A 57671-nucleotide genomic window follows, 5' to 3' on the forward strand; every position below is an offset into this window, starting at 1 on the left:
CGACGTTACGACCCTTCGGGCCGAGGGTTACCTTCACTGCATCAGCAAGAACGTCGACGCCCTTGAGCATCTTTTCGCGTGCTGTGCGGCCGAATATGATTTGTTTGGCAGGCATTGACAAACTCCCGGGCTCCTCGCCCTGTGGACGTTATGAAAAAGAAAAAGATTCGGCCGAAGCTGAGGCCATCACTCACATGACGTCGCCTTCCTTCATGATCAACAGGTCCTCGCCGTTGAACTTGATCTCGGTCCCGGACTACTTGCCAAGCAAGATACGGTCGCCGACTTTCACGTCAGGCGGGTTGAGGTTGCCACCTTCGTGGCGGGTACCAGAGCCAACGGCAACAATTTCGCCTTCAGCTGGCTTTTCCTTGGCGGTATCTGGAATGACAATCCCGTCCTTGGTTTTTTCTTCGGCCTCGATACGACGCACGACAACCCGGTCGTGCAACGGCCGGAAAACAGTAGTTAACATGTTTGGGATCCTTCGACGGAAGAGAACCCAATGGCCGCTCCCCATAGCATACGTTAGCAGGCTAATTATAAGAGTGCTAGAGAATTCGTAAGGGACGGCCGGCCAAAGGAGTTAAGCGCCCGGTACGGCTAAACCGGATGGATTTCCCGACACTAAAAACGCGAGGAGGGAGGCCGCCCGCTTTCAATGAACACTCGCTTGCAAAAGCGGAAGCGACGACAGCGATAGCAGAACGATCGACGCGGTCGAGTGGCCAACGGACGATCGATTGCGAACAGCGGTGAGTTGACCGCCGGGTGGGCAAAGGCCGGGACGGCAGGCAGACCGCAGCCGTTGGCACAGCGCCATCGAGAAGGCCAAGCAAAAGATCGAGCGCACGGGCGGACTCCCGTCTTTCATGCTGACGAGTTATTGGCCAGTCCCCCTGGTGGCAGCATCGTTCAGCAGAGTGGTTAATGCCGTGACGAGCTGCGCATGGACAAAAGGCTTCTGAAGCAGAACGCTATTCGGAACACCTTGAGCTGCCCACTCCTTGGCGCTGTCCCCGGTGATATAGATCACTGGCATCATCGGCTGCAATTCCCGAGCCCGGCGAGCCAAATCCCAGCCGTTTGTTTGTCCTGGCATCCTCACGTCGGTTATTAGGGCGCAAAAGCGGGCAGAGTCCTCTTCCAAAGCACGGATAGCCTCGTCCGCGCTCGATACTGAGAAGTGCTCGAAGCCTGCTTCCGTCACGACATCTTCGAGAGTTACTTGAATAAGGGTTTCATCTTCTGCAAGGAGAACAAGCAGCTTGCTCCCGTCTGTGCTGATGATGTTCTGAGAAGTCTCGGCGGAATCATCGACCATGAGAACGTCCTGCATTGGCAGGCGGGAGCTCTTGGCCCTCAGCCGCCAGCGCCTACGAATTCGTTTGCTGACGATGACAAATACATAGACCTTTGATGTGATAAGTCCATCCCCAATCGCACCGAGCCTTTGGATATTGGCCATGACATAGGCAGTGTCCCTGCCCACGCATTCTTCAGGCATCTGTTTTTTGGCATGCGCGGGTTAACGGAGGCGATGCTCACGTAGAAGGGGGCCGATGGTTCTCGTCCCGTCGAGATCGAGAAGCGCCACAAGGTGACGATTGAGCCACCTCGATCCGATCGTTCTATAGTCGCGCGACTAAAGCTGGGTCGAGCGTTTTGACTTCTACGACCACGTCCATCGACAGGAATGCGTCTGTAGCGCCGGTGAAACTACCTGAAACCGGCGCTGCATGCGCGATGTCGCGCGTCACAGCGACAGGAATCAGGTTGGCACCACCTATACTACGGTTCGTCGGATCAAATGTAATCCAGCCAGCGCCGGGAACGAAGACCTCTGCCCAGGCGTGCGTCGATCCGTGGTTCGTCGACCCAATGAGTGAACTGTCCGGATTGAACAGATAGCCCGAGACGATCCGGGCGCCAAAGCCGAGGCTGCGCACTGCCTCCACGAACAATACGGCAAAGTCTCTGCAAGAACCCCAACCCCGATCGACCGTCGTCAACGGCGCCTGCGTGCCTTCCTCTTCCCGGCTCTGGTAAGAGATAGATGAGGTAATACCAAGGCTGATATCCTTGAGAAGGGACAGCGTATCGGTCGGCGTGCCAGCGACGAAACCGCGAGCCCATGTCGCAAGCCGGCAGTCGCTATCTTCGTACTGCTGAACCGTAAGCGCACCGAGATCAGTCCAATCACTGTCGGTGTACAGAAAAGGATAGTTGATTGCCGACACCGCAATGTCGAAGACGGGCCATTCAGCCGCGGTCAAATCCACGGCCGCCATGCTGTCCACTACCAAACTCGCGCTTGGTGTCTGGAATGTCGCTGAGGCGATCGCATTGCCGAATACGTCATTAGACCAGCTCAGCTCAGCCTCGGGGAAAATGGAAATCTCATGGCTCAGCAGCCTGAGCTCGCGTCCTTCACGTAGCCTGAGCATAAGGCGGTGCGGCGACAGCGACACCTTCTCTCGAAAAATGTAAGTTGTACGATGATGAATGTTGAGCACCGGCATAGCAACAGACCCTAAAAGCTGATGGCGACGCCGTTGCCCTGAGACAGGGCAAAGGCATAGCTGCGACGGCGATCCCGATTCTCTGAGCGTCGCAGATCAAAGGCTATGCCGGCGTTCCAGAGCTGTCGCCGATCAGGCGAGCCGGCGTGAAAGTGGGTAGCCTGGCGCGTCATAGAGCGCGCGAATCTGGTTCTGATCAAAACGTGCCTCGTCAATCTCCAACATAGAGCCACGTTGCTGACTGTTTGGCATGTCCTCTACGGCGAAACGGAGGGCTTCGGCAGCTGTCTCGAACCGCCGATAGCGAGGGCCGCTTATTCCAGCTTTCGACTTGCCGGCGTAAAGTCCAGCTCCGCCCGTATAATCGAACTGGGTCACATTTGCACCCTCGCGGTTGCGAGAGAATGACGGAGGCGACGGGTGGCATCTCGGAAGGCTCGTTCGCTGTCGCGCAGTTCGCGCTTCCGCAGTTGCATCCGTTTTCGAAGGTTCAAGAGCTTTTCGGCACTGGAACCGGCTTCGGCGCCAAGTATGCGAAATAGCGACCCTGGCGATTTTGGGGTGGCATAGTTTGTCATTTTGTCCTCGAGTGAGCGCGTTATCGCGCCCTTTGCGATTGTATTGGCGTGACAACGACGAGCTATTTCTTACTGGCACTCGCCGTATGGCCGCGTGTGAGCTTGACCTCCGAGCCAGAGGGCGCGGGTGTCACTGTCGCGGTCTTGACTTCCTCCGGTTTACGGATTTCGCGGTTGCTACGCTTGGCCGTCGGCCATGGGCCTGTCCTTGGGCGCCGGATAAATGTCGCCGCTGTTTAAGCTGGAGCGATTTGGGTCGGCGTTTGTCTCGAAGGAAATATGCTAAACGGGGAGGAGCGTCTTACCTTGTACTATCGCCCGCATGCGGGTTTTTCCGTCGATGCCGAAATTTGGAAAGGCACTCAGCGCCGCCACGGGCAGGATTCGCTGAGCGGCTCGGGTGACCACGGTCTCGAGAAGCGCGCGAAGGGTCGCTTGTTCCTGATATCCGAATGGACTGGAACGAGCCAGATTTTGTGAAACGTAGGCGGAATACTCGTTGGAAGACATCGCGTCCTCCTCTCGTTCGGGTAAGGCCGTCGGAGAGACAGCGATGCCTATTGATGCGGCTATTATGTCTGCCACATGCCTGCCTCGCCGTTTGGGCAGGCTACTGTCATTCCTGCCTGCCACGCAGCTTAAGCCACGGAGCGGTCGAAACTGGACTCATCCTTGCGGACGCTCCGGAGATTAAAATTGCCAATCTCTGTGGCGGAAAAACAAAAGGACGGATAGGAACCCGACCTCTCACAGCCATTCAGCTTTGCTGCCAATACATCCGTGGTCAGCGGTGCGAATGACGTTACTATGCCGCCTGAAGGTTGTCGGCAGAGCTCTTGCCGGACTTGCGGTCCTCGACGATGTCGTAAGCGATCTTCTGACCGTCCGAGAGCGAACGCATACCGGAGCGCTCGACGGCAGACACGTGCACGAAGATATCCGTGCTGCCATTGTCAGGCTGAATGAAGCCGAAGCCTTTGGTGGAGTTAAACCACTTTACAGTACCAGTGTTCATAACGATTTCCTTTCAAAGCAATCGTTGTGATTCCCGCGATGCCTTGCGGGATAAGATCGATTATTGGAGAGGAAATCCGACGGGAGCATAGAGCTCTGGAACGACGTCACAAGCATTGGTCGATTAACAATATATAAGCTCAATTTTTGGTTTTGCAATACCTATCTCGTTTTTGTTCCAAGCTCCTGCTGTCTTGGTCGTGTCGAACCTGTGTCGCGCAACCAGTCTCTCGTGCGGTCGAAAAATTCCGGGCTCCAGCTGCGGCTGGATCTTCCAAAGGAGCTTTCGCTGTTAATAGCGAGGGTACACCGTGCGCCATGCCCTTGATGAGATTGATCTCGATACCGGGCTTGTCGCTCTCATTGAGCCAGATCTTACGACTATCGCTATTGATGGTTCGATCGCATCCTGTACGTCGGAGACGTGCTGCACGCCGGCCCATTGAAGGGCAATCTGCTCGGCGTTGACTGGCTATACCGGCTGGTCGTGTGCTCCGTGCCAGATGGAGATGCTAGGGTGGCCCTTAAGGACGCTGCGGTCACGAGGGCGATTGTATCTGGGACGCTCGCAGCGTTCTGCCTCGCATCCGCTCGAAAGCCCGCTCTACCCCTGAGGCGGTTCCATAAGGAAGCCCGCCAATGATCGCGCCGGCGACCCAGTCCCATAATGAAGATCTTGTCACGATCCAACCGTGCGACTCGACGACGTGGTCTATCATCTCGCGGACTGACAGAACTTCACTGGCATCGCGGATGATCGCTTGGTTCAAGCCAGTTGAAACACAGGTTGGCGTTGTTCGCCCGCCGCGGTTCCGGAAAAGGAAGGCGCGCGGCCGTGCAGGACGACGAACGGCGTTTTGGGAGCGAGGATGGTCGCGACTTCGCAAACCGTAGTTCGAACCGAAGTTTCTTCGCTTAATCAACAGGCGCGCATCTATGTGCTGTGGCTCATCCTTCTCCTTTGCCCGTCATGGGCACGTGTTCGCATTTGGTACGAATGCTGCGCCGCACAATTTCCGTCGCAAAAATCTTCTGATCTATGCTGGGCTGTGTCGATGAGTTGCCCGAGTGACCGGCGCGATAGCAGCCGCTTCACGAAACGAGACCAAGCGCCGGCTTCCTTCGTCCCACAGGACCAGCTTCACGCATTGCAGACTCTGCCACAGCGTGATCCTGCCGATTTCGCCGAGTTCCGGGTGATTTTGTAGGACCTCGGGGAGGCGATAGTAGGGGACTTTGCTTGAGAGGTGGTGCACGTGGTGAATGCCGATGTTGCCGGTCAACCAGCGCAGAGGACGCGGCAGGTCATAGTGCGAAGCACCGTGCAGGGCGGCCTTTGGAAACTGCCATTCCGGCTCCTTAGACCAGTGCGTTTTCTCGAATTGATGCTGCACGTAGAATAGCCACACGCCAATCGAACCCGCGAGAAGGACAATCGGTAGGTGGACGACTAGAAAGGAGACGGGGCCGATCGCCCAGGTCAGGAGCGCGGCGATCACCATCACCGCAGCGTTGGTAGCCATCGTCGATATCCAGGGAAGCACGCCATCGCGCATCATCCCCATCGGTAGGCGTTGCTGGAAGAGGAAAAGCCAGGCCGGGCCGATGCCAAACATCACTATTGGATGCCGATAAAGGCGATATCCAATCCGTCCCCAGCGCGACCGACCATAATATTCCGTCACGGTAAGAGTGGTAATATCTCCGACACCGCGCTCATCGAGATTGCCGGCCGACGCGTGATGTGTGGCATGCGCCCTGCGCCAATAGTCATAGGGGGTCAGCGTGAGGACGCCGAGAACGCGTCCTGTCCAGTCATCGAAGCGCCTGCGTGCAAAGAAAGAGCCGTGGCCGCAATCATGCTGGATCATGAACAGCCGCAGCAGGAATCCGGCCGCCGGGACGATCAGGATCAGGCCCCACCAGAAGCCGTAATGAACCGCCAAGCAGGTCAGCGTCCAGAAAGCGGCAAAAGGGATTGCTGTGACGGCCAACTCGAACACGCTGCGGCCCGCATGCGGCGTGCGATATTTAGCGAGGATTTTAAGCCAGGCCTTTTCGTCCGAGCCTTGGTCCGTGGATGACTTTGTTTCCACCATCATCTTTCCGCGCCGGCTTTCTGCAGGGCTGCCGTGCGATAAAAGTGTTCAGCGTGCTGATAGAGGTTTTCCGCCTCGACCCGGTCACCGGCTTGGGCGGCTTCTCGCGCTGAAACCATATATTGTTCATGCCGTCTCATTAGGTTCTGCGAGCTCGATATCACTGTCGTATTCGCGGCCGCCCGAGCACGGCTGCTGGCAGACGGAGTAGAATTTCGGTGTGGTGATTTCAAAAGAACAATTCAAGCCGTCATGAGGCTTGCTCCATAAAGGTCGTGATTTCGGGATTAATTGCCAGCGATTAACATTGGCAAACTCGCCAATGGTATCGCCCTTTGGAGCGGCATCGCGGTTCGGCTGCCGTGTACCGCGGCATTGCGGCCGTTTGATGTTGCCTGGCCTCCCGTGTCGGCTCCAAACGATGCTAACCCCATGCAGAGAGTCAGCCGGTCAACGTGTCCAGCAGATCGGCAATCTTGATAGTCGGGAAGTTCGAGAACGTGTCGCAGATGGCGTATGGACGTACCACCCAGGATCCGAAGCATCGCGAGATTGCTCAAGGGGCAATGGGACGGCGCCAGCGTCTTTTCAAATTCCTTCCTCGATACAGGCCACGCCTCGGTGCGCCGTTCGAGCTAAGGAGCAAGGTCATTGTCGTATGATAAGCCTCCCATGTCACGTCAACGGGCTCCTCATCAATCTCAAGCTCGAACACGCCTGGTGGATGAGGTTGCGCCATCCCCGGAAGCTGCAACGGTCGAACGATAGTGATGCTTTTCAATGTTGTATTCATGATGGCACCGTTCCTGTCTTGAGAATGCTGGAATCCCTGTGGCGGGCCAGCCCTCTATCTGCCGGCATTTCGGAGGAGGTCTATTTCCCTGGCGATGGGCCCCAGGAGCTTCCGCAATCGGTTCTCCTCCACCTGACTGAGGCGAAACCTTTTCGCGAATTCGCTCACAGGTATAGTTTTCGCTGCTCCTGGTTGGAGCGCTGGAACTGATTTGGTCGGATGATGCACGGTCGTATCCTTTCAGGATCACGGTATGCTCAACGAAAATGCGTGAGATCTAGCGTGATGGCGCTGGATCGAGTTTTTGAATAAGCAGAGATCGCAGCTTTCAGAATTCTTGGTCGTAACGCGTCGAAGGACGCCAGGTAGTCTGCCTCGCTGGTATTTCGATGAGACTTCTCGCAGGCCAAGACTTCGGTCGCCAGATAGAATTTGACCTCGAACATCCCGTCGTATCCGGTAAAACGGACACAGCGATTTCTATCGTCAAAACTACGAGCTTCGTTCGGGAACGAGATGCCCATTAGCGCCCTCCCTCATTTTGCCACCGATCAACAGCGCTGCACTTGGGTTGGGAATCAAGGCTTGCTCGCGTCGATGACTGTTGCCGCTTGGCGAGAGAACTCAGGAGAGCCGATTTGGTCGTTACACCGCTGCGGAACTCGGATAGGAGCGAGGTGTCACGTTTCATGTTGGAACTCGCCTCCGACTCGGATCCCCGGAGGCCGGCGGACCTTGAGACTTCCCTGACCAACTTGAAGCCGGCGGGTTCGACATGCGGTGCTGCTGGATTGGAAGACATTCCATCGTCCTTTGGTTGGGGCAAGGTTTTTGCACCCTTGATGACAGCGCCCTGAAGACGAGCCGTCACTGCCATCTTAAGTCGTGCTGAAATACTGAATTACAAGGGGAGGCCGGGTACGCAGGTTTGGAGCCGCAACCAGTGGTCGTTGAAAACAACTCTCGAAACCAAAAAAGGGGAGAGAGATTATGTTGCTCACGACGATTTCGAACGCAGGCTCGCCGGCGCAGCCGCCGAAGAAAATATCGAGCTGCGGTTGGGGCGCAGGCCCGCCTGATAAGAGAGCTGAACGAGGCGCCTTCCAACGATCGGATCGTGGGCGTCTCGCTACACGTATCGGGGAGTGAAAGCCTAATGAGTTGCTTGTGACACAGACATAAAAACAGCCCTGTCAGGAGCCTTGTGTTTTGGGTTGGATGCTTTCGCCGGATGGTTATACCATCCTGCCAATGCGCCATATCGCTACTGCGCAAGCTGCGTCCATCGTCATCACTGCACAAGCAGGCCAGAATTCTGCGCTTCCGTCAATGTGTATTAATTAGCCTAGCCAACTACTGGGTCGACTTTATCCCGTTTGGGGGTAATTTTTCGCGCATTGTCACCAACCGAATTAATAGGCGGTGACGACTGAGGGTTACTACGTGCTCCCGCCTATCGTGTGTGGAGGACGAGTTCTTGCCCCTTCCGTCTGATTTCGCTCACGACCTCCTTCGACGCGTACTTTTCCGTTGGGCCACCCGCTTCACTTTGAATGAGCGGATGCAACTCTACCTCGTAGAAAAGACTATTGATGAAATGCTTGAGGACCTTCCCGAACTGACCGACGACCATCAAATTGATGCAGATTTGCTCGCAAAGAAGCGGGGTGTAGCACTTCGGGAGTTTCGCTTCATGATCAACTACCAGAAGAAGTCCATCATCAGCGCGGATCCGACAGCTTGAGCGAAGATCAATGAAGAGTGGATGACGCGCCCGGCGGACCGGACGCGAAGACAGACGGCACGTTCGCTGCTTCGAGAATAATGGACGCCGAGACGAGTGTTTCGTCATCGGCACCAACGTCGAGGATCGCGGCGTCCACGCCTTCCTCCATCAATGCATCCAGAATGTCTGCTGGTGATCGAAGCGGCCCGATAAGAGTTGCCCCCGCGTTCACCAGCCGATCACGGCATGCCGCGGTCAGCATAACTCGCTGCTCCACAATCAGGAGCTGAATTGCCGTAACACAAGAATTTCCCTTGCTCTCGATGGCGCAGTCCCTACGCCCGCAACGGTGAAGGTCTCACCTTCACCTCCGGACCGCTGTCAGCGTCTGCGTCGAGCGGACAAGAACGAGATCATATCGTTAGCTGCGACCCGAACCACAATGCCGGTTTGCGGTTCCGAAATCCCGAGCCATTCTTAGGGATTGAGCCTCTCAAGGGAACAATCCACACAGGATGATGTTTGAGGTCTCATAGCGAGTGCAGGACATTAAACATGCAGCGATACTTCTTCCATCTGCGGGAAGATGATGTTCTCTCGGTTGATCTGATTGGCACGATGCTCACCGATGACCAGTGAATAGCCCCGAGATTTGTAGACGCCTTCTTTCCTAATTTTGAGGCAAGAAGAGCATCATGGGCAAATCGAATTTCAGCGAAGAGTTTAAGCGTGACGCGGTGCGGCAGATCACGGAGCGGGGCTATCCGGTGGCTGAGGTGTCGCAGCGTCTCGGCGTCAGCCAGCATTCGCTGTATGAATGGAAGAAGAAGTTTGCTGGGTCGGACTCCAAGGGCAACGACGAGGCCGAGGAGATCAGGCGGCTGAAGAAGGAACTGGCTCGCGTCACTGAGGAACGCGATATCCTAAAAAAAGCGGCCGCGTATTTCGCCAGGGATGCAAAGTGAAGTACGCGTTCATTGCTTTGCATCGCTTGCAGTTTTCGGTGCGGACGATGTGCCGTCTTCTGCGGGTTCACCCGAGTGGATTTTACACCTGGCTGAAGAACCCGCTGAGCAGGCGAGCCAATGAGGACAAGCGACAGACCGATCTGCTCCTGAAGGCATGGGAAGAGAGCGGAAAGGTCTACGGTTATCGCAAGCTGCACGACGACCTTCTCGATCAGGGAGAGATGTGCTGCCCGAACCGGGTCGCGCGCCTGGCGCGTCTCGCCGGAATAAAGGCGCAGATCGGCTACAAACGCCGTCCCGGCATCTATGGCGGCAGACCGTCTGTCGTCGATAATAAGCTCGACCGGCAATTCGACGTAGCAGCTCCGGACAAGGCCTGGGTCACGGACATCACTTACATTCGAACCTGCGAAGGTTTCGCTTACCTTGCGGTTGTCATCGACCTCTATTCTCGCCGGGTCATCGGCTGGGCAGTGCAGAGCCGACAGACCACGGACGTCGTATTGCAGGCGCTGCTCATGGCGGTGTGGCGACGCAAACCGAAAGACAAGGTGCTGATCCACTCGGATCAGGGCTCGCAGTTTACCAGCATGGACTGAGCCTCGTTCCTCAGGCAGCACAATCTGGTTCACTCGATGAGCCGACGCGGCAACTGCCATGACAATGCGGTGGCCGAGAGCTTCTTCAATCTTCTGAAACGAGAGAGGATACGTCGCAGGGTTTACCGTTCACGCGATGAAGCACGCCAGGACATGTTCGACTACATCGAAATGTTCTACAACCCGAAACGCAAACACGTCAGGAACGGGATGCTGTCGCCCGTCGAGTTCGAGAAGCAGCAGAAAATCTAACCCGAGGGTGTCTACGAAACTCGGGGCTATTCACAGTCTACAACCAGGATCAATGCAGGTCGGATCTTCACATCGGTACGCCGAAGGTGACGAGCTAGAGTTTTCAATGATCTGCGTTTGGATACCGTCCGCCAACGGTTCGATTTAATTTGAGAGCTTAATTGGACACATTCATTGCGGCTCGCAAGGTATCGTTGATGCGCTCTTGCCAGCCTGGACCGTCTGCCTGAAAATGCGCGAGGACATCGCTGTCGATCTTCAATGATACAAGGTCCCTGGTGTTAGGGATTGCAGGCCGTTCAATGGCCGTCGCTGTGTCCTTCTTTGCCGGTTTGAAAAGCGCCTCGGCTGCGTCTTTCGGATTGGACGGTCGTCGGGGTGTTGCCATGGTCATATCCTCTTGTGTCGTGCGCCTGAATAGCGCAGCCGGTCAGTTTGTTCCAAGCTGTATGTCCAGCACAGCGGTGGTCGTAGCAAACGTGTAGCGGGCAGCCGAAAGAGCGTAATTGCTGGTGATAAACTGGTCAGCCGCTCCGCAATCCAGAAGAGATCGCATATCGCGATGTTAAACACGGGTTTCCTGCAACTGCCGAACCGGTTGCGGGAAGCCTCACCGGAATCGCCTTCGATCTTCGCTAGGAGTTTAGTGTTCTAAAAGCCTGCCATACCTGTCCAGAAACCATCGGTGACTGGTTCCCATAATTGGCTACTGTGGCGGGCAGCAGCATGTAATCAGAGACTTGGCCAATCAAGTTAAGCCCGGCGGTTCGATTCCGTTCAACTGCATCGGCAGAGTCAAAGCACTTCTCGGGTGGAAGCTCGTTCAACGATTTCCGTTTTCAGAACTACTTTTCGCGCCACCTGACCTTCACCATTTAACCGTTCCACCAACATTTGAGCCGCCGTCGCGCCGAGATCGTAGACAGGTTGGCGCACGACTGTAACGGGGGGCGTCGTTACCGATGTCCAGTCTGCGTCGTGAAATGACACAAGGGACACATCGTCGGGAATGTTGAACCCAAGTTGGGCGTGAACCTTGAACACTTCAAGGGCGATTGTACTGTCCGATGCGATGATTGCCGTCGGCCACCGTGACGATTGGAGCATTTCGGTAACGATGCGACGCGTTTTTTCGGGGGTCGCGGCGCCAACCTTTACCCAATCTCCCATTGCGGTCAGGCCGGCTTCGCGGCAGGCTTCAAGATATCCTTCGATACGCCGACGCACGGAACCGGTGGCAATATCTTTTGTCGTACGGAAGCGATGGTCCGGCGTATCGCAGGCGGTAAGATAAGCGATGCGGCGGTGGCCGAGCGCAATCAGCCGGCGCGTGATGTTTTCGGCGGCATGCCGGTCGTCAGCAATAACTGTGTCGACGTCGAGCGTGTCGCTTCCGCGGTCGAGCAACGCAAGCGGCAACCCCGAGCGGACAACTTCATGCAGGTGCCCGACATCAGTTTCCTTGGCCGGTGAAACGATGAGGCCGTCTACACGCCTGGCAAGCAAGGTGCGGATGGCCGCTTTTTCAATCAGAACATCCTCGCCCGAATTTATGAGGATGACGGTGAATCCTGCCCGTCGGGCGACATCGGTTATGCCGCGCATGGCGAGACTAAAGAACGGGTTCTCGATATCACCCACCACCACACCGATCGCACCGGAGCGACCCGTTGTCATGCTGCGGGCAAGCTCATTGGGGCGATAGTCGAGGTAATCAGCGGCGGCGGTGACGGCCTCGCGGACCCGGTCGCTAACAGTTCCGTAGCCGCCCAACACGCGCGCAGCCGTTGCCTTCGAGACGCCGGCCCTGCGCGCGACGTCAGCCACGGTGACAGAAGTACTTCTGGGTAGGCTCTTGTCCATAAATGGTAGCCTTACAAGAGAACTTGACGACTGGCAAACGCGAAGATAACAATTGCGAATAATCAAAGAGACCGGTCTCTTTTTTAAATGAGACCGGTCTCAATAATCTAAAAGACTTCCGACATGCGAACTGCATGGGCCGGGCGGGTGAGGTCATGCCGCCGTCCGGATGGGACCCATGCGCCTTGAATACATCGCAGGCAACGACACCAGAGGAGACGAGACCAATGCGATTTACCGAAGCCTTCAATTTCCCCTTTGCCAAAATCTGTGCCACCGCGATCGCGGTCACGCTCAGTGTCGTTGCAGGCGCGGCGACACCGGCGCTTGCCGACAATCCCCTTGGCCTCATCGATCCCGCCACCATCAGTGTCGGCACGATGGGCGATGCCAAGCCCTATGCCTTCACCACCGCCGACGGTAACTTTACCGGCTTCGACATCGAGCTTTTCCTCAATGTCGCCGAACGTCTTGGCTTCAAGAAAGAGCAGGTGGTCTTCACCGGCCAGGAATTCTCGGCCCTGATGCCCTCGGTCGCCAACGGCCGCTTCGATGTGGCCGCGGCTGCAATCGGTACAACGGCCAAGCGTAAGGAGACCGTTGATTTCTCCGATGGTTATCTCGCAGGTTTCCTGAGCGTCCTTACTCCGGAGGCCGGCATCACCGATGCAGCAGGCCTCAAGGGCAAGCGTCTCGGCGTCGTGCAGGGCACGCTGCAGGAAATCTATGCCGAAAAGAACTTTGCCGGCACCGATCTCGTGAAGTTCCCGGACAACAACTCTGCCGTTTCCGCTCTCAACAACAGCACGGTCGATGCCCATTTCCTCGATTTCGAGGCGGCGAAGGACTATTCCACCCGTTACCCGGCGCTGAAGATTGCAGTCAATATTCCGAGCTTCGATGCACCGGCCGGTTTCGTCATCCGCAAGGGCAACGATGCTTTGCGCGAGGCACTCAACAAGGGCCTGAAAGAGGCCATGCAGTACGGCACCTGGAAAAAGCTGCACGAAAAATGGTTCCCCGGCACGCCGATGCCGCAGGCGTATCTTCCCAAGCAGTGATGCCGCCTTCCGGTCCGGCCTTCACTGGTCGGACCGACCTTTCTTTTAAGGGATATCCTGATGAACTGGCTTGAAAACCTGCGCCGCAGCTTCCTCGACTGGAACGCCATGGCCGAAGTGCTGCCGACCATGATCACAGTCGGTCTGAAGAACACGCTGATCCTGGCTGCGACTTCGACGGTGCTTGGCGTCGTCATCGGCATGATACTCGCCATCATGGGCATTTCCCGCTCGCCATGGCTGCGGATACCCGCACGTCTTTATACCGATATTTTCCGCGGCCTGCCAGCCATCGTCACAATCCTCCTTATCGGTCAGGGTTTTGCCCGCATCGGTCGCGAGCTCTTCGGACCGTCACCTTATCCACTCGGTATTCTGGCGCTCAGCCTGATTGCCGGCGCCTATATCGGCGAAATTTTCCGATCCGGTATCCAGAGCGTCGACCGCGGACAGATGGAGGCCTGCCGGGCATTGTCCATGAGCTACGGTCAAGGGATGCGCCTTATCGTCGTGCCGCAGGGCGTGCGCCGTGTGCTGCCGGCCCTCGTCAACCAGTTCATCGGCAACGTCAAGGATTCAAGCCTTGTCTATTTCCTTGGGCTTCTGGCCTCTGAGCGCGAGATTTTCCGCGTAGGGCAGGACCAGGCGGTGGTGACGGGCAATCTTTCACCGCTGCTGCTGGCAGGCGTGTTTTATCTCATCGTCACCGTACCGCTCACCCATGTCGTCAATGCAATCGACAATCGCCTGCGGATTGGCAAGCAGCGCCCCTCGACCATCACCAGTGGGCTGGAAGAAGTTAGTGAACTCGACAGTGCAGCCCGCGCAACCGGTGTCTCCTTCAAGGGCGGTCGCCTCGACGTGCGCGGTCTCGGCATGGCCTATGGCGATCTCGACGTGCTGAAAGGTGTCGACCTCACCGTAAAGCCGGGCAGCGTCACCTGCATCATCGGCCCGTCCGGTTCCGGCAAATCAACCCTGCTGCGTGGGCTAAACCGTCTGGTCGAGCCGAAAAGTGGCGATATTCTCATCGATGGTGAAAGCATCCTCGCCATGAAGCCGGAAAAGCTGCGCCGCCGGGTCGGCATGGTTTTCCAGCATTTCAATCTTTTTCCGGATCACACGGCACTGGAAAACGTCATGCTGTCGCTGACGAAGATCAAAGGCCTGCCGGCAGCCGAGGCCGAGCGTATCGCCAAGGTAAGGCTTGCGGATGTCGGTCTTGCGAGCCGCCAGCATCACCGTCCGGGCGGTCTTTCCGGCGGGCAGCAGCAGCGCGTCGCCATTGCCCGTGCGCTTGCCATGGAACCGGAAGTCATCCTCTTCGATGAGGTGACGAGCGCTCTCGATCCTGAGTTGGTCAAGGGTGTGCTCAACCTCATGGCCGAACTCGGCACACGCGGCATGACTATGGTCGTCGTGACGCACGAAATGGGATTTGCCCGTCGGGTCGCCGATCAGGTCGTCTTCATGGACGAAGGGCGCGTGGTGGAAGCCGGCACGCCCGAAGCAATATTCGACAACCCGCAGAGCCCGCGTCTTCAGCGCTTCCTTGCGGAAGTGCTCTAACCGTCGGGAGGAGAAAAACATGCCACGAACGATACGATGGGGCGTGCTCGGTTGCGCGGCCATCGCCGCCAAGGCGGTCATTCCTGCCATCCAGTCCAGCCGCCTGGGGCGCGTTGCAGCAATCGCCTCGCGCGATGCTGGCAAGGCGAGGGAGATGGCCGTGCGCTTCGGTATCGCCAGGTCCTATGGCAGCTATGATGATCTGCTGGCTGATCCGGAAATCGATGCAATCTATAACCCTTTACCCAATCATCTGCATGTTCCCCTGACGATCAAGGCGCTGGCGCACGGTAAACCCGTGCTCTGCGAGAAGCCGATCGCGCTTGATGCCGCGCAGGCGGCGGAACTGGCGACCGCACAGAAGGTGGCGGACCTGCCCGTCGCCGAAGCCTTCATGGTTCGCCACCATCCGCAATGGAAGAAAGCACGTGCGATGATCGCCGCAGGGCGCCTTGGCGAGGCCAGGGTCATCCAGACGATCTTTTCCTATTATCTCGACGATCCCGCAAATGTGCGCAATCAGGCCGACATCGGCGGCGGCGGTCTTTTCGATGTCGGTTGTTATGCCATCAACACCGCGCGCTTTCTGTTCGACGCGGAACCGGTGCAGGCGATTGCGCTCATGGAGCGCGATCCCGTCTTTGGCACGGACCGGCTGACGAGCGGGTTGCTGGCATTTCCGGAGGGAAGGCAGCTTGCCTTTACCTGTTCCACACAGCTTTCCCTCACGCAAAAGGTTACGGTGCTTGGAACGCGCGGGCGTCTGGAAATTCCCATTCCTTTCAATGCACCGGCCGATGAACCGAATGTCCTTATCTTCGATGACGGCCGTGATCTTGCTGGCGGTGGGCGCGAGGAGATCATGATCGGGCAGGTCGACCAGTATCGCGAACAGGCCGATGCATTCGCCGAGGCCATTCTCTCCGGAGAGCCACTCGACACGGGGCTTGGCGACGCGATTGCGAACATGAAGGCAATCGACGCCCTCTTCCGCTCCGCCGCCAGTGGTCGCTGGGAAAAGCCCTGACCGCTTCACACCATCCGTATGACAATTGAATGAAAGCCAACCCCATGACCGACAACACTATCTCTTCGGCCGTCATCATCGGTGCCGGTATCTTCGGAGTTTCCACCGGCTTGCAGCTTGCGCGACGCGGCGTCCAGGTTACGATCCTTAATGACGGCCCGCCCGCCAATGGCGCCTCAGGTCGCTCGCTCTCCTGGCTCAACTCGGCGCGTATGCGCTCGGAACCATATCATAGACTGCGTATGGCCGGCATCGACCGATATCGGACGCTGGCGTCGCGGAATCCCGACGCAGACTGGCTTCGGTTCGATGGTGGCCTGACCTGGGATGCGGATGACGAGCGCAACGAGATCGACGCGGCCTATCGCCACGAGGTTTCGCTTGCCTACGACGCACTGCGGCTTTCCGCAGCCGAAGTCGCCCGTGTCGCGCCCGGTGTCGATGCGGGCGCGATCACCCGGCAGGGTGCAATTTTCAATGCCGGGGAGGGCTGGGTTGATCTGCCGATATTGATCGGTGTGCTTCTCAAAGAGTTTTCCGGGCTCGGGGGCGTTCTGGTGACGGACCAGGGCGCCGCGCGGGTCGTGCTCGAGGGTGGTCGTGCCGTCGGTGCGGAAACCGCAGACGGTCATCTCCATCGAGCCGATGCTGTTGTGCTCGCGACAGGTCCGGCCGTGCCGAAGATGGCTGCGGAAAGCGGGCAGACGATCGGCGACGGGACACCCGTCGCGCTTCTCGTGCAGACCAAACCGCTCGCCCATCCCCTGCGGGCTGTCCTCAACACACCGCGAGTCGCTGTTCGCCCAGCGCCGGGAAGTACCTTTTCGCTTGATGCCGACTGGGCGGCCGACGAGGGTGTGAGGGTGCGCGCAGACGGCAGCTATGACATCGACGATGGCGCCGTTGGAGAGCTTCTGGCGGAAGCTTCGAAGGTAATGGAAGGCAATCCGCAGATCGAGGTCGCTTCGATCGGCGTTGGTGGCAAGCCTATCCCCGGCGACGGGGAGCCAGTGATTGGGGCTTTCAAAGCTATCCCGGGCTATTACGTGGCCTTCAGCCATAGCGGTGCAACACTGGGTCTCATCGTTGGCGAATTACTCGCGTTCGAGGTTGTGACGGGGACCGAACATCCCATGCTCGCGACGTTTCGACCTGAGCGTTTCTCCATAAGCTGAAATCAGGGCGCACAAAAAGAGATGAGCCTGCCGCTACCGCGGCGGGTTTCTTTTCGAGAATGAAGAAAGCCCGCCTACCCGAACCGGTTCCGGCGGCAAAGTGATAAATGAGATCACCAAGGTTCTGAACAGACCGTCAAGGCGCTATCGGCTTTTAACCAGCGCACAACTCCGGGTCAGACGCAAACGACCTGGTTGAGTCTCAAGTATTCCAAACCAGACCAAAATGGTGAGCGAAAGGTTTCCCTCACAAGAACTCGACTTCTATGGTCACCAAAGAGCGTACTCTTTCATATCGAAAGGCGGCTGGGAGAGGGCCGCTCTTGAGCCGGGCGTAACAGTGGAAATTAAACGCGGAGTTCTGCACTACTCACAAATGAAGGGGCCATTGGGAACATCAGGAAACACCAAATCCCTAGATTGCGCTCACGAGCTTTCGATGCAGCCTGGTGTGATCCGTTCCGCGGTAGCAATGAACTCATCCACTTGGTCCATAACGACGGACGGGAGCCAATTGGAGCCTGTGTATAACGTAAATGGACATCCTAGCGTCGCATTTCTTCCAGAAAATCAAACTTTATCTGGAGATTCTTCTCGGCTGATCGTCCCTCCTGTCCGGTTTGATGTGTCGTCAAAACTGGGAAGCCTGAACAATCCCGCGTCTTTGCTGGAGTGCGTCGAGTTCCAGAAAGAAAGCCCTGACACGGAACCGCGCGAAATAGCCGGGGTGGAAACAGACGACGCTGCCGCACCAATCCCATGCCCCGCGGTGGAATGCCGTGATAGTTTGGATTGCTTTGCGGGGCTCGGCTCGTATTGCACGTGCGCTTACGTCATTAGCGGCGGCGGAGTGTGCCTGATCTAATTCAATGAGGACAGAGGAAATGGCTGGGTGCGCGGATTTTAGTGATTTGCTTTTTTTGCCGGGCGACCGCGCACCGACGCTTGATCTTGAAATTCCGATAGGCGAGCAACACGTGCTCCCTGCCTCCGTTGACAAGGTGAGTGTAATCGTCCTTTGGAACTCTGGGTGTACTGGCTGTGTTGAAGTACTCGAGAATCTTTCCGCCCTTGACACTGAGTTCAAAACATCCAGCTATGGTGTCGCTATCATGGTGCGCGATGTTGAAGCAACCTTGGATTTTGGCCGTTCGCTTTCGGTAAAATCTCGCCTTTTCATTGAAGCGACGAGTGATCGCACGCGGCTTTCTCGCGGCGAGGTTACGAGAGCATGGTTCGAGGCAAGTGGTCACGTTGCGGTGCCCGCCGCCTTCGTGGTTGATGCTAGCGGGGTACTCCTCTGGACTGGATATCCGGATGCATTGGTGCAAATTCTCAGCCGGGTACGAGATGGCAACTGGGATATCGTGGCGGCTCGAGAGCAGAGATTGCGGGAGATCAATGAAGCGGGTGCTGGCTATCGGTCCGTCGTTAACGACATGAACGAAGCCGTCATGGCCAATGAGGTTACAACAGCCTTGCAGATCATCAACGTTGCGGAACAGCGCTTTCCGTCAATCCTGCAAAACGGCGACTACTGCCTCGCCAAACTCCAGGCGCTTCTGTGTGCAGATCGTGCCAAGGTTGATATTCAGATGCATTACGAAGACGCGATCGTGAAATTCGCTGACAACTTCGCGTTACGCATTCGCCTTGCGTCGGAAATCCTGCGCAATCCCGCCGTCGCACAAGAGATGTTGCCACTTGTTCTGAGAGATATGAAGGAGATCGATCAGCACGACGCCGTCGGACTCAAGCTCGGAGATCGCATGCGTTTGGAACTGGCACTAACACGCGCATCGGCGGCGCTAGGAAAACGCTTGGAGGCTGAGGAATACGCATCAAGGCTGAGGGTGCTTATCAAGCAAGGTGTCTTACCTCCGCGTCTCTCTCAAGAGATAGAGGAGATGACTTTGGCGGCCTTGGGGTGACTCACTGGATCAGAATGTTGCGCAGGTGGAAGAGGTAGAGGACGCAGGCATCGTAGACCGCGACGGGCGGATTAGAGGCCATAGGTCTCGATCAAGTCCTCCATGTCCTCGGCAAGTGCTTCCATTGCCGTCTGTCGTTTGTCGAGCTTCGACTTCAACGCTTTCGGGGACGCTATATCGCGAACTCGTTGCAAGCCACTCTTGCGTTGGGATCTCAGTCCTCTGTCCCGCTCTTTTCTTTGAAGAGAACGATTTTGTTGGCACGCGCGAACGCGCGCAACTCACCATAGCGGCCATCATTCAGTTTTAATGGACGTAGGTGCTCTCTTAACCATTGGTTAGAGGAGATACCTTCGAGTTCGGCTTTAAGCCAGCCGGACACAAATTCGCGAGCCTTATCACCAACCATTTTTTGGCTGTAAATATGCGCGGCGAATTCGAGCGTATCGAGGAAATGGGTAGCAAAAAAATTGCATTCTTCATCCTTGACATCTGGTTTTCTTAGAACGGTCACAAGCTCGATAGACGTCTGCTGAACGGATGAGCGAATCGACTCCAGTGTTTGCAGATCGCGCGCCTTATTGCTTTCGGCAATGGTACGGCGGGTCGTGTAGAGTGATACAAACAGCCCGATAACTGCAACGAATGTCGCAACCCATTCCATACTGCGCTAATCGTCTTTTTTCGGCTGGGGCGGTTGAGGTGTTGTCGTTCCGTTCGTGGGCTTGGCCGGCGTTTTGTCCATGAAGGAGGATTTGGGAGCAAACGACTTTTGCTCAGTACCGGTATCTTTCTTGTCCATGAAGGAAGATTTGGGCTGCCACCATTCTGTGACTATTTTTCTTGGGTCTTTCATGACGTCACCTCGCCGTTCATTTCATCTATGTCGATGCAGTCTATGCACAAAAGATAGTTTGATCGATTATCGAACGAGTGTATGGCTTCAATTTTGTCCCCTAGACTGATTTCCTACGAACGTATTTTAGAAGCGCGTCGATTGCATCTAAAAAGTGTATATTGCGAAAAAATCATTAAGCTAGAAAAGGTATGGGAGCTGAAATCCTTGTCGGGCCAAGACAGAGGCAACTGGCGCAGGAGAAGTTGCCATGCCCAGCCCATTCCGAAGCCGGAACAGGTTTCTGCGGAACGTTGTTGGAGCGGCGGAGGACCCGCTGTTCTCCGTTGGATATTGCGTTCTCACCGAATGGCTTGATCGGTTTGAGTGTGTCGACGGCGTTGAAACAGGCGGGAGATGATCATGGGAATTCTTAAGCTGGAAGGCGACAAGATTTTTGAATGGCTGGATTATTTCGCCGTCACTGCCGTCCAGACATTGCCAATCCCTAAGGCACTGAATAAGTATCTTGGTACGAACACTTTGAAAAGCTGTTGCTATACTGTGCCTCTTCTCATCCATCCTTATTGCCCTCGACCTCACTGATAACGGTTTCTCGATCCGGACTGGTGGGGTGCCGAAAGCTTCTTCTATCTCCTGAAGCAGGGAGGATACATCGCAAGGCCTGCCCTTGACGCGATGAAGCTCTTTACGATGTATTCGACTATATCGAGATGTTCTACAACCCGAAACGCAAGCACGTGAGAAACGGAACACTGTCGCACATCGAGTTCGAGAAGCAGCAGAAAATCCAACTCGAGGGTGTCTACGAAACTCGGGGCTATTCAAAGGGACTTGGCGTGAAGGGGGGCATCGTCGCGAACACCATGCAGGTGGTTCGAGGCTGACTGGCCATGGTTGATCTTCCATGCCTCGGGGTCGTCGTTTGCCAGATCGATCATTGATTTTGCGGGCTCGGCGATCAGCGCGACGTTCGGGCTGATCGCGCGCGGAACGAAGGAGAATGGCAGGCTGTCTATTTCGCGCAAGGGCGCGTTGACGCGTATGAGCTGCGCCAGACACCGCCAGTCGAAGCCCTGATGTGACATACGGTGCGCGGGCACCCGGTCCATTTTGTATAGCCCTGCCCAAAACGTTTCTTTCAGGTTCCCGGATTGCCGATTGTAGCCCATCAGGGCGGAGCCCCAGTTCTTGATCCATACGGCTGGCCCGACTTCAACCGGCACCGTGACAAGGAAAATCCGGGGACGAACGATCATGCAGACATGCTCTATGACCCGGACCGCCCGGTTGAGGTGGATATGCTCAAGCGTTTCCAAAGCGATGACGATGTCGGCCTCAATCGTTTCGTAAAGGCTCTTGTCGGTGGCGTCGCCTACGATGAAACGACAGTTTCCGTATTTGCTGTAACGATCGCGCGCGGCCTCGATAAAAATTGGATCGTAATCGATACCGACATACTCGACGTCGAATTTTTTCAGAATATGTCCGACCGCAGTTCCAGGACCGCAGCCGATATCCAGTATTCTGACCTTCCGATTGCCGACGTCCTTCTGCACTGATTGCAGAACCTCAAGCAGCTTTCGATAGCGGCCCGCATGCAGAAAGCGCGTCACCCAGTTAAAGTTCTGCACTTTTTCGTAAGTCGTCGCGAACGTACCCATCCAAATCCGTCTCCATCAACCGTAGATGATGTCGTCTCGTGATCGCTGCAATTGTAGCGATCGTGCGCGACCCGGCGTCGTATTTCCGAAGTCTGACACGGCCTGCGCGACCTGCAACTCGGCCAAAAGGCTTAAGTCGGAAGGGAGGATACCCACCCCGCCTCCCCTTAAAGGCAGATATCGGCGTGGTGGACGGTGAATCGGCCAGTTCTGAGCCGCCGTCCTCTCCCTTTTGGTATGCTGCCGTGGCGCAGGGCCTCGTTATACCTTTTTTAAGGGGGCGCCATGCGGGGCCGGAACCGCTGGGAGATGTCGTGGATGGTAGACAAGAGAGCCTTGATTATCGGCGTAACCGGGCAGGACGGCGCCTATCTCAGCGAGTTGCTTCTTGCCAAGGGATATATCGTGCACGGCCTGAAAAGGCGGTCCTCCTCATTTAATACCGGCCGGATCGATCACCTTTATCAAGATCCCTTTGAGGAAAACCTTCGCTTTCGTCTGCACTTCGGTGACCTGACGGATGCCACAAACCTGTGCCGTGTCATTCAGGAGGTTCAGCCCGACGAGATCTACAATCTTGGCGCCCAGAGTCACGTCCAGGTCAGCTTCGAGACGCCGGAATACACGGCAAACGCGGACGCCCTTGGCACGCTTAGGCTGCTGGAAGCCATGCGCATCTTGAACCTTGGCGACCGCTGCCGGTTTTATCAGGCGTCCACATCGGAGCTGTTCGGAGGGATGGGCACCGTTGCCCAGAACGAGGGGACGCCGTTCTATCCGAGAAGCCCCTATGCTGCGGCAAAACTCTACGCCTACTGGATGACGGTCAACTACCGGGAAAGTTACGGCTTTCACGCATCCAACGGCATTCTCTTTAACCATGAGAGTCCCATTCGCGGGGAGACTTTTGTCACGCGGAAAATCACCCGCGGTGTCGCGGCCATTGAACGCGGACTCGTGAGCAAGTTGCGTCTTGGCAATCTAGACGCCAAGAGGGACTGGGGGCATGCGCGCGACTATGTCGAAGGCATGTGGCGCATCGTGCAGCAGGAAATACCGGAGGACTATGTCCTTGCGACCGGTGAGGCGCATACAGTGCGGGAGTTCGTTGAGCTTGCGTTCGGCGTGGTTGGCAAAGCCATCGAGTGGCACGGCGATGGCAGCGACGAAGTGGGATACGATGCCAAAACCGGCGACACGATCATCGAAATCGATCCCAGATATTTTCGCCCGGCGGAGGTGGACTTCCTCCTCGGCGACCCCAGCAAGGCGCGCAGGAAACTCGACTGGAGCCACACGACTTCCTTTTGCGACCTCGTTCAGGAAATGGTCGAAGCGGATCTTCGCCTCGTGATGTTGGAAGAGGGAAGAAATGAATTCGTCGCATGAACCGCAAGGAATTCCGTTCAGCTTGAATGGCAAGCGCGTCTGGGTGGCCGGCCACACGGGAATGGTTGGCTCGGCAATTGTGCGACGCCTGCAGCAGGAGAATTGCGAAATCCTCGAAGTCTCTCGCAAAGAACTTGATCTGACCCGGCAGCACGAGACGGAGCAATGGATGGCTGCGGCAAGACCTGAGGTCATTTTTGTCGCTGCTGCGAAGGTCGGAGGCATCGCTGCAAATGCGGCCCGTCCGGCCGATTTCCTTTACACCAACACGCTGATTTCGATGAATATCATGAAAACGGCTGCGGATATTGGTGTCGATAAGCTTCTCTGGATGGGGTCGAGCTGCATCTATCCAAAATTCGCCGCGCAGCCGATCACGGAAAATGCCCTTTTGACGGGTTCGCTGGAGCCGACCAACGAGGCTTACGCGATTGCGAAGATCGCCGCGCTCAAGCTTTCCCAATTCTATTCCCGTCAATACGGCCTGAATTGCGTCTCCGTGATGCCGACCAATATTTATGGGCAGAACGACAATTTCGATCCGCAAAGCTCACACGTCATTCCTGCGATGATCAGGAGAATGCATGAAGCGAAAATCAATGGTCAGAACAGGATCCTTCTATGGGGAACGGGTAGCCCTTTGCGTGAATTTCTCCATGTGGACGATCTGGCGGATGCGTGCTGTTTCCTCATGAAATCGGCGGCGCATTTTCCGCTGATCAATATAGGCTCGGGGCATGAGATATCCATAAGCAATCTGGCCCGTCTGATTGCAGATATTGTCGGCTACGATGGGGAGATCGTGTTTGACACCAGCAAACCGGATGGAGCCCCCAGAAAGCTGCTCGACTGCTCTCTGCTAAACGCGCTTGGCTGGAACTCGACCGTCGAGCTCAGAGACGGAATTCAGGATTTATATCAGCGGTGGCGACAAACGAAGTCGTTGCAGTCGGACATATTACGACAAGCCATTTAACAAGCCCACAAGGGCCAACGGCGCTATTTCTGATCAGGAAGATGGGTCTGCTTTGCTGACTGACGATAGCTCCACCTGATGGAAACGGCTCTATATAGAGCGGGAGCCCGCCGTCAGCGCCGTTAAATTGTGCCTCCCATGCTGCAAGCCCAACACGGGATTGAGCCGGCGTCTGTTCTCGGACAATCCGCGCAAACTACGTCTAATGTGGTATCTGCGGTTAGTTGACGGGCTGGTGGAAAGTAGCGAATATGGCTCATCATATAAGATACCACTGTCCATCAAGATTCAGGCTCGGCGTTTTTCATTTCAGGCGAGGGGAGCCGACGGATCGTTCGTTCCTCCATGAGTGGCGAGCGGTCTGTGGTTCCAGTTTGAGCCGGGCAATATTCTTGCAGATTTCAATCTGAACCCGTCGACACAACAAGATTTGCGCGGCGCTGGTGACGGTTTGTGCAGAACGCAAATTGGCTCGCCCGGTTGAACGAGCGGGCCCCTCCCAGTCACCAATTGTCCCCCGTTACCAAGGACCCGCTAAAGTATCAGGGGCGACGGGTTATTCTTACAAACCGCTTTTATCGCTTCGGTTCAATCTTGCTTCAAGCGGTAGGGTTCGCGTCCATCCACCTACTGGCTGCCAACTTTTCGAGCTTGGGTGCTGGCAGAAGGACAAAAGCTTCAGAGTTTGGGAGATGTCACTCGGCCGGCCGGTTCTCCGTCGCCAAATTGTGCCAGGCTCGGACGTCGGTTGCTGTGATCCAGATCTGTCCATCGAACGCAAACATTCCCTTCTCGATTTTGCATGCCGCTATCGTTGCAAACACGTCGACGAATTGCGCAAGACGTTGCGCATCGCACTGCGGGGGAGACAGGATGTCGTTCAGGGCATCTTGCGTCACATGGATGGGCTGCGGCCCTCTTTCGCCGTTCACGATGATGACGGCATGCTGCTTGACCATATGATACCCAACCGGAACGATCGCAGGCTCCATCTCCGTCTCCTCGCCACTGGTGTCGATTAATCCTGTTCTCCGAAGGACGTTGCCAGCCTGCCCGTCGGAACGGCGGTGGACTCTTTTTTGCGGGCGCGGTTCTTAGAAGAACGTTCGATATAGTTGTTCAGGATAGCAAATTGCGGCCTGAGGCTACAGCTCGTCAAAAGCGGTAGCTGCCATCTAAGGGCCGCTCGACTAGGGCATCGGCGACGCGCAGATCTCTAGTTGACGCTTCCTGTGACGATGGTTTCCGAAACCGGGTCTCTGCCTGATACCGACAGGCGGACGCGAACGACGTCTCCCGCCCGGACCTGAGTATGCTCGTCCGCAACTATTTCGCGATAAGTGCCGGCAACCTGACGCACGATGAAGAAATTGGTTTGGATCGTGTCCTCGAGGCTGGAAACCCGCCGCGCGGTCGAGCTGATCTCGGCCATGGATTGAAGGCTGAAGGCCAGTTTCTTTTTCAGGCGCATGATGTCCAGGGAGGTCTCCCGCAATTCGGTCGCGGCGTCGTTATGCCTTTTGCTCTTAAGCTCCAGGATACGCCGCTCCACCTCGCTCTTGTTTTGTTGCGCACGCGCCAGGAACGATGTGGATTCCAGCACCTGCTGGTTCATGGATAGCAATTCGCGCTTGCGCTCTCTCAGGGCCGCCTCGGAGGCTGCCCCGCGCGTGACAAGTTCCTTCGAGGCGTTGACGTCCATGTCGAGCAGTTCAAGTTGCTGGCTGCGCATGACGTTGCTTTTCTGAAGCGTGTCTATTTCCTGAATGAAGTTCTGTCGCTGGACCTCGAGGTTGGTCTTTTCGTCCTGCTGCGCCGAGAGGCGAAGGCGGAAAAGGCTTTTTTCAGAATCCACGATCTTCTCCAATGCGGCGCGATCCCGGACAAGCCCGATTTCATTGCCCTTATATTCGAATTCGGTGTCGTTAAGTTCCGCCTCCAGCCGAACGCGCCGGATATCCTGCGACAGCAGTTGCATCGACATGTCTTCATATTCCTGCTGGGCGGCAATCAACTGTATGCCCGAGGTATCCCTCTGTGCGTTAGACTCCCGCAATCCCCCGCCCAATGCGAATAGTTCAAGCACGATCATGCCGGGACGGTATTCATATTTTCCCGGCTTCTGGACGTCGCCGACAACGAAGATCGGAGCATATTCCTTAACCGCAACGGCGACGGAGCGGTTTGCCACATGGCTTGCCAGCTCGCGGCTGATCCGCGCCCCGATTTCATTCACCGTCTCGTCGACAACGTTGACATTGCCAAGAAGCGGATAACCGATCGTTCCATCCGCACTGACAGGGAAGAGGCCGGTCAGCCCGGGGTCACCATAGACGGAGATCGTCAAGACGTCGCCGGCAGCGACCTTGTAGTTGGTTCCATCAGCAGCGGCCGGCAACTGACAAACGGCCAGAGACAGAAAGGCGGCACTGGCGATCATCAGGGAAAAGGGTTTGGACTTTTTCGCGACGCGCATGTTTCACCTCTCGCTATGGACGACAGCCGGGGCGCGCAGGCTGGTCGCCCGTTTCCGCAGCTTGAAATGAGTATTCCAGTCCCGGAAAATCCTCGGCCAGACCGGGAGGTGACGCTTTCTCGGGCGTCGTATTCCGTTGAGGATGATGCCTGTGATCGACCGGCCCGCGACCCGCAGCTTGGTGACGGCGTTTTTCATGCCCGTGCCATCGGCGACGTCCTGTCGGACCACGAAGGATACGGCGTCCGACAGACTGGCGATCCGCAACAGGTCGAGGTCATGGGCAACGGATGGGGCCTCGATCAATACCAGTTCGTATCGCTGTCTCGCCTCTGCAATCAGTCCGGCGAAGCGCTTGCTTCCAAGAACAAGATTTGGCGGCAGGTCGCTTTTCTCGGCGACGATGATGTCGACCCCGGAGGCCTGATCGCGTTGCATGACGTCGTCCAGGGACACCTCGCGGCTGACCGCCTGGGCAACATGCGACGTCGATCCCACATCGAATTCGCCCCCGAGAGCCGGGTTCCGCAGATTGGCATCGATCAGCAGCAGATTAACGCCGCTCATGGAAAGAGATCTGGCAAGATTGGCAATCACGAACGTCTTGCCTTCCCCATCGGCCGAAGATGTGAAGGCGATCACTTTCGCCTTGCTCTCGGCCAACTGCAGGTGGGTCTGAAGGTCGGCAAACGCGCTGTAGAAATCCGCCGCGCCGCTGCTGAATTTCCCGGGCTTGTTCTGGAACTCTCCGAAGGAACTGCGTGGAATGCGCCCGATGACGTTCAGTCCGGTTTTCTGTTGAAGAGACGTGATGGAGCCAACGGACCGGTCAGTGAAATTCAGGATGAAAGCCGTTGCCAAACCGGTGCCGCAACCGAGAAGAAGTGCAACGAGGCCCCACAGACCCGCGTCCGGACTGGTCGGCTTACGGGACGGCATTGCGCTCGATATGATCCGCGCCTCGGCAGTTGCAATACCGTCCTGTTCGATGGTCTGCTTGTAGCGTGCGAGGTATGTCTCGTAGATCGAGCGGTTCGCTGCTGCTTCCCGGTCAAGTTGCCCGGATTGAACCATTGCCATATCCGTCGTGGAAATGGCGCGTTGCACATCATTGAGACTGGCCTCGACTTCCTGCCGCTGTTTTTCGTTGACCTCGATCTCGTTGCGCAAGGCAGCGATGATCTGCGCGATCTCTGAATCGATCTGCTTGTTGAGTGAACTGAGCTGGGAGGATAACTGTGGCCGCTCCGGACTCATGACGGCGCCGCTTTCATCGATCTGGGCAATGGCTCTGATGACCCTTGCCTGCTCGGCCCTTAAAAGCTGGATCGATGGAGAGGACAGAACTTCGGTGATCCCGAGCCCATCGCCGCTTTTCTGCAGTTCGAGCGCTGTGGCCAGGCGCGCCCTTGACCCCGCCAGCTTGGCTTGTAGCGTCGTCAGCTCGACATTCAGACTTGAAAGACGCTGCGACTGCAGGGGAAGGCCACCCGTGTCTATCAATCCGGATTTTTCGCGAAATTGCGACGCCTGGCGTTCGGACTCCTCGAGTTCCGTCCGCAGACTGACCAGCCGCTCCCCGAGCCATGTGCTCACACGCCGGGTTGCTGTTGTCTGGAGGTCGATCTGATAGTCGATATAGGCTTCCCCGAAAGCATTGGCGACTTTTGCGGCAAGCGCCGGATCACCGGCATAATAGGAGATGTAAATCGTATACGACCGGCCATCATTCATCACACGAACGTTGGTCATGAGGTCATCGATCATTTTCGATGTCTCGGCGTCATTGCCAAGCACGATCGCGTCGGTGGTCGCCCGGCCGGATTTGATTTGCCGCCCTTCGAGCAGGCGATCTTTTTGCAGGAAGACGAGAACCCGTTCGGCCATGGACCTCGATCCGATGATATCGAGTTCGGTTCGAAGCACCGGGCTTTCCTGAGGTAGGGGAGAGACCACGGATTCGGTGGGGAGCGCTTGAAGCTTGCGGACATCAAGTGCGAGGGTCGCCTCGGCCTTGTAACGGATCGGGGTTCGCGCATAGCCGATTGCCGCGACTGCGAAACTGGCGAGAAAGCAAATGAAGACGGCTCTGCGCCGCTCCCGCAGGATGGTTATGAAGCGGGAAATACCTTCCTGCTCAACCGGAGATGATGGCGACTGGATCATGACGGTTCCTGCTGTAAGCGGGGCGTTCAGTAGCGGTCGGTGGATGGCGTGTGCTTAGCGGTCGTACGCCATGTCGCCGATCTTGCAGGCAACTTCCGTGCGGTTGGTTGCCCCAAGCTTCTTCATGATATTGCGGATATGCACCTTGATGGTGCTTTCGCAGAGATTCAGCTCCAGAGCGATATCCTTGTTCGCCTTTCCACACCGCAGGGCCTCAGCGATAGCCGATTGACGGCTTGTAAATTTCATCGGCGGTATGGTGGCGTGTGCCGTCAGGCCGAACAGACTTTTCATGTTCATGACGCTGCTGGCCGGTATGAAACGGCCGCCCGCGATTGCAAGACTGATCGCCTGGACGCAGACATCGACGCTGACGGAGCTCGATATATACCCGCGCACGCCAAGAGCGATCGTATCGAGGATGGTATTGATGTCCTGATCGTCGGAGAGTACGACGACGGCGGCCGGCGAAACCGCAGCGACAATCTCCGCGAGCTCGCGGTTTGTTTCCGCCGAGGGACCGGGCAAGGCACTGACCAGAACCGCCGCAGGCATGCCGATTTCCGCACGTGCCTGTTGCCATTCGCCGAGATGGGAGAAGGTCAGGATGCGCCTGTCCGCATATTGATAGTTGAGACTATGGGCGAGGCATTCCCGCTCGAGCATGCGACGATCTATGATGCCGATATAGCCAGCCGCAGTTGATGCGGTCTGCGGATACGGTGCGCCTTCCGGCGGGTTTTCGGAGATGTGGTTATGGATCATGACGAAAATGCCCCCTGTATTGTTTTTGGTTTCTTTTAATTTCCGAAAAACGTCGATTTCGTATCGTCAACAGGCTTTCGCCTGTTTCAGGCGAACGTCAGCTTTCTGACGGTAAAGGCTTCCGCAAAACGTGTAGGCGCACGGCATTCCATCCCCCGCAGCCGCGCAAGGCCACGAAAGGTATCCGCATCGAACCAGTCCTTCGACCTCTGTGTTCCAAAGTGTTGCAGGAGAAGCTCGACCTTCATGTTCATCGCGTCTTCGCTCAACGGCACGTAAGCGTTTCTTCTGCCGAAATCGCCGTCCCATTTCGGGATTTCGTATTCCATGATCAGGTGATTTCTGAAGATGTTGGATGTGAGCCTGTTGATTTCGCGGTGGTCCTGATGCGCATCCTCGCGGCTATGCGTGAATATGACGTCGGGGCTGACTTTGTCGCGCAATGTCAGCAGCCATGACTTGATCTCGCGGCTCTGCGAGGGAAAGTAGCTGTCCTGAAACGATGCCAGCTCAATCGAGTAGGATGCTGCTTTTGCAAGAAAAGCTTCGGCGGAACTTCGTGCCTCCAGGGCCCGCTCATTGCCGGCACTGAGGACGCACCAATAGACATCAAGCAATACGCCCTTTGAAAGCAGACTGAGGACCGTGCCTCCGACGCCGATCTCAATGTCGTCGGAGTGAGCTCCTAGACAAAGGATCGACAGGCGATCACCGGCGGAGGCGAGGGACATGTTTTTCATGGCAGCAGCTTCGTGTTTGACGACTTGTGTGCCATTGATCCATCGTCTCCAATCCATGGCATGTCACCACGCTCGACCATCGCCTCCAACGTCTGCCAGTCGCGGAGCGTATCCATTGACCGCCAGAAACCCTCGTGTTTGTAGGCCATCAATTTGTCTTCGGAAATCAACCTCGAGAACGGTTCCAGCACGAGTTCCTCACCCTCGCGCATGTAGTCGAAAATTTCCGGCCGCATCAGGAAGTAGCCGCCGTTAATCCACATATCGGATGTTTCCGACGACCGGAATTCCCGGACCCTTCCGCTCTCGTCGATCTCCGCTAGGTGGTAGGTGAGGGGCGGTCTGACAGCCAGAAAACAGGCGAGCTTGTCGCTCTTTTCGAATTGGGCAATCATGTCGTCGAGATCGACGTCGGTCAGGCCGTCGCTATAATTGGCAAGGAACATCTTCTCGCCCTTGAGATGATGACGTACGGCCCAGAGACGTTCGCCTATATTGCGCCATATCCCCGTATCGATCAGGGATACGCGCCAGTCCCTCGGCAGTTCCTCGAGCAACTCCACCCGTCCGGGGCTTGATATGACGCAATCGGCATAGCTTTCCGGCCGGCTGTTCAGGAAGAATTCTTTTATGACATGCGCCTTGTAGCCAAGGCAGAGGATGAAGTCCTCATGCCCGAAACGGGCGTAATATTGCATGACATGCCGCATGATCGGTTGAGACCCGAGCGGGATCAGCGGTTTCGGGACGCTTTCGGAATATTCCCTGATGCGGGTACCCCTGCCGCCGCAGAACAAGACGACCTTCATTGTGCCAACTCCTTCGGATCAATGACGGATATGTCGGGAATTGGAACGATGAATTTCCCGCCCCAGTTTTTGATATCGTTCATTTGCGCAACGATCTCAGTCTTCAGGTTCCAGGGAAGAATGAGAACGTAGTCCGGCTTCATGCGCGGGATTTCGCTGACGGGCCGGATCGGAATATGCATTCCCGGCGTGAGACGGCCATGTTTGTAAGGATTGCGATCAACTGCAAAATCGATGAAATCGGTGCCGATGCCACAATAGTTCAGCAGCGTGTTGCCCTTTCCCGGTGCGCCATAGGCGCAGATGGATTTGCGCATCTCCTTGAGGCGGATGAGGAAAGACAGAAGATTCCGCTTGGTCTGGCGCACGGCTTCGGCGAAGGCCGTATAGGTCTCTATTCTGTCGAGCCCGGCATTCAGCTCCCGTTCCAAAAGGCTATCCACGCGGGCTTCACGCGGAAACTTGCTGTCCTCATGCGAGAAAAAGACCCGCAGCGAACCGCCATGTGTGGGTATCTCTTCGACATCGAAAACCTTGAGCCCGTGACGGCGGGTCATTTTTTCTATGGTCAGCAATGAGAAGTAGGAAAAGTGCTCGTGATAGATGGTGTCGAACTGGTTTTCCGCGATAAGCTTTTCGATATGCGGGAATTCGAGGGTGATCACGCCTTCAGGCTTGAGCAGGACTTTCATGCCGGCAACGAAATCGTTGATATCAGGCACGTGGGCAAGGACATTGTTGCCGATGATGAGATCAGCTTTTTGTCCCCTGGCTGCCATATCGGTTGCTAGAGCCTCGCTGAAAAATTCCGTCAGTGTCGGAATACCTTTCCCGATCGCCACCTTTGCGACGTTGACCGCCGGTTCAATTCCGAGCATCGGGATGTTGCTGGTCAAGAAATGTTGCAGCAGGTAACCGTCGTTGCTGGCAAGCTCGACAACGAAACTGGAGTCGCCAAGCACGAAGCGCTTGATGACCATGTCACAGTACCGCTTTGCGTGAGCGACCCAACTGTCCGAGAACGAGGAGAAATACGCGTACTCCGTGAAAATATTCTCGGGCGCAACATATTCCTGAAGCTGGACGAGGAAGCATTCGTCGCAAACGAATGCGTGGAGCGGATAGAATGGCTCCACGTCGTTGGCTGCGTCAGCTGCGATGAAGCTTTCGCAGGGTGGAGACATTCCAAGATCGACGAAGGTATGCACCAATGGCGAGCTGCAAAGACGGCAAAGCCTGACGTTATGCGTCCTGTTCAATCTTGCAGAAAAAACCGCCTCATTATTCATCTGACGTCCCCTGATTTCATCGCAGTGTTTTCGAGTGAATTTCAGAAAATTCTTTTATTAACTGGAAAAAATACTATGGATCAGGGTGAGTGACGATACCGCATTCGGCTCGAAAACGTCATCCATAAGCCGTAGGTTGATATGATAATCCTCTAAAATGCGCTTCAGCTATTGGTTTCGGCAACCGAAAGGGTGACTTATTCGCCAAGCTGGCTTCAAGCTATGGTGCTGCCTATGGGTGTACTCCGGAGTCGCTGAAATGGCGGAGAATTCTTCTTGAATACGGGGTTGCATCAGGAGCGCCGAATGCTGTTTGAGAAGACGAAAATCGAAGGGCTTTGGGTAGTCAGTACGGTGCCTGTGCGGGACAGTCGCGGCTCTTTTGCCAGGACGTTCTGCAAGCGCGAATTTGAGGGCAACGCGCTGGTATCGGACTTCAGTCAGCACAGCCTTTCTCTATCGAAGCTTAAACACACCGTTCGAGGGCTGCATTTCCAGCGGCCGCCGCATCAGGAGACAAAGCTGGTTTCCTGCGTCAAAGGATCGATATGGGATGTCGCCGTCGATCTGCGCCGCGGCTCGCCGACCTATCTGCAATGGGTTGGCATGGTGTTGTCGGCCGACAATGGCGCGCAGTTCTACATTCCCGAGGGTTTTGCACACGGCTTCCAGTCGCTCAGCGACGACGTTGCTGTGTCCTATTTGATTTCGGCGCCCTATGCCGAGGCAAGTGCGGCGGGGATCCGTTATGACGCGCCCGCGATAGGTGTAGAATGGCCTGCGCCGCCCTCGGTCATATCGGAAAAGGACCTCGGTTGGCCCGCTTTGCAATGAAGGTCTAGCGCGTCAGGAAACCGAGGTTCGAGACAAGGCCCGCCTCGAGCAGCCTGCCGGCAGCGCTCGCAATATCGACAAACGGCATTTTAGACCTTTCGGCGATATCCAGTAGCGAGTTGGTTCCATCGCCGAGGTTGAGTATCCATAGATAGGCCATGGTACGGTCGTCATTCGTCTTATGGCCGCCTATCGCAGGGAAAAGCCCGTATTTCCCTAGCTGTGGCTCACCCTTGGGCCGAAGGTTCAACGGCGTCCAGTTGTCTTCGAGAGCATCGATCATGTCCATGATCATCCAAAAGGATGAGTCGAGATGTTTGGGCTCGATGAAGTCGAGATTGTCGGCCGAGGTGTGATATTCGGGAAAGGTTCCGAAAGCGCTTCTCTGCAGCAGTCCAACCGGCAGGTTGAAGCCCGGCGAACAGAATTGGCGCTCGTCGTAGCCGTAGGGAATGAAGTCGGCGATTGCCAGATGTTTGCGATCCTCTCCGCAGCGGGTGCAGGCGGCGATTCGGTCGATCAGTGCATCTCCCCTGCGGCTGCGCTTGTAGTTCGGCCCGCCCCCGTCACCAATGCAAGAAACCACAAGACCATGCGCAATGTTCGATATCCCGTCTTCGTTCTGCGCAAGCCATGACAGGGAGCCGATCGTTCCGGGTGCGAAGACGAACCTGTAGCTGTAATATGTGGACCTGCTTTTCAGGCCTGCGGCAAGACACGTTAGCAATGCCAGGCCGGAACAATTGTCGTTTGCGAGCGACGGGTGACAGATATGCGCGAAGAGAAGCACCTCTTTGGTGCTTTGTCCGACATGAAGATATTCGCCGTAATACAGATTACCTGACGCCTTTTCGGTGTCGATGACGACTTCATAGTCGCCTTCCTCGAGCTTGAGGAATTCATGATGCGACATGCAAAAGCCCCAGGCATCCGTGTAATAGGCTGTTTTGTAAGGAATGAGATCGGGTTGTGCCGGCAAGGTGTAGATATGCGCTTGCAGTTCGGCCAGCGGCATCACGCGACGTTGAGGGATACTGTAGTTCATGAGATGCAGGTTCGACGTTTGAAAATCGATCACCTTGCGTCCCGCCGCGTTCTTCACATAGGCGTCCCGGACGGTCCATTCCTGGGGCACCGTCCAGTCGAAAACCCGCGTCCCGCTTGGTACGGCGCGCCGCTCGATTTCGATATAGTCTTTAAGGATATCGATCGTGTCGCGCACGCCTTTGCCGGTGATGCTGCGACAGATCGGAAAGAGGCGGGAAGCCAGATCATGAATAGTCTGGCCGATATCTGTCTCTCTCCACGCATCGCCTGTCAGCTTTGCACCAGACGCCATCTTGCCCATCCGGGCCTCCTGTTTAAACCGATGCCGCAATATTAGCGCTCTGGCGCGGGGCGGCCATGGGGCGGCGCAGGTTGATGTCGATATCCTTGTCGCCGATCAGCTTCTGGAGTTGGCCGATCCGCTGATAGTGCGGCCCCTCGAATTCGGCCATTGTCAGGCCTGCACTCTTGTAGGCCCGGTAGAGTTGCTCGGCACCTGCGGCGGCCGTCCATGTCGGTTTAAACGCCGGAAGCGCGCGGGCGATCTTGCCAAAATCGACGCGGTACGAACGGGTATCGGGGCTTGCATCGCTCGCATATTGCAGCCGGCATCCGGGCACCGTGAGAGCGACGATTTCGGCAATCTCCCGGATCTGATAGTTGTGCGCATCCTGTCCGACGTTGAAAGCCTGATTGTGTATGGCATCGGTCGGCGCTTCGAGCGCAGCCAGAAAGGCGCGCGAAATATCCTCGATGTGAACGATTGGGCGCCATGGCGATCCGTCGGATTTCAGGAGGATCAGTCCTTCCGTCACCGCCCAAGCGGTCAGGTTGTTGAGGACGATATCGAAACGCAGCATGGGCGAAAGGCCATATGCTGTTGCCGGACGCATATAGACCGGTGAGAAGCCGGGGCTCGCAAGGCTTGCAATCTCCCGCTCCGCCAAGACCTTCGACGTGCCGTAGGCCGATACCGGCTTCAGCTCGGCCGTCTCGTTGACCAGTCCTTCGCCAGCGGCGCCGTAGTTGCTGCACGACGAGGCGAAGATGAAACGCTTGACGCCTGCCTGCTTTGCGGCTCGCGCTGCCCGAACGCTGCCGCGGTAATTGATCTCATAGGTAATTTCCGGATTGAGATTGCTCAGCGGATCGTTGGACAGCGCCGCAAGATGAATGACAGCGTCGAAACCTTCCATATCCGAAGGCTGGATATCGCGGATGTCCTTGCAGACGCCGGGGACCTGCGGCAAAGGTCCGCCTGGAACATAAGCGCAGCGATGGTAGAATTCAGTGTCGTAGCCGTGTACTTCGTGACCCGCCTTGCGCAGGATGGGTACCATGACGGAGCCGATGTATCCGCGATGCCCGGTGACTAGAACGTGCATGAAATTTCCCCTCAAAATCTATTTTCGATCGCAACGAGCGTATCTTTTCAGGCTAGATCGATGCACCGCGCAAAGCGGCTGTATCGATAATGCGAACGGTCTAGGTGCCCCTGCCGGTTAAGGCTTTCGGATGCTTTCCGATAATTCGGGCATGTCGGCCATGACCAACCCATGGCTGGCCTGATGCTGCGCGTTGCCGTTGAAACGCCGGAAGACGACATCGGATGGGCGTCCTGTCAGGAGTTTGTCGACGCCGTATTCCAGCGCTTTACGGTAGACGACGAGCGCTCCATCGATGGCGTCAAGCGTTTTGGCTATATCCTCGTCCTCATGCGTGTAGCTTACAACGAGAGACGGTGCGAGAAGGCCGCGACGGATGGTTTCCTGCAGAAACAGCGAGCGAAAAGCCTGAGACGGCTTTCCGGTCTGGTCCAGCGTGAAGTAGCTGAGGCAGGCAGAATGGCCCTGGATGCCGAAGTAGGAATCGAGCCCGTGCGCAATTGCGATCTGGCTGATGGCGGCGCGCAGCGAATTTCCCTGTCGGACCAGATGTGGGACCACGGGTTCCTGCGTGTAAACCTTCATGGTTGCGATGGCCGCCGCCATCGCATGCGTTTCCGCGCCATGCGTCGTCGAAAGCAGGAAGACGCGGGGGGCATCGGTTTGATCGATACCGCCTCGTTCCATGAACTCACGCTTGCCGGCAAGTGCGGAAATCGAAAAGCCATTCCCCAGCGCCTTGCCGAAACAGGATAGATCGGGGACGATATCGTATGTCTTCTGCGCGCCACCCGCATCCCAGCGGAAGCCGGTGATCATTTCGTCGAGAATGAAAAGCGCGCCGTTTTCGTGGCAAAGATTCTGGAGTTTGTGAAGAAACTGGTCCCGAGGCGGATCACCGCGCGACGGCTCCAGGATGAAGGCGGCTATGCGGCCTGGAAAACGGTCAAACAGACTGCGCGCACTGGCCAGATCATTATAGCTGAAGCCAAGGACCAGATTCTGGATCGCCTGAGGAATGCCCGCATTCATCTCCGTTGTTCCGATGAACCAGTCGTCGGTGGAGAAAAAGGGGTGGTCGCTGCAGCGCGCGATCAGGTCGCGGCCGGTAACAGCCCGCGCAAGTCGTATCGCAGCGGATGTCGCATCGGAACCGTTCTTGCAGAATTTGACCATTTCGGCCGTCTGGATCGTATCAAGGAAGGTCGAGGCGCATTCCACCTCGATCTTTGAGGGGCGCGTGAAATTGCAGCCGCGGTATAGTTCCGCACGCGCAGCCTCTACGACGTCGGCATAGGCATGGCCAAGGCCGACAGCCCTATTGCCCATACCGTACTCGATATATTCATTTCCATCGACATCCCAGACATGACAGCCATATCCCCTTTCAATGAAGCCGGGAGACAGGACAGGGTACTGGTCGTCACCCTTTGCATAGGTATGTGCGCCGCCCGGTATGATGTTGCGGGAGCGCAGGCGCAGTCGATCCGAGTTTTCGAAATTTTCGACGAAAGTTTGCATGGCGAAATCCCGGGTCCATATGTCCAATGACCAGAGATTACCGTATCCGGCTCGGTGGCCGTTACGCCGTCTTTATGTTGGGAATGCTAGCCTAAAGGCTTAGAGGAGATGTACAGCCTTCCCGTCATAATCGCTCCGATGCGTCCGCATCATGCGGGGCCCGACACCCGCAGGCAATTATGGTTCTGCAATAGGTCCACTGCACGACAGTTGATTTTAGTTTTTGAAGAGATCGGATATTTTGAAGATCACTTCCGTTCTGTTTTTGGCGTCGACTTTCTTCATGATATTGCGAATATGTACCTTTACGGTGCTTTCACGAAGATTGAGCTCATAGGCGATGATCTTGTTTGGCTTGCCTTGCGTCAAGGCGTTGATGACATCGACTTCACGTTGGGTGAACATGGCCGTGCGCTGACGTTCCTTGTCTTCCGCAACCACGAGCAACTGTCTGAGATCGCTCAGATTTTCAGCTGATACGAAAGCGCCGCCCGCCAATGCAAGTGAGATGGCGCCCACGCACACCGCCAACCCTATCGACGAGGAGATGTACCCGCGAACTCCCGCGTCGAACGCCCTCATGACCTGACGCAGATCGCGGTTTTCCGCAAGAATGACGACTGGCAGATAAGGGAAATCGGCGATGAATTCCCGCAACTCGTGAAGGGAAACGTCATCGCAAAAATCGCTGCGACCGACATTGACCAGGATGCCGCTATGCTGGCCGTTTGGAGCATGTCTCCAGTCGTCGAGTGATGAAAACAACTCGACTTCCATATCAAGGCCGTATGCGATCAGGCTCTGAGCCAGACACTCACGGTCGAGCGCGCGGTCGTCGATGATCGCCAGCTTTCTGACCGAAGTTTCCATAGGTTTCGAATGCGCAACCACATGGAAATTTGATGAGAATTGGCTATGTCCGTTGTTAGGAACTGATGTCAGCATGTTATGTCCTATCCGCGCTAAAGATTGCTTTGCGAACCTGCCTGGCTTGGCAGAGACGCAACCGAAGAGTTTCTTTCTACGAGCCTGCACAACGGACGTCGGAGGTAATTCAACCCGGAACGTCGTCATCAATCTGGAACTTCGGAAGAGATGATCTGAATTGCGGTCTGGATTTTTCGGAATTTAATGTCGGCCAGAAAGCAATAGACGTGGCACTACCCGAATTTCTACTCCGGCATCCTACAATGGAGTATCTCAACTGGAAAAGGCTCGGAAATTACTCACTTTTGATTGAGATTTCGAGACGGTGTTCAATCTGGCATGACGTAAAAATGCCAGCAGGTGCACGAGAACCGGTGAAATGGAATTTCGATCACACCAACTTCATTCTTCGCGGGCCGCGTCTAATTATATTGGATGAATTATAATATTTGCTGGATTGATTTATCATCAACCTTTGTTGCTCTTGTTTTTGATGTCGGCAACCTATGCGTGTTAATCGCATTTTCAAATTGCGCCTCAAGACAATTCAACACACTGTACCCCGTATATAACGGGGCGTGGTGAATATTTATCACTGACGAATGATCTCAAGGCCGTGTTGGCCGTTTTCAAGACTTCGTTGACCCTCCACCCCTGACGCTTCGTAAGGGTCGATTTCTGTTTGGAATGCGCGTCAATTTTAACGAGAGTGAATATGACGGAACGCGGCGCGGATAGTAACAAGGTTCCCTATACTTTCGAGGTAGACACCGGTCCGATGTCCGGGTCACAGGAAGCAAGTCCCGTTAGGATGTTCCCGATTGTCGGCGTCGGAGCTTCATCGGGTGGACTGAATGCGTTCAGATCCCTGCTCAAGGCGTTGCCTGAAAAAACCGGCTGTGCGTTTCTTCTCGTTCAGCATCTTGACCGGTCGCATGAAAGCATGCTCGCAGAACTTCTGGCGAACGAAACGAATATGGTCGTGACCGAGGCTGTCAATCTTGCATTGATAGAGCCCGAGCACGTCTACGTCATTCCACCAAAATTCTTGATGTCGGTTGATGGAGGACGCATATATCTGTCGCCGCGGCGGGAAATGCATGAGGCACCTCTGCCGTTTGATGTTCTCCTGGGTTCGATGGTCAAGGAGTACGGACCATGGTCGATAGCGGTCGTCCTGTCCGGCACGGGATCCGACGGCTCATCCGGTGTCCAGCAGATCAGGGACTTCAAGGGGCTCGTTCTGGTACAGGAGCCTCAAGAGGCACAGTTCGACGGCATGCCCGAAAGTGTTATTTCGCTAGGGATTGGCGCTACCGTTTTGCCGGTTGCTGAGATGCCTGCTGCCATTGCCAAACACATTGCGCTGTTGTCGCGGCTTCGAGCCGATCACTCGATGGTGCGCCAAATGCCCCAGCTGGACCGGATCATCGAGATATTGAGAGTTTCCACAGCGAATGATTTTTCGGCCTATAAACATGGAACGATGCAGCGCCGTGTCGAAAAACGCATTGCGGTTCTCGGTATCGAGATCGAGGAGATTGACCGATATCTTGAGATGCTCGAAAACAGCGAAGAAGAGCGCCAAAATCTCGTCAGGGATCTCCTGATCAACGTCACCAGCTTCTTCCGCGACGGGAAGGTGTTCGACTTTTTACGCGATACCATTATTCCGGATATTCTCCACGCAAAAGCGGCTCACGGAGCAGTGCGGGTCTGGGTCGCTGGATGCAGCACGGGGGAAGAAGCATATTCTCTGGCTATTCTCTTCCTCGAGCTCATTCAGTCTATGGGCCTTCGTCTCCAGTTTCAGATGTTTGCCTCGGACGCCGATGGCGAGGCGGTATCAATTGCCAGAGACGGACATTATTCACATCAGGCGACCAAATCGCTGCCGACGGACTTGCTGGAAAAATATTTCGTAAGGGATGACAACGGATACACCGTGACGGCGCAACTGCGTGGGGCGGTTGTATTCACCGTGCAGAATGTCCTGAGCGACCCACCGTTCTCACGGATCGATCTGATTTCATGCCGCAACTTGTTGATTTACCTCGAAGCGGACGCCCAAGCCAAGGTTTTGTCGCTTTTCAGGTTCGCCCTGCGGGAGAACGGCATTTTACTGGTCGGAAAATCCGAAACCGTTGGCGGAATGGATGACCGTTTCAAGCTGATTTCGGAAACCGAACGGGTATATCGGCGTATCGGGCCGCCGGTTTTCGGTGATCTTAATTTCGGCGTGGCTCCGGGTGGAAATGTCAGAATTCCCTCTTCGCTAGGAAAGGTGACTTCAGCGTTGAGGCACAGTGCGCTTGCCGACGCGGTTGCCCAGGTTCTGCTGGGTAGCTACGTGCCCGCCGCGATCCTCGTCAATAGAAAGTATGAATATCTTTACTCCATAGGCCCGACAGCAAGGTTCCTGCGGATCGCTTCAGGTCCGGCATCGCATGATCTGTTCGCCATGACACCGAAGGCGCTCCATAATAAGATCAGGTCTGCGATCCACCGTGCGACCCGCGATCAGAAGCCTTTCGTAGCCAAGAATGCAAAACTCGACAGCAACGGCGCGCATATCGAGTTCAGCATTCACGTAGAACCGCTGTTCAGTCAGGGTGAAGAGCTGTTCCTCATATGTTTCGTGGAAGATGCTGCGCAAGCCAACAGGGTTGTCCGATCGCAGAAATCATCGACGACAGATGCGTCGCCCATTACCGAGTTGGAATTCGAACTGGAGGAGACACGGGCGGAATTGCAGGGCGCCATACGCAATCTGGAAATTGCCAGCGAAGAACAGAAGCAGATCACCGCCGAAGCACTGTCTCTGAATGAAGAGTATCAGTCGACGAATGAGGAACTCGTTACTTCGAAAGAGGAGCTTCAATCCCTCAATGAAGAGCTGACAGCCCTCAACAATCAATTGCACGAAGCACTGGAGCGTCAGCGTGCAGTTTCCAACGATCTGCAAAACGTCTTGTACAGCACCGATGTCCCGACGCTCTTTCTGGATGCCAGTCTTCGTATTCGGTTTTTCACACCAGCCACCCGGTCAGTATTCAAGATTATATCGTCCGATGTCGGCCGGCCCCTCTCGGACCTCAGCGGCTTTGATGGGGACATTTCGCTTCAAGTCGATGCGATGGCGACCCTCCAGGACGGCAATACAATCGACAGGGAGATAGGAGGACCTGACGGCCGCTGGTATGTCCGCCGCATCAAACCCTATCGCGGCGAGAGCGAGACCGTCGACGGGGTCGTTATCACATTCATCGATATGAGCGCCCAGAAGCAGGTTGCGGAAAGCAGGGAAGCTGCAAAGAAATCCGCCGAGCGGGCGACTGAGGCAAAGTCGCAGTTCCTGTCTGCGGCAAGCCACGATCTGCGTCAGCCGCTGCAAACCTTGAAGCTGTTGCAGGGGCTTTTGGAAAAGAGCGTGGGCGAAGGCCAGGCGCGCACCTTCGTTCAGAGGATGGAGGAGACGCTGTCGTCGATGTTGGGAATACTCAACTCCGTTCTCGACATCAACCAGATCGAAGCGGGTATGGTGGAACCTCAGATCGTGAGCTTTGCAATAGGCGATCTTTTGGGAAGGCTCTTCAAGGAATTTTACTATCCCGCTCAGGCCGCCGGGCTGCAACTCCATGTCGTGCCGTCCAGCCTCGCCGTTCGCACCGATCCGCGTCTGTTCGAGCAGATCGTCCGCAACCTTCTGTCCAATGCGCTGAAATATACGACGAGCGGCAAAATTCTGGTCGGTTGTCGCCGGCGCGGTACGAAGGTTCGTTTCGAAGTGTGGGACACTGGCATCGGCATTCCCGAAAACCATATCGAGGATGTTTTTCAGGAATACCTCCAGCTCGATGCGCCTGCTGGAACGGAAGACCGTGGTTTGGGGCTGGGATTGTCGATCGTCAAGCGGCTCAGCGAGCTTCTCGAACTAAGGGTAGTGGTGCAGTCACGACTGCATAAAGGTTCGGCATTCATGATCGAGATCGATCACGCACCGGCCGGTGAGCCGCTTGTACCACTTCCTGCGCCAGTGGATGACCATTCGAACCAAGCGGCTACCCTGTCGTGGGCGTCGGTTCTGATCGTCGAAGACGAAAACGGCATGCGTGATTTGCTCAAGATGGGACTTGAGCAGACTGGATATGTGGTGGCTGCGACCTCTACGGCTGCCGAGGCGCTCGCGATTGTTCGAGGATTGCAGTTCACGCCCGACGTCATTCTCGCAGACTACAATCTCCCTACCGGGGGGAATGGCATAGCTGCAATAGGAGATATCCGGCAAGCACTCCGCCGAAATGTTCCGGCGCTCATTCTCACAGGCGATATTTCAAGCAAGGCCCTGAGGGCTTTTGCACAGCACGAAATTCCGTATCTGCACAAGCCGGCGAAACTCAAGGACGTCGTGCAGGTCGTCGAGACCCTGGTTGTTCGCCAAACCGACGAGAGGGTAGTGCACATAAGCGAACCCGAATACATGAGGCCGATGACGGGTCGGCTCATCGAAGTCATCGACGACCAGCAGGACATCAGGGACAATTTGCGCGCTCTTTTCGAAGGAGAAGGCTGGACGGTTGCAACCTATGTATCGGCAGAAGAGTATCTTGCAGATTACCAGCCGGACAGATCAGGTTGTCTGCTTGTCGATGCGTATCTGCCGGGCATGGTCGGCATGGAGTTGCTGCGTTTGCTGAAAGAAAAACATCATCGGTTTCCGGTGATTGTGATCACGGGTCGTAGCGATGTCCGTATGGCAATCAATGCGATGCGATATGGAGCGGCCGATTTCATCGAGAAGCCGTTTTCTTACCAGGAAATATATCGGAGCGTGCAATCGGCCCTCGAGCGATCGCGTGATGCAAACGAGCGCGAAGAGCGGCGTGAAACGGCTCGTGCCACGCTGGCAACGCTTACTCGCAAGCAACGCCAGATCCTTGACCGGATTGTTCAGGGGCAGGCCAACAAGGTTATTGCAGCTGATTTGAAGCTTAGTCAGCGCACTGTCGAGAACCATCGCGCATCAATCATGCGCCGAACGAAATCCGCGTCGTTGCCGGCGCTGTTGCGGCTTGTCCTGAATGCCGAAGAATAGGCCGTCATCATCGAAAATTTGGCCGGTCTATCGCTATCGGCGGGCGATCGCTGCGCGAATGCGATACAATGCATCAGGTCGGCGCACAAGATAACTCACCGGTGGCAGAAACGCTGAAGCGGGTCTCAGGCGGAAAGCCTGTGCGAGAAGGGCACCCGCGCCGGGCCGGCGCCGGACCAGATTGGAAAGCGCGCACCAATAGGCGCGGTCGCTCAGGCTCGCGCGACCGCGCCTTAGCAGTGTTTGGGCATCGGCAAGCAAAGCCCCTTCATTGCCAAAGAAGCTTTCGAGCGCGGCTTCGATTTCGGTATTCCAGGCAAGCACGTTATCAAGGATGGCGGATTGGTTCGCACCGTGGATACGGGTGAAATTCTGCACGGCATCAAGTTCGACGATGTCGCCAAGCACCGCGAGCCGCATCCACATCTCGACATCGTCGGTATGGCGCAGTGCTGGCCGATAATGACCGGCATGTTGTTGAATGTGCGTCCTGGTAACGGCGAGTGGGCCCAGCACCGGGCTGCGCCCCGTCGCGCAAATTTTGGCGATAAAGTCCATGCCGCGATGAAGGTGCATGCCATCGGGTTCACTGCGAAGGACCGATGCTATTTCGGCATCGTCACGGAAGAAGGTGGTGCGGCCGAACGCCATGTGCGCGCCGGGGCTATTGTCGAGCGCCTCCATTGCGCGCGCGAGTGCTCCAGGCGACAGGACATCGTCGGCGCAGATGATGGCAAAATAGTCCGCCCGAGCCCAATCGATGCCTTCGTTGAAAGACGCGTGACCGCCGAGGTTCCTTGCGCGCAGGCTCGTTTCGATGCGGGGATTTGCTGCCGCGAGAGACCGGACGATCGCGACACTGTCGTCTGTGGAGGCATTGTCGATGATGAGGATACGCATGTCCGGGATGTTTTGGCCAAGGACGCTTTCTACGCATCCCTCCAGAAAGCGACCGTAATTGTAGTTGGGGATGACGATATCGATGCTGCTCATGGTTCCACCGCTGCGGCAACGACGGTGTCGGGAATGGAAGCCGGTGCAGGAGGTTTTCCGACCCTGCGCAGACTCCCGGCAAAAGCATCGAGCGTCGAACGTATTTCGCTGACGAGTGGATGACGCAGAAGAAACAGGCAAACGGCCCAGCCTGTCACCGAAAGGATGACGGCGCCGCCAGCCATGGCGAGGGAGTAATCGAAGCGGAATCCCATCCAGGCAGATATGGCAAGCGGCCCCACAATCGCGGCAAGGGTCACGGCGGCACTCGGCCCGATGGCTGCGAACAGTTCGGGTAACTTAAAGTGCGCATGGCGTCTGACGAGATAGAATGCGACGAGCATCTGGAAGGGCAGCGTGACGAACTGGCTCAGCGCTACCGCGGTGAGGCCAAAGAAGCTGGCAGAGCAGAGCACAATTGCCGAGACGCTGCGGCAGACGAAATTGCCCAGAAAAGCCTCCCGGTTGGCGTTGAGAGCGATCAGCAGCGGCGTTGTCAAAACCATGGGAAACCAGAAGATCGACGCAAGCGCGAGAATCCGGGTGATCGGTACGGCGGCGAGCCACTGGTCTCCAAGTGCAAGGCGCACGATGGGATCGGCGAGAATGGCCACCATGATCAGCGACGGCCAATACAGCACGGTGATGTAACTGAGGGCGCGCAGGTAGGACCTGCGGACGTCTCCACCTTCGCGAACTTCGGCGGCGAGCGCCGGGAAGGCGAAGGAAAAGATTGCCGAGAGGAAAATGCGATCGGGAATGGAGCAAACGGTATTGGCGCGATTGTAGATCGCGACCGCTGTCGGTGTCATGGCAAAGCCGAGCACCAGTTGCGGCAGGGACTCGTATAATTTGTCAACGATGGTTGCAGCGCCCCTGTAACGGCCGAATTCGGCCATACGGCGCCACGACTTGAGCGAAAGGCGTGCTGTACGCTGGGCCGGATCGGCATAGGCTGCAAGGGCGCTGGCAACGCTGTTGCCGACGAGCAGGCCGAGCGCGAAGCTGACGAAGCCCCATCCATTGCTGGCAGCGAAGATCGTCACGGTAGCCATAGCCACGAGGCCGATGGTTCGGACGCGTGCGATGGTGCCGAATGCCAGCCGGCGACGCAGCATGGAAAATGCCGGCATGCCCAGGCTTTCGGCCATGACGGCGGCAATTGCCAGGATAAGATAATGCTGGAGACCGGGCTGGTGGTAGAAAATCGCCAGATAGGGTCCGCATAGATAGAGAACGATCCCGAGAATGCCGCTGACGAGGAGCAAGAGTGTAAGCGACGTGTTGATGTCATCGCGTTCAACGACATCGAGCTGAATGAGAAAATCGGAAGAAACGAATTCGCGAAAGGCGAATATCACCGATGTCACCCCGTAGCCGATGACGGCAAAGCCAACTTCCGCCGGCGACAATAGTCTCGATACGATCGCGATCAGAGCGAGATTGATCGCAATTCCGAGGTGCTGTTCCAGCATGGCCATGAAAAAGGCGCGGCGGACTTTGTGCATCGAGGGCTCCGACAGCGTTGCCGATAATCGACGGTAGCGTCAAATCTAGAGTGGGGACTTGGATCTTGGAAATCTGACCGTTGGGATGGCAGCCGGATCCGTAGGTGTAGGCCGTTTGGAGAATGTCCGTTGAAGGGCGTGCGACATTGTGCGGACTACTCCCGTCGAGTGGTGAAGAGCCTCGGTATTACGTCGAAAGCATTAGGCTGCGGGACACCTTTGCTAAGGCGTAACGCTCTGCGGCGTTGCGACGGCATCAGTTGAGAGAAATTCCCGGCCGAGTAGCGCCTCTTGCTCGGAAAGCTGGCGCTTGAAGCGATCATTGGCGTGGTCGATCCGCTGTCTTACCGCCCCGGCTCCAGCGAGTATCTCCTTCACCAGCTCGATAACTTCCTCGACTTCGAACGTGTCGATGTGTCGGGCAAATTTCTCTTGGTCGAAATCGTTCATCAGATCATCGAACTTTCTGGCATAACCTATTGATATTGTCGGATTTCCGAGTTTCAGGGAACAGACAACTCCATGATATCTCGACACCACCGCAAGGTCGATTGCTGCCATCTGCTGCATGATATCGCGCAGCGTTGCGGCCGAGCTGATGTCGATCTGCGCCAACTCGTCCTCGGAGAGCATGTCCGTCAGCAGAAACATCAGATCCGCGCAGGCGACCCTGTCCGTAATGTCTCCCATCAAAAGGGTGACGCGATGGCCTTCACCGATCAACCAGCTCACGAGCCGTGAGAGCTTGTGGATGTAGGTCTTGTAAATCCTGGCGGCCTCGGGGTCGTTGTGACGCCAGCCGCGATAGTCCATGACGCCGACACCTATTCTCATTACGCCGTCGGCGGGGCTCTGCCGGTGGGGCACAGGAATAGGAAGATCAAAGGCGATATCGGGGTAACGGTGGTCTCGCGACACGTCGACACCGATCGTTTTCATGTAGTTGAGCGAGAAATCGTCCCGGTAGGATCGATAGGAGGCCATCTGTGCGGCAGAGCGCAGGAACCAGCGGCTGAGACGGCTTTTCATCGGGCCGGCGCCGATGCTGACTAAGGCGATCCGTGTGTTGCGAAGGCGTGCAACGAGACACCAGCAAAACACGACAAAGGGCCAGCCGAACCACTTTTCCTGAAAATCATCGAGGATGCCGGTTCCCGGTATGATCATCAGATCAGCCTTGTCGAAACTAAAGAGGGAACTGACCAATAGCATGAGCCGTGAAGGCACCTTGCCGAGTAGCTTGTCCAGTTGCCTCATCCATGCATTCGTCAGGGGAGGCCCCCCAACACCCATCGCACGAATATTGAACTTCGCACTTACGACTGTCGGACTTGCACAGATACACAACAGATCGGCATCGGGCCTCATCCTGCGCAGATAAAGGAGCATGGCTTCCAGCGATCCGTCATTGCCCGAATTGCCAGAGCCAAATTGTCCAAGGAGAGTGATCCTCATTTATTTTCCAATCGCAGCCCGGCGCCGACACGCTCGATATGGCATTGATATCCGCTGGAGCAGTACGACCCCACACCGACATTCGGGTTGCGTCTTACGCCAAACGAATAGTCTGACTGACGCAAACCTCTCAAAGGAAGATACAGCTAAGCCTAAGATGCAACTGACTGTCATCCCGTGGCTTTTTAGTATGTCGCCTTAGCAGCCACTCGAACCATCCGCCGTCGATCCGTTGCGGCATGGTTGTGGATGCTAGAGCGAGAGTGTCCCATGAAGCTTGCCTATTTTGTTCTTCCCCATATCGGCGGCACCTATTCCGTCTTCAAACATCTTCGCAAAGGTCTCGCCGCCTATGGCATAGACGTGCGATGGCTCGGCGTGTGCAAGGAAACATACGGGCTGCCTTTCGATCTGCAGGGTGAAAAGGCATTCGGGCAACTGCTGCGGATGCCCGTCAATCTCAGCGACCGCGAATGTGCAGCACGAACGGCGGCCGCCATCGAAGACGGCGGGTTCGACGGTGTGATCGTCAATGTTCTTGGCGATCAGTTGCAGACAAATATCGCGCGCTATCTGCCAGAAGGTATCCTGCGTATTCTCGTCGTTCATAATATCTCACCTGGAACATACGCTGCCGCGCGCTCGATCCGGGACTATGCCCATGTTACGATCGGCGTATCGGAGCGGTGCCGCGCCGATCTGGTCGCGCGCAACGGCTTTTCGAAGGATCGCACCTACGCAATCCCGAACGCGGTGGACAGCGATGCGTTCCGGAGCCAGGCGGTTCGGCGCATCAACCGGGGGCCGGAACTCAAGGTTCTCTTCGTCGGCCGCATTGAAGATGCATCGAAAGGCGTGATGTGGCTGCGGGAGATACTGGATGCGTCGTCCGAGGCGGTACGCCTGACGATCGTCGGAGATGGGCCGGATATGGGCAAGCTCAGGCGAAGGCTTGACGGCCATGGCGATCGCGTCAGTTACGCAGGATCCGTTCAGCTTTCAGACATACCGGTCATCATGGCCAGTCACGATGTTCTCATCATGCCGTCCCGCTTCGAGGGGCTTGGCATGACGATGATCGAGGCAATGGCCGGCGGCTGCGTCCCGGTCGTGTCTCATATCCGTGGCGTGACGGACACGATTGTCGAGCCGGGCCGAAACGGCTTTCTGTTCCCGATCGGCAATTATACGGCAGCGGCCAATGCGATCGCGCGCTTGCATGCCGATCGCGACCTTCTCGAGCGGATGTCGATTGCGGGAAAGGAAATGGTCCTGAACCGCTTCAGCATCGAACGGATGGCCGCACGCTATAACGAAGTCATTACCATGACACTGAACGATCGTCCTGGCCTGTCAACGGTGCTCAGGATGGAGGAATGGTCTATTCCCGCCGGTTTGAGGCCGGGCCTTCGAACCTATCTGCCGTTGCCCTTGAAAAACTGGCTTCGCGTCGTTCGTGAACGGCTCTGAAGCGATGTTCGGCGATCAGCGGCGACTTGGACATCTGTGCGGCGTCTTCTTTTTTTGGCTATGCATGTTTTCGACCGGCAACGCACAGGATACCGTTTTTCCGCTGCAGACGTCGCAGGACGGGCGTTATCTTGAAGACAGCAAGGGTCTGCCGTTCCTGATTGTCGGCGACAGTGCGTGGTCGCTCATTGGCGACACCTCTATTCCCGATGCGGAATTTTACCTGGAAACCCGAAAGCGGCAGGGCTTCAACACCGTGCTTGTATCGTTGATCGAGCATCAGTTCTCCCGCAAGGCGCCAGCGAACTTCTACGACGAGAAACCTTTCGCAGGCGATGTCTTCGAGCAACCGAACGAGGCCTATTTCGACAGGGCAGAAGCCGTCATAAAGGCAGCCGCAAGTCGCAACCTGCTGGTGCTTCTCTGTCCGGCCTATAACGGCGCACGCGGTGGCCCCGAAGGATGGTATCAGGAAATGGTCGCGGCCGGGCCAGAAAAGCTGCGGGCTTATGGACGCTATCTCGGGCAGCGTTTTGCGAAGTACCCCAACATCATCTGGGTGCAGGGCGGGGATTACGATCCGCCAGATCGCAATCTGGTCATGGCTGTTGCAATGGGGATCGCTGAAACTGATCCTTCGGCATTGCAGACCGTGCATGGCAATCCCGATACCGAGACGAGCGATTTTTGGCGGGACGCTTCCTGGCTCGATATCGATTCAGTTTATACTTACAGCAATGTCGCGGCGGCGGTGCTGGATCGTTACCGATCGGGACCAAGACGCCCTTTTTTCCTCATCGAAGGCGCATATGAAGGCGAGAACGATGTGAAGGAGCGTCAGGTTCGTCTTATTGCCTATGGTGCGCTGCTTTCAGGCGCGAGCGGTCAGCTCTTCGGCAATAATCCGGTCTGGCATTTTTCCGCCGCCGGGCTTTATGAAGCGAAGGACAGCTGGCAAGGTTCGCTGAACAGCCGTGGTGCTCAAAGCATCACCCATCTGGCCTCGCTTTTCAGACAACTGGCATGGTGGAAGCTCGTACCCGATCAGGGAAGCTTGCTGAAAAGCGATGCGGGCGCATTCGCGGCGCGCGACAGGGAAGGGTTTTTCGCCGTGATCTGTCTCGACACTCCTTCCGTTGCGATCGATCTCGACAGTTTGGCGGCAGGCGAGAAAACCCTTCGCTGGTATGATCCCTCGAATGGAATTTACATCGAACCGATCGAGCGTCTTGGCCGCAGCGGCCTTCGTAACGTGACGGTGCCGGCATCGGCGAATGCTTTCGGCTTTCAGGACTGGATCGCCGTTCTCTCCACACAGGAATGATCACTTGCAAGATGCCGCACGCTGCCGAGTCGTTCATTTGTGGTCGCTCGCCGTCAAGGTCTCAAACCTAGCTCTTTCGATATTCGATCCGGTTCGGGGGTGGGGAGGGTAGCCGTTAATTTCGACACCCTCTCCCTTTGGTGGATTTCACACGCCTTTTGCCCGCATACCCCTCAGGGCCGGTGTTTTTTAGGATCGTCTGGAGGCGAGTATCGTTGCAAATGCGCCGCCAAGCTTCAGTGTGGGGATCAGACATGTCGGGGATACTCTTCAACACCATTGCCACTTTCGTTCTGTGCGTATCCCTCATCGTCGTTCTCAGGCGCCTGACCATTGTGTTTCAGCTTGTGGATCGCCCCGATTCAATCCGCAAACGCCACACGGGAGCCGTTCCGCTTTGCGGTGGCATCGCGATCTTTGCCGCTTTCGCTGTTTCCGCATTCGTCGGTGGGTGGAGCGAGGCTCTCGGCATGAACTTCTGGCTCAGGCTGGCGGTCATTCTACTAATGGGCGTTGTCGATGATCGCCGGCCGCTACCCGCAGCAGGACGCCTTCTCATGCAACTAGCCATGGCGATCGCTCTCGTAGGCGGCGCCGATATCGGCTCTCTCTCCATCGGCGTGCTGTTCACGCAGCATTCCGAGCTGTTCCTGCCGCTATTTTTCGTCATCGGAGTTCTCTTCGTGACCGGGCTGGTGAATTCGTGGAACATGCTTGATGGCGTCGACGGGCTTGCAGGTGGCACTGCGGGTGTCGCGTTGATCTGGCTGATGATCGTGGCGATCTTCGCAGGTGTCGGCGACATTATCGCGCCGCTTCAGGCACTCTGCGTATGCCTCTGCGCTTTTCTGGTCTTCAACATGCGCGGTCCATGGCGCGCACGGGCGAGCATATTCCTCGGCGATGCGGGCAGTACCGCACTGGGTGCGACGATTGCCTATGTAATCGTCCTGCTGGCGACCACAAGCGCTGCGGTATCCTTTCCGGCATTGCTCTGGATCGTGATCCTGCCGATCACCGATACGCTCAGCCTGATTGTCCGTCGTATCATGCACGGTCGCAGTCCAATGTCGGCCGATCGCTGGCACTTTCATCATCTGCTGCTGGACTATGGTTTCGCGCCGGCGGCGGCAACGAACACGCTGGTCGTCATTTCCTTCATTTGCGGCGGCATCGGTTTTGCCGGAATAAAAGCCGGTGTTCCGGCGGAGATGATGGCCGCCGGCCTTCTCGTGCCGATTGCCCTTCACACCGCGTTCGTCCTTACCGCGACGGGCTACCTCTCGAAAACCTGGCTTCACAGGGGTAATTTCGATCTCTACCGCGAGGTGGCGCGTCTACCGGTCGCCGCAAGCGCCGCGCCGGAGCCAAGAGCCATTCAATCGGCGAATGAAGAGTAATCGCCTCATGAAAGCGCCGTGGCCCGGACCGCGAATTCCCTCGACACCGGTTTCAAAAGGACGGCTTTCGCGTTCGCGCATTTCCCAGAACATCCGAAACGCTCCGCCATTGAAACGGAACGCAATTTTACTGGGCTTGATGATGCTGACTGCAATCGGGCTCTACGGACTTGCCCTCGTCTCAGCGGGGTCGCTCCTTGTAGTGGAGGACCCGCCTGCGCAAGCCGACGTCATCGTAGTTCTGGGCGGGGACGGTCCTCCTCGAGCTGCCCAGGCCGCAAAACTATGGCACGAGGGAAGGGCGCCGCTCGTTCTGGTGACTGGCTATGGGGATTGCGACTTCATCCGCGACATGCTGGTGCGGCTGGGGGTGGATTCCGCAGTCGTCTCAACGGAATGTCTTTCGCTCAGCACCTGGGAAAACGCGACATTCGCACAGCCTATACTGACTGGAATGGGGGCAAAAAGTGCCATTCTGGTCACGAGCTGGTTTCATTCACGACGCGCAGTAAAGCGCTTCCGGTTTGTGATGCCTCAAATCGAGTGGATTTCCCTTCCTGCGCAACGAACCGTGCCACTGTGGCGGCTTGCCATCAACGGCGACGGGGTGCAGGTGTTCAAGGAGTACGCCAAAGCGCTCCTCTACGACCTCAGAAGCAGTTTCGTGCGGGATATGCCGCCGGTTCAGGCGGGGCTTGCTTCATCATGAACACGCTTCTGGTCTTTTGCCTCTTCGCTGGTGTCGTCCTGCTCCTCTTCTGGGGAATGATGCGTCGGGAGCGAATTTACGAATTCCCGTTTCTGACGGGCGTCATCACGTTCAGTTTCATCTTGCCGCAGGTTCCCGGACTGGCGTCGGAACGATTCCTGCCGGAAGGCGCGTTCACCAGAGCCGCGCTGTTCATGATGCTGTGCCTTTTCATGTGCTGGTGGGGATGGAGCAGAACGGCAAAACCCTTTGCATTCTTCCGGATCGATTTCGATGAAACACGTCTGCTGATCGTCGCAGCCGTTCTCTCGGTCGCCGGCGCCTACTTCTATTTCAAGCTTAGCCGTTTGCCGGGAGAGTTGACCATTGCGGTGCAGATGACCGGAGTTCCGGTCATGTACATCTTCTTTTCGCGGTTGTTGAGCTATGGTCTGGCCATTGCGGTGCTTTGCCTTGCACGGCGATTTTCCTGTCTGGCGCTGGCCGTACTTGCGTTCGATCTCGTCTTTTACCTGGATCGCATCGTGATAACCGGAAAGCGAGCCGAAGCGGTGGAACTCATCATGACATTCGCGCTGGCATGGTGGTTTTACAAGGGATGGGCGATCCCGCGCGTCTTCGTGATCATTGCGCTTTTTCTCGGCACACTGTCGATGAACAGCATGGGCGACTACCGCGCCATCACCAAGGCCAACGGCGCGCCGGTCTGGGATGACATCAAGAAGATAGATTTCGTCGGCAATCTTGAGAAAGTGTTCCGGGATGGCGGCGACGAGATGCGCAACGCTATTATGCGGATCGACAACACCGCAAACACCCTGCAATTTGATTACGGCAAGTTCCACTGGAACAGGCTGGTGTTCAACTTCGTGCCCGCGCAACTCGTGGGCGTAGAGATCAAGCAATCCTTCATGCTGCCGGTGCCGGTTCAATCGCGCGACTACAATCCTGTTCTCGGCACGACGGAGACCGGCATGGCGGATGCGTTTGGATCCTTCTGGTATCTGGGAGCGTTAAAATTTTTCCTGCTCGCCTATCTAGTGCGCCGGGTCTGGGTGACCGCAAACACGGGCGAGTTCGCTGCACAATTCACCTATCTATTATCGATCATACCGTCCATGCACGCCATCTCTCATCAGACCGACTGGGTTCTCATGGTCTGGGTGCATATGCTGATGTTTGCAGCACCGGCGCTGGCATTTGCCGTCATACCCGCGCGCGTGCAGCAGCGTCGGTGCGAGATATCATCGTTGACGTCTCAAGCCGGAGGATAGGCCATGCGCTCGCGATACCACGATCCCGCCTTCCAGCATGCAACGACGCCCCTGCCGCGTTTCGGAGGTCCAACCTTTGCACTGAATTTGCGGTTGAAACGGCTGGTCTGGATGATCGTATGGCGGCTTCTTGCCTCCTGGACGCCGCCGCCGATGCGGCGCTGGCGCAACTTTCTCCTGCGCAGTTTTGGCGCGCGCCTGCACGCCACGGCAATGGTGTATTCTAGCGCGATCGTATGGTGGCCGGGGCACCTCGTCATGGAGCGTCATTCATCTCTCGGGCCTGGAGTGATCTGCTACAACGTCGACATGATCACCATCGGCCGATATGCCTCGGTCTCGCAACGTGCGCATCTGTGCACCGGGTCGCACGATATACAAGATAGCACATTTCCCCTCGTGACGGGGCCGATGGTGATCGACGAGGATGCCTGGGTGGCGGCGGAAGCCTTCGTTGGTCCCGGTGTCGTCGTCGGCAAGGGGGCTGTTCTCGGCGCGCGAGCCGTCACCGCGAAGTCATTGAAGCCCTGGACGATCTATGTCGGCAATCCGGCAAGGCCAGTCGGCTCGCGTCGTCAGGAAGCGGCGGCCTCCAATGCGCTCAGCCGATAACCCTCCAGTGTGGCTTGGGCGATGGCCGGCCAGGTGAATTTCTCCAGCACAAGTCGGCGACCGTTTTCACCCATCGTTCTCGCTTTAGCGGGGTTGCTGAGCACGCTTGCCAGGCCCTTGGCAACCTCCGCCGCGTCAACCGCGACGATAACCCCGGCATCGGCAGATCCGACTTCGGGAAAGTGACACTGATCGGTGATCACAACAGGCGTGCCGCAGGCGAGCGCTTCTGTTATCGCCATGCTGAAACCCTCCTGTCGGCTTGGCAGGCAGAAACAGTCGGCATCGACCATGGCTTCGAGCTTTGCTTCGCCATAAATGGCCCCGACCATAAAGACGCGGTGCTGGATGTTCAGTTTTTTTACCAGGTGCATAAAGTGGCCCTCTGCTCCACCGCGTGGACCTGCGACGACGAGATCAACGTCGACATAGGTGTCAGAGATAGCCGCAAAGGCCGAGGCGAGAATGTCGACACCTTTTTTGATGTGCAGGCGTGACAGGAACAGAATGTAACGCCTGCCGTGCGCCAGCGCGATTTTCTGCTTGAAATGTCCTCGGGCCGGCAGGGGATCGAATTCCTCGGCAAAAACACCGTTCGGTATGATCAGATTTCGTGCCTGGAAATTCAGCGGCTCGACAGCTGCCATTTCATCGACGTTCAATAGGTGCAGGAACGCAGCCCTGTTCAGCATCTTGCGGTAGCACAGCATCAGGGCGATCTTCTTTTTCCACGATCGCTGGCCGAGACTCCAACGGTCCAGCATGCCGGCCGGGCAGATGCAGTAGGGTACGCCAGCAGCGCGGGCGAGCTTGGACGCATAAAGCAGAAATGGCTCCCATACGCCGTGAATATGCATGAAGGAGGCATCTTTCAGCAAGGCTTTCAGCAAGCGCCGGCCGCTGAAGCAAAACAATGTTTCCAGGCTTCCGGCCGGCGGTAGGAGATGCCAGTGAATACTCTCGAAATGCGGTATACTGCGACCGATTTCCTTGACCTGTGCCTCGATCGCGGCGTCGCCATAGCTGACGATATTCACATCGAGACCGAGGCCGGCTTGTGCAGCGGCAAGGCGCATGGCGACGGCCTGCAAGCCGCCATGCTTGGGATCAATCGAAGCGATGACGTGGATGATCTTCATATCTCTTTGTTCCCCAGGTATCGCGCGTCGTCGGCGAGGCAAAGACCCGCGGACCCGGACAGATGCGGCCCGGACAGGGCGGCAAGAAGCCGCTTGCCGTAAGACTCCACGGTATGTTCGGCTGCGCGCAGGAGTGCGTTGGCAGACATGATCCGCCTGAACTCGGGATTGTCGGCCAGCGCACGCACCGCAGTCGCGATAGCTTCCGGATCGCAGACGGGAACGATAAAACCTTCGATGCCATCGCGAATGACGCTGCCGGTGTTTTCGGTCGTTATAACCGGCAGGCCCGCTGCCAGCGCTTCATAGACGGCGGTCGCGGAGCCTTCGCAGAGCGACGGCAGCAGGAAGACATCCGCCCACCGAAACTCCTCGACGATCTGCGAGCGCGGAACGATCCCTCTCAGCTCGACCCATTGCGAAATCTGCTGCTTGACGTCATCGGGTACGCGAACGCGGCCCGCCATCCGGAAACGGCCGGCGCCGTCCATCAATCTAGCAGCTTCCACGACATAGGGCGATCCCTTGCGCAGCCCGACTTCGCCCACGGTCAGGACCCTGATTGGCCCCGGCATACGTGCCGGTCTGTCGACGGAAGCCGCGGAATTGACCCCATAGGGAACGACGACACACCGGTCTTCCGGCCCACCGCATGCGACTACGTGCTTGCGGACAAATTCCGACGGGCAGACGATGACATCAGCGAGGCGCCACTCCGCTTTCTCCCGATCGGCGAACAGACGCGCATGCGGATTATCCCGCACCGGGCCGGCCCATGCGGGAAACCGAATCATTTCCTGGTCCAAAAGCGTTTCGACGACATCGCGTGGCGCGATCATCTGCTCGACAGCGGTCCAAAGGCCCTGCTGTTTTGCCGCCCGCATCTGCTCGAGTGCGTCGCCGCTGAAGGCGTAGAGCCCAGCTGCGCCGTGGAAGCCGCGCCTTGCCACCATTTCGGAGAAAGTCGACCCGGCCCAAATCGCGTGAGAGGTTTCCTCCACAACGTCTTTCGTACGCATGTGGCGCAGTACGGAACGGAGGCCAAAGCTGGGAAACACCGTCGTCAGCGCTGTCGGCACGCCTTTTGGCAGCCGACCGGCCAGCCGTTTGACAGGTGCGGGATAAAGGTTTGCCGGAAACGAATTGACAATCCGGGGCCAGCCTTTCGTGGCGCATATATCGGTGTAAAAATGCGCAAGGCGGCCAGCGGATGCGAATATTCTCGGTACGGCATAATGCATGCGGGCGCCGAGCTGGCTGACGACGATTTTATCTTTCATGACGAGATACCTTGAGCGATAGGGGGCCTGGAAGGCTCGACAGTCTGCAGCTCGGCGATCAGCACTGCCCAGGCATCTGCCGCCTTTTCTCGGGAATAGTCGGCACACAGCAGCCGCCGTGCCGCATCCCCCATTGCTGTCGTGGTATCCGGGTCGTCGCAGAGCTTTTCGATCATGCCGGAGAGCTTATCGATCTCTCCGATTTCGACGTTGCTGCCGCATTCTTTGGCTCTGAGAACACGCGGCACCTCTCCATCAGGGTCGCCAACGAAGATCGTCGGCCGTCCAGCCGCCAGGATGCCATAGAATTTGCTTGGAATGATGCAGTGTTCCAGTTCCGGCAGCAGCGAGACCAGATGCACATCCGCAACGCTTAGGCTTTCAGCAAGTTTTTCAACGGGCTGCAGCGGCTTGAAGATGACGTTCTGAAGACCGAGATCCTGAACGATAGTCTTCACAGCGGCGTGCTGGTGTCCGCCGCCAATGAGAAGGAACCGGATATCCTGCCGGTGCTCGAGATGTTTCGCCGCCGCCAGCATAGTGCCGAACTCATGCGCCCGCCCGAAGTTTCCTGAATAGCCGACGACAAACACATCCTGCAGTCCCCACGCCTTCCGCAGGCTGTTATCTTGGGGCAAGACAGGATAGATTTCCTCCCCATCCGACCAGTGATGCAGGATGCTGACGCGATCCTTTGCAAGGCCTTGCGTGAAGAGGAATTCCGCCATCTTGTTGGTAGGGCAGACAACCATGCCGGGGGATCGCAGAGACCAGTTGCGCGCCTGCGTCAGCCATGGCGCAAGCCACCGTGCACGTTTCCTAAAAAATCCAAGCTCGATTGCGGTCTCCGGAAAAAGATCCATAATCCAGTTCACCATGAGTGCGCCCTTTAGGCGGATCGCGATGCTGCTCATGACGGAGAGGAGCGGAGGATCGGTGCAGACAACGACCGTATCTGTCGCCCGAACGTTGCGCAGAAGCCAGGCGAATGCCAGCACCTGAAAAAGAAGATAATCAATGCTCCGGCGCATGAGGCTGTGCCGGCCGAAGCGGCTGCTTGCGAGCCGTCGGATATGTACACCCCGAACCATTTCGGTTGCGGGCAACACGCTTCCGGGATGATTGTGTATTTCGCGACTCGCAACGACGGTCACATTCATTCCGCGCTGCGCCATTGAAACGGCGAGCGATGATATCATCCGGCTTGTTGCCGACTGGTCGGGCAAACCGTATCTGTTCAGGAAGATCATCCTCACGCTTTTTTTCACCCGCCCAATGTCCCGTCTGAATGAACATTCTTGGCGAGGTGAAAACAGGCGGCAAGCTGGTCGTAAGGATTAATAGGTTCACAGTAGGGAGCGGCGAATACTTTGAAGCAGGTGACGTGTCAT

48 protein-coding genes and 3 pseudogenes are annotated in these 57671 nt (G+C 56.5%); 18 read left to right on the plus strand and 33 right to left on the minus strand.

Translation table 11 applies throughout. From position 1 onward, the window contains the following. Positions 1 to 190 precede the first annotated feature (190 nt). The 9 genes and pseudogenes from FHW77_RS23365 to FHW77_RS23405 all read right to left on the minus strand — a co-directional run bounded on the left by FHW77_RS23365 (position 191) and on the right by FHW77_RS23405 (position 7530). Positions 191 to 475: pseudogene (locus FHW77_RS23365) on the minus strand (co-chaperone GroES). A 408-nt stretch (positions 476 to 883) separates the two neighbouring features. Next, complete coding sequence (locus FHW77_RS23370) at positions 884 to 1468, minus strand: response regulator (RefSeq protein WP_286086123.1); 585 nt, start codon at positions 1466 to 1468, stop codon at positions 884 to 886. A 163-nt stretch (positions 1469 to 1631) separates the two neighbouring features. After that, positions 1632 to 2522 carry a transglutaminase family protein gene (locus FHW77_RS23375; protein WP_182590763.1) on the minus strand — a complete coding sequence of 297 codons (891 nt, stop codon included), beginning with the start codon at positions 2520 to 2522 and terminating at the stop codon, positions 1632 to 1634. A gap of 132 nt (positions 2523 to 2654) precedes the next feature. After that, a complete protein-coding gene (locus FHW77_RS23380; RefSeq protein WP_173616199.1) occupies positions 2655 to 2900 on the minus strand; it encodes a hypothetical protein in 246 nt (81 codons plus the stop codon). 482 nt (positions 2901 to 3382) lie between these two features. Beyond that, a complete protein-coding gene (locus FHW77_RS23385; RefSeq protein WP_182590764.1) occupies positions 3383 to 3610 on the minus strand; it encodes a hypothetical protein in 228 nt (75 codons plus the stop codon). A 295-nt stretch (positions 3611 to 3905) separates the two neighbouring features. Beyond that, positions 3906 to 4115, minus strand: coding sequence for a cold-shock protein (locus FHW77_RS23390; protein ID WP_182590765.1), 210 nt, complete (start codon positions 4113 to 4115; stop codon positions 3906 to 3908). A gap of 1036 nt (positions 4116 to 5151) precedes the next feature. After that, complete coding sequence (locus FHW77_RS23395; protein WP_182590766.1) at positions 5152 to 6213, minus strand: fatty acid desaturase; 1062 nt, start codon at positions 6211 to 6213, stop codon at positions 5152 to 5154. After that, positions 6213 to 6353 (minus strand): DUF4167 domain-containing protein, encoded by a 141-nt coding sequence (locus tag FHW77_RS23400; RefSeq protein WP_182590767.1) that lies wholly within the window; start codon positions 6351 to 6353, stop codon positions 6213 to 6215. The genes FHW77_RS23395 and FHW77_RS23400 overlap by 1 nt, the downstream gene beginning before the upstream one ends. A gap of 910 nt (positions 6354 to 7263) precedes the next feature. After that, positions 7264 to 7530, minus strand: coding sequence for a DUF1488 family protein (locus tag FHW77_RS23405; RefSeq protein WP_182590768.1), 267 nt, complete (start codon positions 7528 to 7530; stop codon positions 7264 to 7266). Between the two features lie 953 nt (positions 7531 to 8483). Here FHW77_RS23405 and FHW77_RS23410 point away from each other — a divergent pair. Then, the gene (locus FHW77_RS23410) at positions 8484 to 8750 is read left to right on the plus strand and encodes a hypothetical protein (RefSeq protein ID WP_182590769.1); all 267 of its coding nucleotides are present in this window, start codon (positions 8484 to 8486) and stop codon (positions 8748 to 8750) included. 7 nt (positions 8751 to 8757) lie between these two features. Here FHW77_RS23410 and FHW77_RS23415 read toward each other — a convergent pair whose 3' ends face one another. Beyond that, on the minus strand, positions 8758 to 8994 hold the full coding sequence (locus FHW77_RS23415; RefSeq protein ID WP_182590770.1) for a response regulator: 237 nt from the start codon (positions 8992 to 8994) through the stop codon (positions 8758 to 8760). 433 nt (positions 8995 to 9427) lie between these two features. Here FHW77_RS23415 and FHW77_RS23420 point away from each other — a divergent pair. Beyond that, positions 9428 to 10551, plus strand: a pseudogene (locus FHW77_RS23420) (IS3 family transposase). Between the two features lie 157 nt (positions 10552 to 10708). Here the strand turns inward: FHW77_RS23420 and FHW77_RS23425 are convergent. Further along, positions 10709 to 10939 carry a BrnA antitoxin family protein gene (locus FHW77_RS23425; RefSeq protein WP_182590771.1) on the minus strand — a complete coding sequence of 77 codons (231 nt, stop codon included), beginning with the start codon at positions 10937 to 10939 and terminating at the stop codon, positions 10709 to 10711. A 407-nt stretch (positions 10940 to 11346) separates the two neighbouring features. Beyond that, positions 11347 to 12414: a LacI family DNA-binding transcriptional regulator gene (locus tag FHW77_RS23430; protein WP_182590772.1), complete on the minus strand. Its 1068-nt coding sequence runs from the start codon at positions 12412 to 12414 to the stop codon at positions 11347 to 11349. Positions 12415 to 12641: 227 nt separating this feature from the next. Between FHW77_RS23430 and FHW77_RS23435 the strand changes: the two genes are divergently transcribed. The 5 genes from FHW77_RS23435 to FHW77_RS23455 all read left to right on the plus strand — a co-directional run bounded on the left by FHW77_RS23435 (position 12642) and on the right by FHW77_RS23455 (position 19177). Further along, positions 12642 to 13475, plus strand: coding sequence for an ABC transporter substrate-binding protein (locus FHW77_RS23435; protein ID WP_182590773.1), 834 nt, complete (start codon positions 12642 to 12644; stop codon positions 13473 to 13475). A 60-nt stretch (positions 13476 to 13535) separates the two neighbouring features. Further along, positions 13536 to 15044, plus strand: a complete 1509-nt coding sequence (locus tag FHW77_RS23440) for an amino acid ABC transporter permease/ATP-binding protein (protein ID WP_135856647.1) — start codon at positions 13536 to 13538, stop codon at positions 15042 to 15044. Between the two features lie 19 nt (positions 15045 to 15063). After that, entirely contained in the window at positions 15064 to 16071 is a 1008-nt protein-coding gene (locus FHW77_RS23445; RefSeq protein ID WP_182590774.1) for a Gfo/Idh/MocA family protein, read from the plus strand. Positions 16072 to 16115: 44 nt separating this feature from the next. Further along, on the plus strand, positions 16116 to 17246 hold the full coding sequence (locus FHW77_RS23450) for an NAD(P)/FAD-dependent oxidoreductase (RefSeq protein ID WP_182590775.1): 1131 nt from the start codon (positions 16116 to 16118) through the stop codon (positions 17244 to 17246). 884 nt (positions 17247 to 18130) lie between these two features. Beyond that, positions 18131 to 19177 (plus strand): TlpA family protein disulfide reductase, encoded by a 1047-nt coding sequence (locus tag FHW77_RS23455; RefSeq protein ID WP_182590776.1) that lies wholly within the window; start codon positions 18131 to 18133, stop codon positions 19175 to 19177. Between the two features lie 71 nt (positions 19178 to 19248). On the opposite strand, the gene FHW77_RS23460 is transcribed toward FHW77_RS23455, so the two are convergent. The 3 genes from FHW77_RS23460 to FHW77_RS23470 are packed head-to-tail and all read right to left on the minus strand — an operon-like array spanning position 19249 to position 20033. Beyond that, entirely contained in the window at positions 19249 to 19371 is a 123-nt protein-coding gene (locus FHW77_RS23460; protein ID WP_286086124.1) for a hypothetical protein, read from the minus strand. Positions 19372 to 19391: 20 nt separating this feature from the next. Beyond that, positions 19392 to 19841, minus strand: coding sequence for a hypothetical protein (locus FHW77_RS23465; RefSeq protein WP_182590777.1), 450 nt, complete (start codon positions 19839 to 19841; stop codon positions 19392 to 19394). Between the two features lie 6 nt (positions 19842 to 19847). Further along, positions 19848 to 20033 (minus strand): hypothetical protein, encoded by a 186-nt coding sequence (locus FHW77_RS23470; protein ID WP_182590778.1) that lies wholly within the window; start codon positions 20031 to 20033, stop codon positions 19848 to 19850. Positions 20034 to 20648: 615 nt separating this feature from the next. Between FHW77_RS23470 and FHW77_RS23475 the strand changes: the two are divergent. Then, positions 20649 to 20839, plus strand: a pseudogene (locus tag FHW77_RS23475) (IS3 family transposase); the annotation flags it as partial. An 18-nt stretch (positions 20840 to 20857) separates the two neighbouring features. Here FHW77_RS23475 and FHW77_RS23480 read toward each other — a convergent pair. Further along, on the minus strand, positions 20858 to 21697 hold the full coding sequence (locus tag FHW77_RS23480) for a class I SAM-dependent methyltransferase (RefSeq protein ID WP_286086125.1): 840 nt from the start codon (positions 21695 to 21697) through the stop codon (positions 20858 to 20860). 318 nt (positions 21698 to 22015) lie between these two features. Between FHW77_RS23480 and gmd the strand changes: the two genes are divergently transcribed. Together gmd and FHW77_RS23490 are read left to right on the plus strand one after the other, a co-directional pair. After that, on the plus strand, positions 22016 to 23086 hold the full coding sequence (gmd, locus tag FHW77_RS23485) for a GDP-mannose 4,6-dehydratase (RefSeq protein ID WP_142187276.1): 1071 nt from the start codon (positions 22016 to 22018) through the stop codon (positions 23084 to 23086). After that, entirely contained in the window at positions 23070 to 24062 is a 993-nt protein-coding gene (locus FHW77_RS23490; protein WP_182590779.1) for a GDP-L-fucose synthase family protein, read from the plus strand. The genes gmd and FHW77_RS23490 overlap by 17 nt, the downstream gene beginning before the upstream one ends. Before the next feature lie 695 nt (positions 24063 to 24757). Here FHW77_RS23490 and FHW77_RS23495 read toward each other — a convergent pair. From FHW77_RS23495 to FHW77_RS23525, 7 genes are all read right to left on the minus strand, one after another. After that, positions 24758 to 25054, minus strand: coding sequence for a hypothetical protein (locus FHW77_RS23495; RefSeq protein WP_142187274.1), 297 nt, complete (start codon positions 25052 to 25054; stop codon positions 24758 to 24760). 224 nt (positions 25055 to 25278) lie between these two features. Next, on the minus strand, positions 25279 to 26538 hold the full coding sequence (locus tag FHW77_RS23500) for a polysaccharide biosynthesis/export family protein (protein WP_142187272.1): 1260 nt from the start codon (positions 26536 to 26538) through the stop codon (positions 25279 to 25281). 3 nt (positions 26539 to 26541) lie between these two features. Beyond that, positions 26542 to 28704 (minus strand): GumC family protein, encoded by a 2163-nt coding sequence (locus FHW77_RS23505; protein WP_182590780.1) that lies wholly within the window; start codon positions 28702 to 28704, stop codon positions 26542 to 26544. Positions 28705 to 28758: 54 nt separating this feature from the next. Then, a complete protein-coding gene (locus tag FHW77_RS23510) occupies positions 28759 to 29469 on the minus strand; it encodes a helix-turn-helix transcriptional regulator (RefSeq protein WP_142187268.1) in 711 nt (236 codons plus the stop codon). 86 nt (positions 29470 to 29555) lie between these two features. Then, on the minus strand, positions 29556 to 30209 hold the full coding sequence (locus tag FHW77_RS23515) for a PIG-L deacetylase family protein (RefSeq protein ID WP_026330955.1): 654 nt from the start codon (positions 30207 to 30209) through the stop codon (positions 29556 to 29558). Then, a complete protein-coding gene (locus FHW77_RS23520; RefSeq protein WP_003517634.1) occupies positions 30206 to 31018 on the minus strand; it encodes a glucose-1-phosphate cytidylyltransferase in 813 nt (270 codons plus the stop codon). The genes FHW77_RS23515 and FHW77_RS23520 overlap by 4 nt, the downstream gene beginning before the upstream one ends. After that, on the minus strand, positions 31015 to 32307 hold the full coding sequence (locus FHW77_RS23525) for a class I SAM-dependent methyltransferase (RefSeq protein ID WP_182590781.1): 1293 nt from the start codon (positions 32305 to 32307) through the stop codon (positions 31015 to 31017). The genes FHW77_RS23520 and FHW77_RS23525 overlap by 4 nt, the downstream gene beginning before the upstream one ends. Before the next feature lie 306 nt (positions 32308 to 32613). On the opposite strand from FHW77_RS23525, the gene rfbC reads away from it, so the two are divergent. Further along, on the plus strand, positions 32614 to 33141 hold the full coding sequence (gene rfbC / locus FHW77_RS23530) for a dTDP-4-dehydrorhamnose 3,5-epimerase (RefSeq protein ID WP_182590782.1): 528 nt from the start codon (positions 32614 to 32616) through the stop codon (positions 33139 to 33141). A 4-nt stretch (positions 33142 to 33145) separates the two neighbouring features. Here rfbC and FHW77_RS23535 read toward each other — a convergent pair whose 3' ends face one another. The 4 genes from FHW77_RS23535 to FHW77_RS23550 all read right to left on the minus strand — a co-directional run bounded on the left by FHW77_RS23535 (position 33146) and on the right by FHW77_RS23550 (position 38039). Then, positions 33146 to 34489: a DUF4910 domain-containing protein gene (locus FHW77_RS23535; RefSeq protein WP_182590783.1), complete on the minus strand. Its 1344-nt coding sequence runs from the start codon at positions 34487 to 34489 to the stop codon at positions 33146 to 33148. Positions 34490 to 34502: 13 nt separating this feature from the next. Continuing rightward, positions 34503 to 35573, minus strand: coding sequence for an NAD-dependent epimerase/dehydratase family protein (locus FHW77_RS23540; RefSeq protein ID WP_142187262.1), 1071 nt, complete (start codon positions 35571 to 35573; stop codon positions 34503 to 34505). 117 nt (positions 35574 to 35690) lie between these two features. After that, positions 35691 to 37094 (minus strand): glutamate-1-semialdehyde 2,1-aminomutase, encoded by a 1404-nt coding sequence (locus tag FHW77_RS23545; protein ID WP_142187260.1) that lies wholly within the window; start codon positions 37092 to 37094, stop codon positions 35691 to 35693. A gap of 216 nt (positions 37095 to 37310) precedes the next feature. Further along, positions 37311 to 38039: a LuxR C-terminal-related transcriptional regulator gene (locus tag FHW77_RS23550; RefSeq protein ID WP_003517620.1), complete on the minus strand. Its 729-nt coding sequence runs from the start codon at positions 38037 to 38039 to the stop codon at positions 37311 to 37313. 793 nt (positions 38040 to 38832) lie between these two features. Between FHW77_RS23550 and FHW77_RS23555 the strand changes: the two genes are divergently transcribed. Beyond that, entirely contained in the window at positions 38833 to 43116 is a 4284-nt protein-coding gene (locus FHW77_RS23555; protein ID WP_182590863.1) for a CheR family methyltransferase, read from the plus strand. A 33-nt stretch (positions 43117 to 43149) separates the two neighbouring features. Here the strand turns inward: FHW77_RS23555 and FHW77_RS23560 are convergent, their stop codons facing one another. From FHW77_RS23560 to FHW77_RS23570, 3 genes are all read right to left on the minus strand, one after another. Next, positions 43150 to 44109 carry a glycosyltransferase family A protein gene (locus FHW77_RS23560; protein WP_142187258.1) on the minus strand — a complete coding sequence of 320 codons (960 nt, stop codon included), beginning with the start codon at positions 44107 to 44109 and terminating at the stop codon, positions 43150 to 43152. After that, a complete protein-coding gene (locus FHW77_RS23565; protein ID WP_112391054.1) occupies positions 44106 to 45617 on the minus strand; it encodes an oligosaccharide flippase family protein in 1512 nt (503 codons plus the stop codon). The genes FHW77_RS23560 and FHW77_RS23565 overlap by 4 nt, the downstream gene beginning before the upstream one ends. Before the next feature lie 222 nt (positions 45618 to 45839). Beyond that, complete coding sequence (locus FHW77_RS23570) at positions 45840 to 47072, minus strand: polysaccharide pyruvyl transferase family protein (protein ID WP_182590784.1); 1233 nt, start codon at positions 47070 to 47072, stop codon at positions 45840 to 45842. A gap of 270 nt (positions 47073 to 47342) precedes the next feature. Between FHW77_RS23570 and FHW77_RS23575 the strand changes: the two genes are divergently transcribed. The 6 genes from FHW77_RS23575 to FHW77_RS23600 all read left to right on the plus strand — a co-directional run bounded on the left by FHW77_RS23575 (position 47343) and on the right by FHW77_RS23600 (position 53861). Further along, positions 47343 to 48542, plus strand: coding sequence for a glycosyltransferase family 4 protein (locus tag FHW77_RS23575; RefSeq protein ID WP_182590785.1), 1200 nt, complete (start codon positions 47343 to 47345; stop codon positions 48540 to 48542). A 64-nt stretch (positions 48543 to 48606) separates the two neighbouring features. Beyond that, complete coding sequence (locus FHW77_RS23580; protein ID WP_286086127.1) at positions 48607 to 49866, plus strand: glycoside hydrolase family 140 protein; 1260 nt, start codon at positions 48607 to 48609, stop codon at positions 49864 to 49866. Positions 49867 to 50120: 254 nt separating this feature from the next. After that, a complete protein-coding gene (locus FHW77_RS23585) occupies positions 50121 to 51266 on the plus strand; it encodes an MraY family glycosyltransferase (protein WP_182590786.1) in 1146 nt (381 codons plus the stop codon). A gap of 142 nt (positions 51267 to 51408) precedes the next feature. Beyond that, a complete protein-coding gene (locus tag FHW77_RS23590) occupies positions 51409 to 51975 on the plus strand; it encodes a YdcF family protein (protein ID WP_236773617.1) in 567 nt (188 codons plus the stop codon). After that, entirely contained in the window at positions 51972 to 53249 is a 1278-nt protein-coding gene (locus tag FHW77_RS23595) for a hypothetical protein (RefSeq protein ID WP_182590787.1), read from the plus strand. Before FHW77_RS23590 ends, FHW77_RS23595 begins: the two co-directional genes overlap by 4 nt. Positions 53250 to 53252: 3 nt before the next feature. Further along, positions 53253 to 53861: an LbetaH domain-containing protein gene (locus tag FHW77_RS23600; RefSeq protein ID WP_100911697.1), complete on the plus strand. Its 609-nt coding sequence runs from the start codon at positions 53253 to 53255 to the stop codon at positions 53859 to 53861. Here FHW77_RS23600 and FHW77_RS23605 read toward each other — a convergent pair. Genes FHW77_RS23605 through FHW77_RS23615 form a run of 3 tightly spaced genes read right to left on the minus strand, consistent with a single transcriptional unit; the run spans position 53825 to position 57530 of the window. Then, positions 53825 to 55000 (minus strand): glycosyltransferase, encoded by a 1176-nt coding sequence (locus FHW77_RS23605; RefSeq protein ID WP_142187250.1) that lies wholly within the window; start codon positions 54998 to 55000, stop codon positions 53825 to 53827. The two genes, FHW77_RS23600 and FHW77_RS23605, sit on opposite strands and share 37 nt — an antisense overlap. Then, positions 54997 to 56280 (minus strand): glycosyltransferase family 4 protein, encoded by a 1284-nt coding sequence (locus FHW77_RS23610; RefSeq protein WP_142187248.1) that lies wholly within the window; start codon positions 56278 to 56280, stop codon positions 54997 to 54999. The genes FHW77_RS23605 and FHW77_RS23610 overlap by 4 nt, the downstream gene beginning before the upstream one ends. Further along, on the minus strand, positions 56277 to 57530 hold the full coding sequence (locus tag FHW77_RS23615; protein WP_100911700.1) for a glycosyltransferase family 4 protein: 1254 nt from the start codon (positions 57528 to 57530) through the stop codon (positions 56277 to 56279). Before FHW77_RS23615 ends, FHW77_RS23610 begins: the two co-directional genes overlap by 4 nt. Between the last annotated feature and the right edge of the window lie 141 nt (positions 57531 to 57671).

The sequence above is a fragment of the Agrobacterium sp. RC10-4-1 genome (assembly GCF_014138475.1).
Lineage (GTDB): Bacteria > Pseudomonadota > Alphaproteobacteria > Rhizobiales > Rhizobiaceae > Agrobacterium > Agrobacterium pusense.

What these genes read in the sequence shown, in the direction of transcription:
- FHW77_RS23370 (WP_286086123.1), bottom strand. Translation starts at nt 1,468, where the DNA reads ATGGCCAATATCCAAAGGCTCGGTGCGATTGGGGATGGACTTATCACA.
- FHW77_RS23375 (WP_182590763.1), bottom strand. Translation starts at nt 2,522, where the DNA reads ATGCCGGTGCTCAACATTCATCATCGTACAACTTACATTTTTCGAGAG.
- FHW77_RS23385 (WP_182590764.1), bottom strand. Translation starts at nt 3,610, where the DNA reads ATGTCTTCCAACGAGTATTCCGCCTACGTTTCACAAAATCTGGCTCGT.
- FHW77_RS23390 (WP_182590765.1), bottom strand. Translation starts at nt 4,115, where the DNA reads ATGAACACTGGTACTGTAAAGTGGTTTAACTCCACCAAAGGCTTCGGC.
- FHW77_RS23395 (WP_182590766.1), bottom strand. Translation starts at nt 6,213, where the DNA reads ATGGTGGAAACAAAGTCATCCACGGACCAAGGCTCGGACGAAAAGGCC.
- FHW77_RS23400 (WP_182590767.1), bottom strand. Translation starts at nt 6,353, where the DNA reads ATGAGACGGCATGAACAATATATGGTTTCAGCGCGAGAAGCCGCCCAA.
- FHW77_RS23405 (WP_182590768.1), bottom strand. Translation starts at nt 7,530, where the DNA reads ATGGGCATCTCGTTCCCGAACGAAGCTCGTAGTTTTGACGATAGAAAT.
- FHW77_RS23415 (WP_182590770.1), bottom strand. Translation starts at nt 8,994, where the DNA reads ATGCTGACCGCGGCATGCCGTGATCGGCTGGTGAACGCGGGGGCAACT.
- FHW77_RS23425 (WP_182590771.1), bottom strand. Translation starts at nt 10,939, where the DNA reads ATGGCAACACCCCGACGACCGTCCAATCCGAAAGACGCAGCCGAGGCG.
- FHW77_RS23430 (WP_182590772.1), bottom strand. Translation starts at nt 12,414, where the DNA reads ATGGACAAGAGCCTACCCAGAAGTACTTCTGTCACCGTGGCTGACGTC.
- FHW77_RS23435 (WP_182590773.1), top strand. Translation starts at nt 12,642, where the DNA reads ATGCGATTTACCGAAGCCTTCAATTTCCCCTTTGCCAAAATCTGTGCC.
- FHW77_RS23440 (WP_135856647.1), top strand. Translation starts at nt 13,536, where the DNA reads ATGAACTGGCTTGAAAACCTGCGCCGCAGCTTCCTCGACTGGAACGCC.
- FHW77_RS23445 (WP_182590774.1), top strand. Translation starts at nt 15,064, where the DNA reads ATGCCACGAACGATACGATGGGGCGTGCTCGGTTGCGCGGCCATCGCC.
- FHW77_RS23450 (WP_182590775.1), top strand. Translation starts at nt 16,116, where the DNA reads ATGACCGACAACACTATCTCTTCGGCCGTCATCATCGGTGCCGGTATC.
- FHW77_RS23455 (WP_182590776.1), top strand. Translation starts at nt 18,131, where the DNA reads ATGGCTGGGTGCGCGGATTTTAGTGATTTGCTTTTTTTGCCGGGCGAC.
- FHW77_RS23465 (WP_182590777.1), bottom strand. Translation starts at nt 19,841, where the DNA reads ATGGAATGGGTTGCGACATTCGTTGCAGTTATCGGGCTGTTTGTATCA.
- FHW77_RS23470 (WP_182590778.1), bottom strand. Translation starts at nt 20,033, where the DNA reads ATGAAAGACCCAAGAAAAATAGTCACAGAATGGTGGCAGCCCAAATCT.
- FHW77_RS23480 (WP_286086125.1), bottom strand. Translation starts at nt 21,697, where the DNA reads ATGGGTACGTTCGCGACGACTTACGAAAAAGTGCAGAACTTTAACTGG.
- gmd (WP_142187276.1), top strand. Translation starts at nt 22,016, where the DNA reads ATGGTAGACAAGAGAGCCTTGATTATCGGCGTAACCGGGCAGGACGGC.
- FHW77_RS23490 (WP_182590779.1), top strand. Translation starts at nt 23,070, where the DNA reads ATGAATTCGTCGCATGAACCGCAAGGAATTCCGTTCAGCTTGAATGGC.
- FHW77_RS23495 (WP_142187274.1), bottom strand. Translation starts at nt 25,054, where the DNA reads ATGGAGCCTGCGATCGTTCCGGTTGGGTATCATATGGTCAAGCAGCAT.
- FHW77_RS23500 (WP_142187272.1), bottom strand. Translation starts at nt 26,538, where the DNA reads ATGCGCGTCGCGAAAAAGTCCAAACCCTTTTCCCTGATGATCGCCAGT.
- FHW77_RS23505 (WP_182590780.1), bottom strand. Translation starts at nt 28,704, where the DNA reads ATGATCCAGTCGCCATCATCTCCGGTTGAGCAGGAAGGTATTTCCCGC.
- FHW77_RS23510 (WP_142187268.1), bottom strand. Translation starts at nt 29,469, where the DNA reads ATGATCCATAACCACATCTCCGAAAACCCGCCGGAAGGCGCACCGTAT.
- FHW77_RS23515 (WP_026330955.1), bottom strand. Translation starts at nt 30,209, where the DNA reads ATGAAAAACATGTCCCTCGCCTCCGCCGGTGATCGCCTGTCGATCCTT.
- FHW77_RS23520 (WP_003517634.1), bottom strand. Translation starts at nt 31,018, where the DNA reads ATGAAGGTCGTCTTGTTCTGCGGCGGCAGGGGTACCCGCATCAGGGAA.
- FHW77_RS23525 (WP_182590781.1), bottom strand. Translation starts at nt 32,307, where the DNA reads ATGAATAATGAGGCGGTTTTTTCTGCAAGATTGAACAGGACGCATAAC.
- rfbC (WP_182590782.1), top strand. Translation starts at nt 32,614, where the DNA reads ATGCTGTTTGAGAAGACGAAAATCGAAGGGCTTTGGGTAGTCAGTACG.
- FHW77_RS23535 (WP_182590783.1), bottom strand. Translation starts at nt 34,489, where the DNA reads ATGGGCAAGATGGCGTCTGGTGCAAAGCTGACAGGCGATGCGTGGAGA.
- FHW77_RS23540 (WP_142187262.1), bottom strand. Translation starts at nt 35,573, where the DNA reads ATGCACGTTCTAGTCACCGGGCATCGCGGATACATCGGCTCCGTCATG.
- FHW77_RS23545 (WP_142187260.1), bottom strand. Translation starts at nt 37,094, where the DNA reads ATGCAAACTTTCGTCGAAAATTTCGAAAACTCGGATCGACTGCGCCTG.
- FHW77_RS23550 (WP_003517620.1), bottom strand. Translation starts at nt 38,039, where the DNA reads ATGCTGACATCAGTTCCTAACAACGGACATAGCCAATTCTCATCAAAT.
- FHW77_RS23555 (WP_182590863.1), top strand. Translation starts at nt 38,833, where the DNA reads ATGTTCCCGATTGTCGGCGTCGGAGCTTCATCGGGTGGACTGAATGCG.
- FHW77_RS23560 (WP_142187258.1), bottom strand. Translation starts at nt 44,109, where the DNA reads ATGAGCAGCATCGATATCGTCATCCCCAACTACAATTACGGTCGCTTT.
- FHW77_RS23565 (WP_112391054.1), bottom strand. Translation starts at nt 45,617, where the DNA reads ATGCACAAAGTCCGCCGCGCCTTTTTCATGGCCATGCTGGAACAGCAC.
- FHW77_RS23570 (WP_182590784.1), bottom strand. Translation starts at nt 47,072, where the DNA reads ATGAGGATCACTCTCCTTGGACAATTTGGCTCTGGCAATTCGGGCAAT.
- FHW77_RS23575 (WP_182590785.1), top strand. Translation starts at nt 47,343, where the DNA reads ATGAAGCTTGCCTATTTTGTTCTTCCCCATATCGGCGGCACCTATTCC.
- FHW77_RS23580 (WP_286086127.1), top strand. Translation starts at nt 48,607, where the DNA reads ATGTTTTCGACCGGCAACGCACAGGATACCGTTTTTCCGCTGCAGACG.
- FHW77_RS23585 (WP_182590786.1), top strand. Translation starts at nt 50,121, where the DNA reads ATGTCGGGGATACTCTTCAACACCATTGCCACTTTCGTTCTGTGCGTA.
- FHW77_RS23590 (WP_236773617.1), top strand. Translation starts at nt 51,409, where the DNA reads ATGCTGACTGCAATCGGGCTCTACGGACTTGCCCTCGTCTCAGCGGGG.
- FHW77_RS23595 (WP_182590787.1), top strand. Translation starts at nt 51,972, where the DNA reads ATGAACACGCTTCTGGTCTTTTGCCTCTTCGCTGGTGTCGTCCTGCTC.
- FHW77_RS23600 (WP_100911697.1), top strand. Translation starts at nt 53,253, where the DNA reads ATGCGCTCGCGATACCACGATCCCGCCTTCCAGCATGCAACGACGCCC.
- FHW77_RS23605 (WP_142187250.1), bottom strand. Translation starts at nt 55,000, where the DNA reads ATGAAGATCATCCACGTCATCGCTTCGATTGATCCCAAGCATGGCGGC.
- FHW77_RS23610 (WP_142187248.1), bottom strand. Translation starts at nt 56,280, where the DNA reads ATGAAAGATAAAATCGTCGTCAGCCAGCTCGGCGCCCGCATGCATTAT.
- FHW77_RS23615 (WP_100911700.1), bottom strand. Translation starts at nt 57,530, where the DNA reads ATGATCTTCCTGAACAGATACGGTTTGCCCGACCAGTCGGCAACAAGC.